The organism is Pseudomonas sp. MWU349, assembly GCF_017947325.1.
GTDB lineage: Bacteria > Pseudomonadota > Gammaproteobacteria > Pseudomonadales > Pseudomonadaceae > Aquipseudomonas > Aquipseudomonas protegens.
In genome coordinates this window covers 1-55947 of sequence record NZ_JAFEVP010000007.1, presented here as the reverse complement: position 1 = coordinate 55947, position 55947 = coordinate 1, and the positions used below count along the sequence as shown (strand labels likewise).

The 55947-nt window shown below is 62.4% G+C and carries 53 protein-coding genes and 2 pseudogenes (1 of these 55 only partly in view); 30 read left to right on the top strand and 25 right to left on the bottom strand.

Annotated features, from left to right (window positions below):
- The 5 genes from KCG88_RS25865 to KCG88_RS25845 all read right to left on the bottom strand — a co-directional run.
- Positions 1-252, bottom strand: partial view of an AraC family transcriptional regulator gene (locus KCG88_RS25865; protein ID WP_210713418.1) — the start only. 642 nt of this gene lie to the left of the window's left edge; 252 of the gene's 894 nt are visible here — the first part of the coding sequence; its start codon is at positions 250-252; its stop codon lies off the left edge, out of view.
- A 273-nt stretch (positions 253-525) separates the two neighbouring features.
- Entirely contained in the window at positions 526-951 is a 426-nt protein-coding gene (locus tag KCG88_RS25860; RefSeq protein WP_047285799.1) for a GNAT family N-acetyltransferase, read from the bottom strand.
- Between the two features lie 113 nt (positions 952-1064).
- A complete protein-coding gene (locus tag KCG88_RS25855) occupies positions 1065-1916 on the bottom strand; it encodes a hypothetical protein (RefSeq protein ID WP_210713417.1) in 852 nt (283 codons plus the stop codon).
- 190 nt (positions 1917-2106) lie between these two features.
- Positions 2107-3030, bottom strand: coding sequence for an NADP-dependent oxidoreductase (locus KCG88_RS25850; protein ID WP_210713416.1), 924 nt, complete (start codon positions 3028-3030; stop codon positions 2107-2109).
- Between the two features lie 75 nt (positions 3031-3105).
- On the bottom strand, positions 3106-3546 hold the full coding sequence (locus KCG88_RS25845) for a DoxX family protein (RefSeq protein WP_210713415.1): 441 nt from the start codon (positions 3544-3546) through the stop codon (positions 3106-3108).
- Positions 3547-3765: 219 nt separating this feature from the next.
- Here KCG88_RS25845 and KCG88_RS25840 point away from each other — a divergent pair, with 219 nt between their 5' ends.
- Positions 3766-4692 carry a LysR family transcriptional regulator gene (locus tag KCG88_RS25840; protein ID WP_210713414.1) on the top strand — a complete coding sequence of 309 codons (927 nt, stop codon included), beginning with the start codon at positions 3766-3768 and terminating at the stop codon, positions 4690-4692.
- Between the two features lie 110 nt (positions 4693-4802).
- Here the strand turns inward: KCG88_RS25840 and KCG88_RS25835 are convergent, their stop codons facing one another.
- Positions 4803-5495 carry a tRNA (adenine(22)-N(1))-methyltransferase TrmK gene (locus KCG88_RS25835; protein WP_026022876.1) on the bottom strand — a complete coding sequence of 231 codons (693 nt, stop codon included), beginning with the start codon at positions 5493-5495 and terminating at the stop codon, positions 4803-4805.
- On the opposite strand from KCG88_RS25835, the gene KCG88_RS31015 reads away from it, so the two are divergent.
- The 3 genes and pseudogenes from KCG88_RS31015 to KCG88_RS31010 form a co-directional block, all read left to right on the top strand.
- Positions 5448-6005, top strand: coding sequence for a hypothetical protein (locus KCG88_RS31015; RefSeq protein WP_246882836.1), 558 nt, complete (start codon positions 5448-5450; stop codon positions 6003-6005). The genes KCG88_RS25835 and KCG88_RS31015 overlap by 48 nt on opposite strands.
- Before the next feature lie 52 nt (positions 6006-6057).
- The gene (locus KCG88_RS25830) at positions 6058-6273 is read left to right on the top strand and encodes a hypothetical protein (protein ID WP_019095014.1); all 216 of its coding nucleotides are present in this window, start codon (positions 6058-6060) and stop codon (positions 6271-6273) included.
- 14 nt (positions 6274-6287) lie between these two features.
- Positions 6288-6440 (top strand): annotated as a pseudogene (locus KCG88_RS31010) (HIT family protein); the annotation flags it as partial.
- Between the two features lie 35 nt (positions 6441-6475).
- Here the strand turns inward: KCG88_RS31010 and KCG88_RS25825 are convergent.
- The 5 genes from KCG88_RS25825 to KCG88_RS25805 all read right to left on the bottom strand — a co-directional run bounded on the left by KCG88_RS25825 (position 6476) and on the right by KCG88_RS25805 (position 12756).
- The gene (locus KCG88_RS25825) at positions 6476-7519 is read right to left on the bottom strand and encodes a hypothetical protein (RefSeq protein ID WP_047285792.1); all 1044 of its coding nucleotides are present in this window, start codon (positions 7517-7519) and stop codon (positions 6476-6478) included.
- A 184-nt stretch (positions 7520-7703) separates the two neighbouring features.
- Complete coding sequence (locus tag KCG88_RS25820) at positions 7704-10538, bottom strand: TonB-dependent receptor (protein WP_210713413.1); 2835 nt, start codon at positions 10536-10538, stop codon at positions 7704-7706.
- Between the two features lie 97 nt (positions 10539-10635).
- A complete protein-coding gene (locus tag KCG88_RS25815; RefSeq protein ID WP_210713412.1) occupies positions 10636-11601 on the bottom strand; it encodes a FecR domain-containing protein in 966 nt (321 codons plus the stop codon).
- A complete protein-coding gene (locus tag KCG88_RS25810; RefSeq protein WP_047285786.1) occupies positions 11598-12104 on the bottom strand; it encodes a sigma-70 family RNA polymerase sigma factor in 507 nt (168 codons plus the stop codon). Before KCG88_RS25810 ends, KCG88_RS25815 begins: the two co-directional genes overlap by 4 nt.
- Before the next feature lie 211 nt (positions 12105-12315).
- Entirely contained in the window at positions 12316-12756 is a 441-nt protein-coding gene (locus tag KCG88_RS25805; protein WP_011060662.1) for an Lrp/AsnC family transcriptional regulator, read from the bottom strand.
- Between the two features lie 139 nt (positions 12757-12895).
- Between KCG88_RS25805 and KCG88_RS25800 the strand changes: the two genes are divergently transcribed.
- From KCG88_RS25800 to KCG88_RS25780, 5 genes are all read left to right on the top strand, one after another.
- Complete coding sequence (locus tag KCG88_RS25800; RefSeq protein ID WP_210713411.1) at positions 12896-15943, top strand: aminotransferase class III-fold pyridoxal phosphate-dependent enzyme; 3048 nt, start codon at positions 12896-12898, stop codon at positions 15941-15943.
- Positions 15944-16131: 188 nt separating this feature from the next.
- Positions 16132-16920 (top strand): ABC transporter substrate-binding protein, encoded by a 789-nt coding sequence (locus KCG88_RS25795; protein WP_210713410.1) that lies wholly within the window; start codon positions 16132-16134, stop codon positions 16918-16920.
- Positions 16921-16983: 63 nt separating this feature from the next.
- Positions 16984-17631 (top strand): amino acid ABC transporter permease, encoded by a 648-nt coding sequence (locus KCG88_RS25790; protein ID WP_047285778.1) that lies wholly within the window; start codon positions 16984-16986, stop codon positions 17629-17631.
- A 9-nt stretch (positions 17632-17640) separates the two neighbouring features.
- Positions 17641-18300, top strand: a complete 660-nt coding sequence (locus tag KCG88_RS25785; RefSeq protein ID WP_047285776.1) for an amino acid ABC transporter permease — start codon at positions 17641-17643, stop codon at positions 18298-18300.
- Complete coding sequence (locus KCG88_RS25780) at positions 18297-19061, top strand: amino acid ABC transporter ATP-binding protein (protein WP_011060657.1); 765 nt, start codon at positions 18297-18299, stop codon at positions 19059-19061. Before KCG88_RS25785 ends, KCG88_RS25780 begins: the two co-directional genes overlap by 4 nt.
- A 172-nt stretch (positions 19062-19233) precedes the next feature.
- On the opposite strand, the gene KCG88_RS25775 is transcribed toward KCG88_RS25780, so the two are convergent.
- Together KCG88_RS25775 and KCG88_RS25770 are read right to left on the bottom strand one after the other, a co-directional pair.
- Positions 19234-19860, bottom strand: coding sequence for an HAD hydrolase-like protein (locus KCG88_RS25775; RefSeq protein WP_210713409.1), 627 nt, complete (start codon positions 19858-19860; stop codon positions 19234-19236).
- 207 nt (positions 19861-20067) lie between these two features.
- Positions 20068-20457, bottom strand: a complete 390-nt coding sequence (locus KCG88_RS25770; RefSeq protein WP_047285771.1) for a MerR family transcriptional regulator — start codon at positions 20455-20457, stop codon at positions 20068-20070.
- A gap of 74 nt (positions 20458-20531) precedes the next feature.
- On the opposite strand from KCG88_RS25770, the gene KCG88_RS25765 reads away from it, so the two are divergent.
- Positions 20532-21602 carry an SDR family oxidoreductase gene (locus tag KCG88_RS25765; RefSeq protein ID WP_210713408.1) on the top strand — a complete coding sequence of 357 codons (1071 nt, stop codon included), beginning with the start codon at positions 20532-20534 and terminating at the stop codon, positions 21600-21602.
- Between the two features lie 121 nt (positions 21603-21723).
- Positions 21724-21990 (top strand): annotated as a pseudogene (locus KCG88_RS25760) (EamA family transporter); the annotation flags it as partial.
- Positions 21991-22257: 267 nt separating this feature from the next.
- On the opposite strand, the gene KCG88_RS25755 reads toward KCG88_RS25760, so the two are convergent.
- Both KCG88_RS25755 and KCG88_RS25750 read right to left on the bottom strand, forming a co-directional pair.
- Entirely contained in the window at positions 22258-22944 is a 687-nt protein-coding gene (locus KCG88_RS25755) for a hypothetical protein (protein ID WP_210713407.1), read from the bottom strand.
- Positions 22941-23549, bottom strand: a complete 609-nt coding sequence (locus KCG88_RS25750; RefSeq protein ID WP_047336372.1) for a TetR family transcriptional regulator — start codon at positions 23547-23549, stop codon at positions 22941-22943. Before KCG88_RS25750 ends, KCG88_RS25755 begins: the two co-directional genes overlap by 4 nt.
- A gap of 105 nt (positions 23550-23654) precedes the next feature.
- Here KCG88_RS25750 and KCG88_RS25745 point away from each other — a divergent pair, with 105 nt between their 5' ends.
- On the top strand, positions 23655-25169 hold the full coding sequence (locus tag KCG88_RS25745) for a 2OG-Fe(II) oxygenase (RefSeq protein ID WP_210713406.1): 1515 nt from the start codon (positions 23655-23657) through the stop codon (positions 25167-25169).
- A gap of 230 nt (positions 25170-25399) precedes the next feature.
- Here the strand turns inward: KCG88_RS25745 and KCG88_RS25740 are convergent, their stop codons facing one another.
- Positions 25400-25792, bottom strand: coding sequence for a hypothetical protein (locus KCG88_RS25740; protein WP_210713405.1), 393 nt, complete (start codon positions 25790-25792; stop codon positions 25400-25402).
- Positions 25789-27234 carry a PAAR domain-containing protein gene (locus KCG88_RS25735; protein ID WP_210713404.1) on the bottom strand — a complete coding sequence of 482 codons (1446 nt, stop codon included), beginning with the start codon at positions 27232-27234 and terminating at the stop codon, positions 25789-25791. Before KCG88_RS25735 ends, KCG88_RS25740 begins: the two co-directional genes overlap by 4 nt.
- A 268-nt stretch (positions 27235-27502) precedes the next feature.
- Here KCG88_RS25735 and KCG88_RS25730 point away from each other — a divergent pair, with 268 nt between their 5' ends.
- Together KCG88_RS25730 and KCG88_RS25725 are read left to right on the top strand one after the other, a co-directional pair.
- Positions 27503-27757, top strand: coding sequence for a bacteriocin immunity protein (locus KCG88_RS25730; protein WP_210713403.1), 255 nt, complete (start codon positions 27503-27505; stop codon positions 27755-27757).
- A gap of 204 nt (positions 27758-27961) precedes the next feature.
- A complete protein-coding gene (locus KCG88_RS25725; RefSeq protein ID WP_210713402.1) occupies positions 27962-28420 on the top strand; it encodes an Hsp20 family protein in 459 nt (152 codons plus the stop codon).
- 530 nt (positions 28421-28950) lie between these two features.
- Here KCG88_RS25725 and KCG88_RS25720 read toward each other — a convergent pair.
- A complete protein-coding gene (locus KCG88_RS25720; protein WP_210713401.1) occupies positions 28951-29229 on the bottom strand; it encodes a hypothetical protein in 279 nt (92 codons plus the stop codon).
- Between the two features lie 445 nt (positions 29230-29674).
- Between KCG88_RS25720 and KCG88_RS25715 the strand changes: the two genes are divergently transcribed.
- Positions 29675-30319 (top strand): hypothetical protein, encoded by a 645-nt coding sequence (locus KCG88_RS25715; RefSeq protein ID WP_210713400.1) that lies wholly within the window; start codon positions 29675-29677, stop codon positions 30317-30319.
- 129 nt (positions 30320-30448) lie between these two features.
- On the opposite strand, the gene KCG88_RS25710 is transcribed toward KCG88_RS25715, so the two are convergent.
- From KCG88_RS25710 to KCG88_RS25690, 5 genes are all read right to left on the bottom strand, one after another.
- On the bottom strand, positions 30449-31201 hold the full coding sequence (locus tag KCG88_RS25710) for a hypothetical protein (protein ID WP_210713399.1): 753 nt from the start codon (positions 31199-31201) through the stop codon (positions 30449-30451).
- Between the two features lie 135 nt (positions 31202-31336).
- Positions 31337-31885 (bottom strand): cupin domain-containing protein, encoded by a 549-nt coding sequence (locus tag KCG88_RS25705; RefSeq protein WP_016968722.1) that lies wholly within the window; start codon positions 31883-31885, stop codon positions 31337-31339.
- 268 nt (positions 31886-32153) lie between these two features.
- Positions 32154-33434, bottom strand: coding sequence for an FAD-binding oxidoreductase (locus tag KCG88_RS25700; RefSeq protein ID WP_047285754.1), 1281 nt, complete (start codon positions 33432-33434; stop codon positions 32154-32156).
- Between the two features lie 55 nt (positions 33435-33489).
- The gene (locus tag KCG88_RS25695; protein WP_210713398.1) at positions 33490-34980 is read right to left on the bottom strand and encodes an aldehyde dehydrogenase; all 1491 of its coding nucleotides are present in this window, start codon (positions 34978-34980) and stop codon (positions 33490-33492) included.
- A 33-nt stretch (positions 34981-35013) separates the two neighbouring features.
- Positions 35014-36390 (bottom strand): glutamine synthetase family protein, encoded by a 1377-nt coding sequence (locus KCG88_RS25690; protein WP_047285750.1) that lies wholly within the window; start codon positions 36388-36390, stop codon positions 35014-35016.
- 266 nt (positions 36391-36656) lie between these two features.
- Here KCG88_RS25690 and KCG88_RS25685 point away from each other — a divergent pair, with 266 nt between their 5' ends.
- From KCG88_RS25685 to KCG88_RS25645, 9 genes are all read left to right on the top strand, one after another.
- A complete protein-coding gene (locus KCG88_RS25685; protein WP_047285748.1) occupies positions 36657-37412 on the top strand; it encodes a gamma-glutamyl-gamma-aminobutyrate hydrolase family protein in 756 nt (251 codons plus the stop codon).
- Between the two features lie 250 nt (positions 37413-37662).
- Positions 37663-38805, top strand: a complete 1143-nt coding sequence (gene potA, locus KCG88_RS25680; protein WP_210713397.1) for a polyamine ABC transporter ATP-binding protein — start codon at positions 37663-37665, stop codon at positions 38803-38805.
- 44 nt (positions 38806-38849) lie between these two features.
- The gene (locus tag KCG88_RS25675) at positions 38850-39731 is read left to right on the top strand and encodes an ABC transporter permease subunit (protein ID WP_199521956.1); all 882 of its coding nucleotides are present in this window, start codon (positions 38850-38852) and stop codon (positions 39729-39731) included.
- The gene (locus KCG88_RS25670; RefSeq protein WP_011060635.1) at positions 39728-40624 is read left to right on the top strand and encodes an ABC transporter permease subunit; all 897 of its coding nucleotides are present in this window, start codon (positions 39728-39730) and stop codon (positions 40622-40624) included. The genes KCG88_RS25675 and KCG88_RS25670 overlap by 4 nt, the downstream gene beginning before the upstream one ends.
- Positions 40625-40757: 133 nt before the next feature.
- The gene (locus tag KCG88_RS25665; protein ID WP_123431030.1) at positions 40758-41855 is read left to right on the top strand and encodes a polyamine ABC transporter substrate-binding protein; all 1098 of its coding nucleotides are present in this window, start codon (positions 40758-40760) and stop codon (positions 41853-41855) included.
- A 342-nt stretch (positions 41856-42197) separates the two neighbouring features.
- The gene (locus KCG88_RS25660; RefSeq protein ID WP_246882835.1) at positions 42198-43304 is read left to right on the top strand and encodes a hypothetical protein; all 1107 of its coding nucleotides are present in this window, start codon (positions 42198-42200) and stop codon (positions 43302-43304) included.
- Between the two features lie 205 nt (positions 43305-43509).
- On the top strand, positions 43510-44034 hold the full coding sequence (locus KCG88_RS25655; protein WP_210713396.1) for a DUF2867 domain-containing protein: 525 nt from the start codon (positions 43510-43512) through the stop codon (positions 44032-44034).
- Positions 44035-44058: 24 nt separating this feature from the next.
- Positions 44059-45228, top strand: a complete 1170-nt coding sequence (solA, locus tag KCG88_RS25650) for an N-methyl-L-tryptophan oxidase (protein ID WP_210713395.1) — start codon at positions 44059-44061, stop codon at positions 45226-45228.
- A 168-nt stretch (positions 45229-45396) separates the two neighbouring features.
- Complete coding sequence (locus KCG88_RS25645) at positions 45397-45837, top strand: CBS domain-containing protein (RefSeq protein ID WP_047285737.1); 441 nt, start codon at positions 45397-45399, stop codon at positions 45835-45837.
- Between the two features lie 171 nt (positions 45838-46008).
- On the opposite strand, the gene KCG88_RS25640 is transcribed toward KCG88_RS25645, so the two are convergent.
- Entirely contained in the window at positions 46009-46920 is a 912-nt protein-coding gene (locus tag KCG88_RS25640; protein ID WP_047285735.1) for a LysR family transcriptional regulator, read from the bottom strand.
- 134 nt (positions 46921-47054) lie between these two features.
- Here KCG88_RS25640 and KCG88_RS25635 point away from each other — a divergent pair, with 134 nt between their 5' ends.
- From KCG88_RS25635 to KCG88_RS25620, 4 genes are all read left to right on the top strand, one after another.
- The gene (locus tag KCG88_RS25635; protein WP_210713394.1) at positions 47055-48125 is read left to right on the top strand and encodes an AbrB family transcriptional regulator; all 1071 of its coding nucleotides are present in this window, start codon (positions 47055-47057) and stop codon (positions 48123-48125) included.
- Between the two features lie 277 nt (positions 48126-48402).
- Positions 48403-50628, top strand: a complete 2226-nt coding sequence (locus tag KCG88_RS25630) for an LTA synthase family protein (RefSeq protein ID WP_210713393.1) — start codon at positions 48403-48405, stop codon at positions 50626-50628.
- A 212-nt stretch (positions 50629-50840) separates the two neighbouring features.
- Positions 50841-52472, top strand: coding sequence for a methyl-accepting chemotaxis protein (locus KCG88_RS25625; RefSeq protein ID WP_210713392.1), 1632 nt, complete (start codon positions 50841-50843; stop codon positions 52470-52472).
- Between the two features lie 111 nt (positions 52473-52583).
- Positions 52584-53426: an NAD-dependent protein deacetylase gene (locus KCG88_RS25620; protein WP_210713391.1), complete on the top strand. Its 843-nt coding sequence runs from the start codon at positions 52584-52586 to the stop codon at positions 53424-53426.
- A 3-nt stretch (positions 53427-53429) separates the two neighbouring features.
- Here KCG88_RS25620 and KCG88_RS25615 read toward each other — a convergent pair whose 3' ends face one another.
- A complete protein-coding gene (locus KCG88_RS25615) occupies positions 53430-54332 on the bottom strand; it encodes a LysR family transcriptional regulator (protein WP_047285726.1) in 903 nt (300 codons plus the stop codon).
- Between the two features lie 152 nt (positions 54333-54484).
- On the opposite strand from KCG88_RS25615, the gene KCG88_RS25610 reads away from it, so the two are divergent.
- A complete protein-coding gene (locus KCG88_RS25610) occupies positions 54485-55183 on the top strand; it encodes a CoA transferase subunit A (protein ID WP_047285724.1) in 699 nt (232 codons plus the stop codon).
- Positions 55184-55219: 36 nt separating this feature from the next.
- Complete coding sequence (locus KCG88_RS25605) at positions 55220-55879, top strand: CoA transferase subunit B (RefSeq protein WP_210713390.1); 660 nt, start codon at positions 55220-55222, stop codon at positions 55877-55879.
- Positions 55880-55947: the final 68 nt, after the last annotated feature.

Sequence of the window (55947 nt, the reverse complement as noted above, 5' to 3'; positions counted from 1 at the left end):
CACCGGCTGGTCGATGCTGGTCAACATGCCCTGCCCGGCCCGGTAATTGATCACCGCCTCCTGCAGCAGCACCTGCTTGCCGCCCTGGGCAATCACCCCCAGGCCCAGGCTGTAGATGCAGGGAATGGCCGAGGTCGGCGTGGAACGGCGGTGCAAGGTCAGGTTGGGCACGGCGCTGGGAAAGTCGCCGGAGTGCGGGGTGTGCCGGGCAATCAGGGCCGCAAGTGCAGTGGAGGTTCGGGGCTGGGTCATGGGCGGGCAATCGGAAGTGGCAACAGTACAGGCGGCCACTGTGCGCCGATTGGCCCTGCAGATCGAGTTTTTCTTCACGGCCACCAGGGCAGCGGACACAGGTCGATATCCGCCTCGGGGCAGCAGTGGCTGGCAAAGCAGGCGATCCAATGGCAATCCCTTGCCCACTACGGCCAACTTCTACCCGCCATCGCTGCTGCCCACGCCTGAGTAGCCGCGGCCCAGGCTGCGGGTACGCGCTGTATGCGGGTTCGCCAGCCAGGGCCCGGGACTTCAGACCAGGCGTTTGTGCAGGAAGAAACGCTGGTGCTGCGGCGGGAAATCCTCCAACCGGCCGAATTCGCTGAAGCCGTGCCGCTGATAGAACTGCGGCGCCTGAAAGTCGAAGGTATCGAGCCAGATGCCGATACAGCCCTTTTCCCGGGCCAGCTCCTCGGCCATGTTCAGCAATTGCGAGCCCGTGCCCTGGCCCCGTGTCTGCTCGGGGACTGCCAGCAACTCGATGAACATCCAGCGATAGAAAATCTCCGCCTGCAGGCCACCGAGAATCTCACCGCTGTGCTCGTCGCGGACCACCAGGGCGATGGCCTCGGGCTTGGGATCGCCCGCCTGGGCTCGGTTGTAGGCCCGCAAGGGCTCGAGGATCGCAGCGCGCACCTCCGGCCCCGGGTTCATCAGCATGTCGATACGCGTACTCATTCGCCGTTTCCTTGGATGGTGGCTGTGCCGGGCCGGGGTGAAAGCGCTCCACGATCCTCCCTGGAGGATCGTGGGTTTGGCAAGGCTGCGCTACCTGGCCGTCGCTGCCGCAACTAGCGGCTGACGTACTGCTCGGTCTTGCTGTCGTAGACATAGGTGAGGTTGTCTGCGGCCGCCAGCGAACGGACCTTTCCCGGGCCCTCGAAGGTAGTGCCGCTGACCTTGACCTGCACCTGCGGCAGCGGCTCCTGGCCGGCGACAAAGCTCAGCTCCCCGTCGCTGCCGATGCAGGGCATGACCGCGCCGTCGTCGCAGGCCGCGGAGTTGTCCTCGCCGGTGCGCACCTGGCCCACATAGGACCAGACCCAGCCATCGTCTTCGGGTTTCTTGTTCGGATTGAACACCAGCATGGTGTAGCCCCTGGTGATCACCCCATCGTCGAAAGTGGCCGTGGGCACCGCCAGCAGCAGGCGGCCGTCAGCGGTACGGTGCTCAACGGCCTTGCGCTGGGTGTCCACTTCCTCGGGCTTCTCGCGGCCGCCGAAGAAGCCGATCTTGCGTTCGATGCTGCGGATGGAATAGGCCTGCTTCTGGCCCGGGTTGGTGAGTTCGAAGGTGGCATCGGCCAGCCGTACCTGAACCTCCGGCGCGGCAAAATCCTCGCCCTCGCGAGCGGCGCGGTCCCGGGTGTGCCAGACAAAGGTGGCGTAGTAGTGCTTGCCGTCGAAGTCCAGCTCCTGGCCGTACCAGAAGGTGGCGGTAACGCCGTCTTCCAGCTCCACCTCTTCATCCTGGTCCGGCACCTCGACGTTCTGCATCACCGCCAGCACTGCGCCGGGAGGGATAGGCGCACCGGCCTGGGCCAGCATCGAAGCCGCCAGCATGCACGGCGCCAGCAGCCAGCCGGCCAGTCGCGCAGCCAGCCGGCCTTCCTTGTGCAGACCTGTCTTGCTCTTGATTTTCATCCCTGGAACATCCCTGTAGAACCGATGAGGAAACGCCGGCCACGCAAGTGGCCAATGGCATGACGCGCGATCATATAGCCGGCGTTTCACCAGCGACAAGATGCTGGCAAATGGCAAGCGCTGGCCCGTCCCCTGGACCGCCGCCCTGGCTTGCCGGTGGTGCCGGCTGTTCTGGGAGCCCGCCAAGCGATCAGCGGGCCATGTCGAGGACCAGCCTGCCATGGCCATGGCGGCCCCTGCTTTTTTCCAGCGCCTGCGGGGCGTCACTCAGGGGGAAGGCTTGGACAGCGACCTGCAAGCGGCCCTGGTCGAACAGCTCGGCAATCCTCGCCAACTGGCCACCATCGCCACGGGTGGCGAAATTCACCGGGGTCACGCCATAGTCGTTGGCCAGGGTGATGTCGGGCTGGCTCACCGGGGACACCAGCACCCCGTGCCGTTTCAACAGGGCGAACGACAGCGCCTGGGTTTGCTCCCCCACCAGGTCCAGGACCACATCGACCGCGGGCCGCCATTGAGTGAAATCCTGGCGGCGATAGTCGATGACCTGATCGGCCCCTAGCCCTTTGAGGTAGGCATGGTTGTCCGCCGAAGCGCTGGCGATGACCTCGGCCCCCAGGTACTTGGCGATCTGCACCGCCATGCTGCCCACACCTCCTGCCGCGGCATGGATCAACACCTTCTGCCCGGGCTGCACGCCGGCATGTTCGGTCAGGGCCTGCCAGGCGGTCAGCGCCGTGGCAGGCACGGCGCCGGCCTGCAACGCGGTGAGGGAACGGGGCAGCAACGCCAGGGTGGATTCCCGGGCAACTGCCTTGCCGGCATAGCCGCCCGTGATGTTGATGAAACCGAACACCCGGTCACCGACCTCGAACCGGTTGGCGCCCCGGCCGGTGGCAAGCACCCGCCCGGCCACCTCGACCCCTGGGGTGAAAGGCAGTGGCAGCGGGATGAATGCCTGCATGGCACCGGACAGGATCTTCCAGTCGATAGGGTTGACCCCTGCACCGGCAACATCGATCAGCACTTCACCTTCGCCGGCCACAGGGTCGGCAACTTCTTCCAGGCGCAGGACATCGGGACTGCCGTATTGGTAGGCACGTAGGGCTTTCATGGACACCTCGATCAGGCAAGAAAACACAGGGAAACCGCAGCCGCCGCGAGGGAACCGGCCCCCGCTGGCGGGTGATCAGCGACGGCGGGCGTCGAGGCTGAAACGACCGGCACCGAACGCCACGACCTGCAACAGGCCACCGGCCATGGCCAGGTTCTTGAAGAAGTGGATGAACTGGTTCTGGTCGCCCAGTGCGTTATGGAAGGCCAAGGCAGTGACCACGCTGAACAACGCCAGCAATGCCGCAACAGTGCGGGTCCGCCAGCCAGCGACCAGCGCCAGGCCGCCGCCGATTTCAACGATGACCGCCAGGGCCAGGGCCAGTTGCGGAAATGGCAGGCCGACAGAGCCGATGTAACCGATCATCATCGCCGGTGCCGCCAGCTTCGAGACGCCGGACAGCAGGAAGATCGCGCTGAGCAGCACTCGGCCAGCCAGAGCGGCCACGGCCTGGGGCGTATCGGAGCGGCTTTGTTGGTGAGTGTCGGGTTGAGCAATATGGGCAGAAGCGGACATGAGGAATTTCCTTCAGTTGGGTGCGATCCGAGATGAATCGCCCGGGTGAAGAAAGCTTGCGCCGCCACAACTTCTCTGAATAGCCGACTAATTTAGATCATTAGGTTCGATAAAATAGGCAAGAATACAACTTTCACTGGACACTGCCTCAACCCCTCCCCGGCTGGAATCGATCACACTGCCGGGGCGTCAACGCCGATAACGCTCAAGGAACCCGAGATGATCTCCGACCCCGGCACCCCGACGCTGGACCAATTGCGCGTATTCCTGACGGTGGTGGAAGTCGGCAGCTTCGCCGGCGCCGCAAGAAAGCTGCACCGCGCTACGTCCGTCATCAGCTACTCCATCGCCAACCTGGAAATGCAGCTCGGGGTCTCGCTGTTCGACCGCCAGAGCACGCGCAAGCCGCAACTCACCGAGGCCGGACGCACCGTGCTCGTGGAGGCCAGAACCATCGCCAACGGCGTCCATGGCCTGCGTGCCAAGGTCAGGGGCCTGTTGCAAGGCCTGGAGGCCGAGGTCCACCTGGTGCTCGATGTGATGCTGGCCCCCGAGCGCGTGGTGGACGCCCTCAAGGCCTTTCGCGAAGCCTTTCCCACGGTGGCCCTGCACCTGCATATGGAAGCCCTGGGAGCAGTCACCGAGCGGGTGATCGAGCGCGGCGCAGTCGTCGGCATCAGTGGGCCGATGCACGAAAGCATCGACGGGATCGAAAGAATCGGTGTGGGCAGTGTCGAGCTGATTCCGGTGGCCGCGCCGGATCATCCCCTGGCCGCCAGCGATGCCAACCTGACCGGCGCCGGGCGCGAATTCATCCAGCTGGTGCTGTCGGACCGCTCGACGCTGACCCGGGGCAGGGATTTCGCGGTGCTGAGCAACCGCACCTGGCGGCTGGCGGACCTGGGCGCCAAGCACATGCTGCTGCGTGCCGGCATCGGCTGGGGCAACATGCCGCGGCCCATGGTCGAGGAGGACCTGCGCAGCGGCCGGCTGGTGCACCTGAATCTTCCGGAATATCAAAGCGGGATCTACCCCTTCGACGCCATCTACCGCAGCGACACGCCGCCGGGCCCAGCGGCGCGATGGCTGATCGAACGGTTCCTGCAACAGGTCTCGACGCCGCCGGCCATCCAGCCCCCGGCATAGGGGCTGGAGCCGGCAACGCGCTGAGCGTGGGACATTGCGCGGGTCGGTAGCTTGTCGTACGGGCCGGCAGCGAATGGCACCCGCCCCTGGCAAGCGGCCGCCTGGCGCACTCAGCCCAGCAACTCGCTGATCCAGCGCACCTGCCGGGCCATGTCCTGCACCTTCTCTTCGGGCACCGCCTGTGCCCGGCTGAAGTTTTCCAGGGTGCGCTGTTTCAGGCGCAGCAGGCGCTGCCATTTGGCCAGGAACGCCGGACTACGGGCCTGCAGTTGCAGAGGGCCGAAGTACAGCTCCCGGGGGCTGTAGCTCACCGGCCCTGTGCGCTCGGCGACGATGATTTCGTAGTCGAAACGGTTTTCCCGCAGCACCTCTTCGCACAGGATGCGGTAGCCGTTGTCCATCAGCCACTGGCGCAGGGGCTGCTCGCCCCCGTTGGGCTGCAGGATCAACCGCTCCTGGCCATTGAGGCGCGCCTTGCCGGCTTGCAGCAGGTCGCGGATGGTCTCGCCGCCCATGCCGCACAGGCTGATGGCGCTGATGGCGTCGCCCGGTTCGATCGCCGCCAGGCCATCGGCCAGGCGCACGCTGACCTGCTGCTCCAGGCCGTTGTCGCGCACCGTGCGCCGGGCCGCGTGGAACGGCGTCAACGCCACCTCGCCGGCCACCGCCGCGCTGATGCTGCCGCGCAGCAGCAAGGCCACCGGCAGATAGCCGTGATCCGAGCCGATATCGGCCAGGCGTGCGCCGGTTGGCACATGCGCCGCCACGCGCGCCAGGCGCATGGACAATGTCTGCTGATTCAACTGCTGCCCCTTTTCACCACCAAGGTCCGGCACCTTGTGCCGGATCGGGGGGCGATTCTGGCGAGCAATGCCAGGCATTTCAAATTTATGCGACCGGGGCCGGGGATGCGGGTGCCGCAAAGGCCCGCTCCGGACAGGGTTGAAAGCAGCGTCCTCCATGGCGGGTTTCTGAGCGCAGGCAGACCTTCGTTGCTGGCCGCGTGCAACCTGGTCAGTGATAGACTGCGCGCCCATTGGGGAGGTGAAAAAATGCTGTGTCCGGAGTGTGAACAAGGCGAAGTAACACAGGTTCAAGTACGGGCAACGCGGGAAATCCTGCACCTTTGCCAGGAGTGCGAGTTGCTCTGGCTCAGCGCCGAGGTCATTGGCACCGAGCCTTTCAACAGCTTCACGTCCTACATGGAGGAACTGGGTTTACCGCCGCTCTGGAGCTCGCTGTATGTGCTTGAACCCGAAAAGATCACCAGCCCTCAGGCACGGAAATACCTGCGCTCGGTCGGCTCGATCTAGGTTGCTCGAGCCACAACGACGATAGCCTCCCCCACACTCAGAAGCGCAAGAGATGAACTACCAACTCTGGATGGAACCGGATGACTGCCAGACCTTCTGTCTGAGCGGCCCACAGGGAAACACCGCACGCAAACTGCTTCACCCCGACGCCCGGCTTGTGTGGGAAGTGGAAGCCCCCAGCCACTTCGAAGCAATGACCCGGTACTACGCCTACATGCAGTGGGGCGAATACAAGAGCGACCTTCCCGAACAGGAACCCATGCCTTGAACACCGCCCAGCAGGTGGGCATAGCCCCCGAGTTCATCATTCTGCAAACCGACCATTGGGTGCTCAATCATCACCTGTCGTCCGCCCTGCCCGGCTACCTGATGCTGGGCTCGCGATCCCGGGTCAATTCACTGGCCGAGCTGCCCGAGAGCGCCCTGACGGAAATGGCCCGTGGCGCTGCGCGCTGTTCTCCGCCCCCCCCTTACCTGGCGGTTTTCTTCAGGGAAACCGGGATGCCCCACACCAGGTCTTCCATGCCGGTGTCCCCTTGCAGGCGGGTTTTCATCGGTTCGATACGCGCCAGCACCCGGCGGCCTGTGTCGTTGACATTCGCCAGCTCCTTGTCGCTGAACTTCTTGACCAGCTCCACGGGGGCCGGCCTCACGTAGACCTGGATATCCCGCAGTGCGCATTTGATGTTCTGCGGGTCGATAGCCTTGCAAGTCTGCTTGTCGTAGCTCACGGCCGGGGTCTTCAGGTGGAAGCGGTCGCTGAGCAGTATCTGGCCGGGCTGGATACTGAAGGCCAGGGGCGCGTAGGCGTCGGGGATCTGTGCCTTCAACTTGACGGACTGGACATCACGGATCTTGGTGCCTTCGGTCCAACCGCCTTCCGACACCTGCCGGCGCGTGTTGTATTGCTGCTCTTGCCAGGCCACGCACTGGCCGGAGGCGACATGCACGGCGCTGCAGACATTCTGGGTGTGGGTGGTATCCGCGTAGGAAGCGTCGCGCCAGTATTGTTCCTTGACGAACTGGCGATACAGCACCGCAGACATGTCCACCGAACCACGGGCACTGCTGGCCGGCTGGCCTTTCGCGGCGCCTACCTGGGCCAGGCTGCTGTCGATCCGGTAATCAATGCCGCCGGACATCAGGTAGGTTCCCGGCGGGACGATGTGCACTTCAAGGAAATCCCAGAGAAATACGGTTTCCTTGATTTTCTCCAGGTCGTTATTGGCGAAGGACTGCATGTAGCCCTGGCCCGGCTGGTCCTTGTTGCTGAAGATCACGCGATGGGAATAGCTGGAGAGGTCGGTCACGCTCTTGTTGGGCATGAGCGCCGGCACCAGCACCACGGACATACCGTCCCGGGTCGCGCCATCGATGATTTCCAGGAGCTGGTTGGTCGGGTTCTGCGTGGCGCTGCCATTGAGGTCGGAACGGCCCAGCGGGGCACAGGCGCTCAAGAGCGTGACTGAAACCAGAACAGCCAGGGGGCGGAGGCGCTTTACCAGGGGCTTCATTGGATATCCTTATCTGTAACGCAGCGAGGGCCAGATCCCTTTGGCAATACCGGCCAGGTCAGGGGCGAGTGCCGGCCAATGGGGGCGAAAGCGGCCTACTTTACTGCGTCGATCCACCGCAGTAACAGGTCGGCGCGCCAAGGCCGCACCTTGCTGCCTGGTCCGTAAAAAGGCTGCCCGCCCCCTAGAACTTCGCCTGCATCCCCACCCGCAGCGTGCGCCCCGGTGCCGGCATGAAGCTCTGCGCCAGCGGGTCCAGGTAGTAGCGGTCGGTGAGGTTCTGCAGCGACACGTTGAGGCTGGCGTCTTCCTTCAGTTTGTAGTTGAGGAACAGATCGAACAGCGCCACTTCGCGGTAATTCAGTTGCGGCGTGGTGGCGCCGGTCTGCCAGGGCTTGTCGGCGGTAACCGTGGGGCCGGAGGTGTAGGTGATGCGCATGCCGAGGGTCAGGCTCTGGTCGAAGAAGCGCAGGCCAGTGGTCAGGTTGCCGGCAAAGCGTGGCGGGTTCTGGGTGTTGGTGTAGGAGCCCATGAAGCTGCCCGGGGTGCAGTCCGGGGTGTCGGCGGTTTTCTGGTAGGGGTTGCTGGTGGCGCGCAGGGTGGCCGCGAAAGCCGCGTCGCAGGTTTCGGTCTTCAGGTAGTAGGTGGACGACAGGTCGGCAAACACCCGCCCGGCATCGTAGCGGGTCTGCAGTTCCAGGCCGCTGGTTTTGTAGCTGTCGGTGTTGCTGAAGCGCATCAGGCCCCACAGGCCCGGGCTCGGGTCGTAGTAGCGGGTGATGTAGTGCTTGATGGTGTTGTTGAAGTAGGCCAGCTTGAACGCCGCCGAGTCGTCATCCACCAGCAGGCCCTTTTGCAGGGTGCTGGCGCCGATCTCCCAGTTGCTCGAACGCTCGGGCTTGAGGCCCTTGCCGGGCATCGTCTGCTGCACGCCCTGGCTGGTTTCGAACAGCGACGGCATGCGAAAGCCCTGGGTGTAGGAGGCATATACGAAGGTGTCCGGCAGCACTTCGATATTGATACCGAAGGCCGGGGCAAAGGCGCCACCGCTGTTGCTGTTCTTGCCGGAGTAGTTGTAGCCGGTGACCACCTCGCCGACCTGGGACGGATAGACCGTGGAGTCGGTGGCGCCAAAGTCGTTGTAGCGCACGCCCTCGAAGGGGAAGTTGGTGTTCTGGAAGACGATGCCGTTGTTCAGGCGCGGGTCGGTGGCGTCGGTGTACTGGCCGTTCTGGTCGGGGAACCACATCATGTTGCCGGAATTGTCGCCGTTGGAAACCCGCAGGTAGCGCAGGTCACGTTCCTCGCGACGCGCCGTGGCCGTGGGCACGTGATCCTTGCTGCGATAGTGGGTGTAGCGCCCGCCGCCCCACAGGGTGAGGCTGTCCACCGGCTTGTACTCCAGCTTGCCGTTGAAACTGAACTCCTGCCGCGAACCTTCGCGCAGCATGCGGTTGGCGTTGATATCGTCCTGGGTGGTGGCCACGCTTTTCTGCGGGCGCAGTTCCTCCAGCTGGAACGAGCTGCCCAGGTCCAGCTTCACGTCGCCGTAGCCGGTCTCGAAACGCGAGGTATTGGCCAGGCCACCGCCCACCCGGCGATCGGCCTGGCGGCTCCAGCTGCGGTCCGAACGGTAGGCCTGGGACGCCGGCGCCGAGACGGCGGTCAACTGGCTGGTCTGCGCATCGGTCATCCACAGGTCGGCGGTCAGGTCCACCAGCGGGTTGCCCGAGGGCAAGTAGTTGTAGCGCGCGGTGTAGGTGTCGATCTGGGTATGGCCCAGGGGGTACTGGTAGATGCCGCCAGTGCCGAAACGGAAGATGTCCGAGGGCATGATCTCGCCGATGCGTCCGTCATAGCGCCGGTAGCCCAGGTCGAAGGTGTGGCCGTCCGCCGGGCGCAGGGTGGTCTTGAGCAGCCAGGATTCAGTCTTGGACGAGGAGTTCAGCACCTCTTCCCCGGCGTTGTAGGTGGTGGCGACGCTGGTCTCTTCATCGCCGTAACGGTCATAGGTGCGGTAGCGATCCTGGCCCTTCTTGCCGGCGAAATAGTTGCCCTGGTTGCGATGGGCGTAGGCCGCCACCACATCGAAGAATTCATGGGTGTAGGCAAATGCGGCACTGCCGGACTCGGCCTGCGAGCCGAACAACCCGCCGCGGCTCTGGTGCGGCTCCGAGTACAGGTCCTGGGTCTTGGAATGGGGATCGCGGGAGGCCGGGGCCACACCGTTGTTCCAGACATCGCCCTTGAGCCGCAGGCCGATAGTCTGACCGTCCTTGAGGATGTCGCCGACCCCGAGGGTGCGCATCTTCACCGTGCCGCCTATGGCACTGGAGGTCAGGCTCGGGCCCTTGTCGATGGCGATGTCGCTGATCATGTCCGGGTCGATGTAGCTGCGCTGCTGGGTCCCGGCATAACCGCGATAGACATCCAGCGCCTGCTGCGAACCGTCCACCGTCACCGCCACCCGGCTCTGGCCCTGGATGCCGCGGATGTTCACATCCAGGCCGCCGCCATTGCGGCTGTCACCGACCTGGACTCCGGGCTGGCCCTTGAGCATGTCCCCCACCGACACCACGCCAAAGCGCTGCAGGTCGTCGGCAGAGATGTACACCGATGAACGCGGTGCCCGGTACACCTCTTGCTCGTCAGGGTTTTCGCCCTTGACCTTCTGGGTCGGCAGCGACACCGCATCAAGGCGCAGGCGCAAGGCATAGCCGCCGTCGGCCTGGCGCACGTAGCCCAGGCCGGTGCCCGCCAGCAGCTGGTTCAAGCCCGCCTCGGTATTGAAATCCCCTTGCAGGCCCTGGCTGGTCTTGCCTGCGGTGAGCAGCGCACTGCCGGCCATGCTGATGCCCGCCTCGGCGCCAAAGCGCGACAGCACCTGGTCCAGGGGACCGGCGCCGATGCTGTAGTGACGCTCGCCGGCAGCCAACGCCACTTCACTACACAGCGGCTGCAAACCGAGCAACAGCAGGCCGAAGGTATGGGTACGCAAGACACGAGCAGGGAAAATCATGCAGGGCTCCTAGGGATCGAAACCCACCTGTGCCGGTGGGTAATACCTGAAGGCCAAGCCAGATCGAAAAAACTATCGCGCCGGTGAAAAAAAAGTTTCAGGCCGGCACCACGGTCACCCAGTAACGGGTTCTTCGCTCGATGCGCACCGGCAAGGTATTGGCTACCAGGGCCAGGGCGGCATCGGTGTCGTCCAACTGGAAACTGCCGGTTACGCGCAGGCCCGCCACGGCTTCGCTGCAACGCAAGAAGCCCGGGCGATAGCGCGACAGCTCTGCCAGCAACTGATCCAGGCGCATGCGCTCGGCGGGCAGGATGCCGCGCATCCAGGCCTGGGCCAGAAACGTATCGATGGGGCTTGGCCGCCCTGCTCCCCGGCCATCGACCCGGGTTTGCCAGCCGGCCTGCAATGCCAGCGGCGCTGGGTGCTGCCGTGCGCTCACCTGCACCAGCCCGCGCAACACCGTCACCTGGGTGCCCAGGCGATCGTGACGCACCAGCAGGTTGGCACCACGGCTATGGAGCACCGCATCCGGGGTCGACAGTTGCAGGGATGCAGAGCCCGCCGGGGTGTCCAGGGCCAGTTCGCCCTCGATCAATTGCAGGCTGCGCTGCCGGGCGCTCAGGTCCAGGTTCACCGCACTGGCGGTGTTCAGCCATAGCGAGCCACCGTCGGCCAGGGCCCAATGGCGTCGCTCGCCGACGCCGGTGCGATAACTGGCCAGGGCTGAGCGCACCAGGGTGGAATCCGCCCCCTGCCAGGAAATACCCCCCAACAGCCCCAAAGCCAGCAGGCACTTGAGCACCTGTCGCCGTCGCTGCGGATCGGCGCCCGCCGCTTGCAACGCCCGGCGCGCCGTGGCATCGGCCAACAGTTCGGCCCCCGGCTGCAGCATCAGCGGCAAGCTGCTGACCCGCTGCCAGGCGTACTCATGCTCGGCACTGGCTTGCCGCCATTGCTGCAAGGCCTGATGGTCCGCGGCGCTCATCAGCCCGGACTGCATCCGCACCAGCCAATCGATGGCACTGTCCCGCACCCGGGGATCGACCGCGGCGCCACTCATTCAAAACGGCTCGCGTAACAGACACTGAAGGCCTTGCCCATGGCCCGCTGCACCTGGGCCACGCTCAGGCTCAACTGCGCGGCGATCTGCGGATAGGTCAGGCCATCGAGCTGGGACAGAAAGAAAATCTGCCGCACCCGCGACGACAACCCCACCAGCAGCGCATCCAGCTGCAACAGGGTCTCGATCATCAGGTGCCGCTCCTCCGGCGAAGGCTCCTCCCCCACTGGCCGCGCCGCCAGGGCTTCCAGATAAGCCCGTTCGATCGCCTGGCGGCGCCAGCGATTGATCAGCAGGCCGTTGGCAATGGTGGCCAGGAACGCCATGGGCTGGCGCAACTCACGCACATCCTCCTGGGAGCGCAGCACCCGGATAAAGGTGTCATGGGCCAGGTCCTCGGCATCGGCACTGTGCCCCAGGCGCCGGTGCAGCCAGCCCCGCAGCCAGCCGTGATGGTTCGCATACAACTGGGCGACGGGCGAAGAGAGGCTGTGGTTGTGCATGGCAGATTCGCATTAATGATAATGCTTCTCATTTTATGATTTTGCGATGCGCGTTGTACAGGGTAGGAAGCGGGTGATTGCCGCAAGAGAATGGGCCCGCCCTCATACATCCGGCTGTCGGGGACGGGCGCCAAGCGGGCATTTCAGAGCTTTTGCGGGTGCGCCCGGCACTTCCCGCAGGCACATCCCGCCCGCTCTTCGTGTCGCAGAATCAGGAAGTCTGCCGGTCGATGTCGCGCCGAAGCACCACGGCGGTGGTGATGTCCTCGACCGACTCATGACTGGCTACGGCATCCCGGACTCGGTTTAGGTCATCAATGGTGCGTGATTCGATCTCGATCACCAGGTCCAGCTGGCCACTGACCGAAGAGATGCGTCGCACCTGGGAGTGCTGGGCCAGCATGTCCAGCAGGCTGATGGCCGGCGTGCGCTTCAGGCACACCAGGAACATGGCGCGAATCACGTTGGCGTCGATTTCGCCAATATCCGCCCGGTAGCCCCTGATCACGCCATTGCGCTCAAGGTTGAGGACACGCTCGCTGGTGGCGCTTCTGGACAGTCCGATTCTCGCGGCCAGGGCCTTCAGGGCGATCCGCGCTTCTTTAGACAGAATGTCCAGTATTTCGCGATCTTTCACGTCCAGGTCGCGCATCAAGACTCCTCACTTTGACTACCGAATTTGTGCCGGTCGATTCCGACAATATGCAGGCCAATGCCGACCGCATACCTACTGCCGCCAAGGATTTCGCATGCCAAGCTAACTGAAAACAATAACTTGGAAAACCATTACCATGACCAACCTTTCCCATCCCGCCCCGCAGTTCTCGCCCCGCGATGCCGAACAACTGGCCGAGCAGCTTTTCAATGTCGTCGCCACGGCCTCGCCCCTGGATGGCGAGCGCGACTGCAACTACCGGTTGAACACTGCAAGCGATGCGGGATGGATTCTGAAGGTGGTCAATTCGAGTGAACCGCGAACTGAAAGCGAGCTGCAGACGGCCATCCTCAGCCACCTCGCCAGCTACAACCCCGAGCTTGCCGTGCCGCAGCTGAAGAAGAGCCTTGCCGGTGGCTTCCTCGCCTCGGCCGTGGCGCCCTCCGGTGAAACCCATGCGGTGCGCCTGGTGAGCTGGCTGCACGGCACTCCCCTGGCCGAGGTCAAGCGCACCTTCGCCCTCATGCGCAGCCTGGGCCAGTCGTTCGCCGACATGGATCGTGCGTTGCAGGGCTTCATGCATCCCGGTGCGGTGCGCGACCTGGACTGGGACCTGCGGCACGCCGCGCGCTCCAGATCGCGCCTGCATTTCGTCAAGGACCCTGGCCGACGCGCCATTCTGGAGCGCTTCATCACCGCGTTCGAAAACACGGTGCAACCCAGGCTTGCGCGGTTGCGCACGCAGGTCATTCACAATGACGGCAATGACTGGAACATCCTCGTCAACCCGCAGACTCATCAGCAGGTCTCGGGCATCATCGACTTTGGCGATGCCGTGCATACGGTGCTGATTGCCGAAGTCGCCATCACCTGCGCCTACTCCATTCTCGACATGGAGGACCCCATCGGCGCGGCCGCCGCCCTCACCGCCGGTTTCCACGAGCGCTACCCGCTGCAGCCGCAAGAGCTGGACGTGCTGTTCAACCTGATCGCCATGCGCCTGGTCATCAGCGTCACCTTGTCGGCCTCGCGCCACGAGCAGACCCAGGACAACCCTTACCTGGCCATCAGCGAAGCCCCGGCCTGGCGCCTGCTGGAAAAAATGGACCGCATGAACCCGCGCCTGGCGACGGCGATCCTGCGCAAGGCCTGCGGTTATGACGCAATAGAAGGCGCCGGGGCGGTTCGCCGCTGGGTGGATGAAAACCGCCACTCCTTCGCGGACATCGTGCACCCGGCGGCGGCGACCCTGAACAAGGCCATTGTGCCGTTCGCCGATGCCGCCCATGTGCTGACGGTCGCCTCCGCCGAGCAGCGTCCGGCAGAGGCGGCGAAATGGTGGAACGATTTCGCGGCTGAACATCAAGTGCCACTGGGCATCGGCCCCTGGGGCGAAGAACGGACCATTTACACCGACGCGGCATTTGAATCGCGCTTCATTGCAGGGCAACGTCGGATCATTCACCTGGGCGTCGACTTGATCATGCCGGCCGGAACACCGCTGTACACACCGCTTGCCGGCGTAGTGCGCAGCGTCGAGGTCGAGCGTGAACCGCTGGGCTATGGCGGCTTGATCATGCTTAAGCATTCGCCTGAGGGCTGCCCGCCGTTCCTGACCCTGTGGGGGCACATGGCCCACGAAGCGCTGACCCGCCTCAAGCCCGGGGACCGTCTTGAGGCGGGCGCCCTGGTGGGCCACATGGGCGCGGACACGGAAAACGGCGGCTGGCTGCCCCATGTGCACTTCCAGATGTCCACCGATACCCAGCTGCAAGCGAGCGAGTTCATCGGCGTTGGTGAGCGCGCCTACCTTGAGGTATGGGCCGACCTGTTCCCGGATGCCTCGACCCTGGCCGGAATCCCCCCGGAAACCTACAGCCAGGAAGGCAGAAGCAAAGCGGAAATCGTGGCCAAGCGTAAGGAAATGCTGCTGCCCAACTTGTCGATTTCCTACTCGGACCCGATCAAGTTCGTGCGCGGTGATGGGGTCTGGTTGATAGACAACTTTGGCCGGGCCTACCTGGACTGCTTCAACAACGTCTGCCACCTGGGCCACTCCCATCCCGATGTGGTGCAAGCGCTTGCACGCCAGGCGTCACGGCTGAACACCAACACCCGTTACCTGCACGACAACATCGTCGAGTACGCCGAACGCCTCACCGCGACCCTGCCCAAAGGCCTGGCGGTGGCCTCCTTCGGCTGTTCCGGCAGCGAAGCCAACAGCCTGATGCTGCGCATGGCGCGCAATCACACCGGGCGCAACGACGCCATCGTGCTGGATTGGGCCTACCACGGCACCACCCAGGAGCTGATCGACCTGAGCCCCTACAAGTACAAGCGCAAGGCCGGCAAAGGCCGTGCAGAACACGTATTCGAGGCGGCCGTGCCGGATGCCTACCGCGCTGCGGATCACTGGCCGTTCGAAGAGTTGGGCAAGCGTTTCGCGCAAAGTGTCGCCGAGCAGATCGATAGCATGCGCAAGCAGGGCCGGGCCCCGGCGTTCTTTCTGGCGGAGTCCATTCCCAGCGTCGCCGGGCAACTGTTTTTCCCGGAAAACTACTTGCAGGAGGTCTATGCCATGGTGCGTGCCGAGGGCGGCCTGTGCCTGGCCGACGAAGTCCAGGTCGGCTTTGGTCGAGTGGGCAGCCACTGGTGGGCCTTTGAAACCCAGGGCGTGGTGCCCGATGCGGTGTCCATGGGCAAGCCCATTGGCAACGGGCACCCGATGTCGGCAGTGGTGACCACCCGCGAGATCGCCGACAGCTTCAACAATGGCATGGAGTACTTCAACACCTTCGCCGGCAACCCGGTTTCCTGTGCCGTGGGGCTCAGCGTTCTCGATGTGATTGAGCGCGACAACCTGAAACTCAACGCACTGACGGTGGGCAACTACTTGCTCGATGGCTTTCGCACCCTGCAGCAGCGCTACGATGCCATTGGCGACGTACGTGGCCTGGGGCTGTTCCTCGGGATTGAACTGGTCACCGATCGCAAGAGCAAGGCGCCCGCTACGCAACTGGCCAGGAAGGTCGCCGATGGTGCCCGGGAGCGCGGCATTCTGATCGGCACCGAAGGCCCCTACGACAACGTACTGAAAATGCGCCCCTCGATGATTTTCAGCCAGAAGAACGCCGACTTCCTGCTTGAGGTCCTGGACGAAAGCTTCAAGGCGGCACTGCGCTAGAGCGACAGGATCGGGGCCGCAGCGCCCCAAACCGGGCTGGCCGACATAATGTCGGCCAACTCCGGCAATGTGTCCGGCACGCGGACACCTTGCCGGGTGCTTTGCGCATTGGCCTGTGCAAAGCTTTTCCCGAGGCCAGGGTGAAGAGCCCACAACAAAAAATAATAATTCTTCAAAGGTGCCATCCCATGCTAACCAGAACGCTCAAGGGTCTGCTTGCCGCATCCACCGTCGCCGCCGCGGCGCTCCTCTGCCCCGCCGCCGCTCAGGCTGACGACTTGCAATCGATCCAGGCATCCAAAGAGATTCGCATCGCCATGAGCGGGCAATATTCGCCCTTCAGCTTTGCCAACGAGCAGAACCAGATCGTCGGCTTCGACGCCTCCATCAGCGAAGCCCTGGCCCAGCGGCTTGGGGTGAAGGTCAGTATTGTCACCACGCCCTTCGACGGGATCATTGCCGGGCTCCTGGCCAAGAAATACGACGCCATCATCGCCTCCATGACCATTACCCCTGAGCGCCTGAGGGCCGTGGATTTCGTGGGCCCCTACTACCACGCCGGCCGCACCATCGTGGTGAAGGAAGGCTCGCCGATCAACAGCCTGGCTGACCTGAAGGATGTGACGGTGGGCGTCACCCTCGGCGATGCCCACGACAAATGGGCCAGGGCGCGGGGCAACCTGAAGGTCAAGACCTACAAAGGGCTTCCCGAGATGCTGGTCGACCTGGAAGCCGGGCGCCTCGACGCGCTGGTGATGGACAGCGTTCCGGTGCTGGTGGCCGTCAAGGAAACCGGGCAGAAAGTGCGCATCATCACCCCACCCGACAGTGACGGCGGAGTTGAAGGCATGGGCATTGCGCTGCGCAAGAACAACCCCGAGCTCAAGGCCGCGATGCAGCAGGCACTGAACGACATGCTCGCCGATGGCAGCTACGAAAAGATCTCGATGCAGTGGATCGGCAAGGACATTCGCTGACTCCTCTTCAGCCTGGCTCGACCTGGGGTCGGGCCGCTCAACCTGACCTTTTCGAGCCTGCCCATGGATCTGACACTCATACAGCGCACCCTGCCGTTTTTTCTGGAGGCGGCCTGGGTCACGGTGCACGTTTCGCTGTTGGCACTGCTGCTGGGCCTGCTGGTGGCCATCGTGCTGGTGGCGGCCCGGCTGTCCGGCTTTTTCCTGCTTCGCTGCCTGGCCAGGGTCTACGTCAGCGTTTTTCGCGGCACGCCCTGCCTGGTTCAACTCTTCCTTCTCTACTTTGGCGGCCCGCAGATCGGCCTTGAGCTGGAGCCATTTTCCGCTGGTGTCATCGGCCTGGGCCTGAACATTGCGGCCTACATGGCCGAATCCATTCGCGGCGCCATCAGCAACGTCGATCCCGGCCAGGTCGAAGCGGCCCGTTCAATCGGTTTCGGCAAGGGCCAGACCCTGTGGCTGATCACCCTTCCGCAAACCGCCAAGCTGATGATCAGGCCACTGGGGGTCAATGCGGTTGCGCTGATCAAGGGCTCGGCCCTGGTGTCGACCATCTCCGTGGTGGAACTCTCCTACACGGCGCAGCGCTTTATCAGCTCCACCTACAAGCCATTCGAGATCTTCATGGTGTCGGCCATTTTGTACATCGCCATGGTCTACACGGTCAGATTGCTGGTCGACCACCTCGACAAACGCTTCGCGGCCAAGTGAGACGCCTCCATGCCAAGCCTTGACCTGAGTATCGTGCCCCCCTATTCCGAGCTGCTGGCCACCGGGCTCTGGTGGACCATCGTCTTGTTCCTCTGCTCCAGTGTATTGAGCCTGATTGCCGGAATAGCCTTTGCCCTGATCGTGCTCTACACCCCCAAACTGGTCTCCCTGCCCATTCGTTTCCTGACCTGGCTGCTGATGGGCACACCTTTGCTGCTTCAGCTGTACCTGATCTATTACGGCCTGGTGCAAGTGGGGATCGATATCCCGGCATTGATCGCTGGCATCATCGGCCTGAGCCTGCACTTCGCCGTCTACAACGCCGACGTCATTCGTGCCGGAGTCCTGTCGGTCGACCCGGGGCAGATTGAAGGCGCGCGCTCCATTGGCCTGAGCCGCAGCCAGGCCCAGCGCTACGTGATTGTGCCGCAAGCCCTGCGCAGTACCCTGGCGCCCCTGGGCAACAACCTGATCGTGCTGCTCAAGGACACCTCCCTGGTGTCGATCATCGGCATTGCCGAACTGGTCTACAGCGCCCAGCGCGCCGTGAGCGAAACCTACAGCCCGTTCGAGTTCTATCTGGCCGTCGCGGTGATTTATTACGCGGTCAATCTTGTCCTGGAAGCCGGCCTGCACCTTCTTGAAACCAAGGTAGAGATGTCACGATGACCACCGAAAAGCTCATGGTTGAAGTCAAGGGCGCGCGCAAGGCGTATGGCGCACTTGAAGTGCTCAAAGGCATCGATCTGTCTGTCTCGCGCGGGCAGATCATCGCCATCATCGGCCCCAGTGGTTCGGGCAAAAGCACCCTGCTGCGCTCGATCAACCACCTGGAAGTGCTGAACGAGGGGGAGATCTGGCTGGAAGGCGAACACGTCAACCGGCCCTTGAAAGGTCGAGCCTTTGAACAGCACATCAATAGCGTGCGCCAGCAGATGGGCATGGTGTTCCAGCACTTCAACCTGTTTCCGCACCTGACCGTGCATGAAAACATCGCCCTCGGCCCGGTCAAGCTCAAAGGGCTGACCCGGCCAGCCGCTCGCGAGCTGGCCATGGAGTACCTGTCGAAAGTCGGCCTGGCCAACAAGTTCGACGAGTACCCTTCTCGCCTGTCCGGCGGGCAGAAACAGCGCGTGGCCATTGCCAGGGCCCTGGCGATGCGCCCCAAGGTCATGCTGTTCGATGAAGCCACCTCGGCGCTGGACCCCGAGCTGGTGGAAGAGGTCAACCAGGTCATGAAGCAACTCGCCGCCGAACACATGACCATGTTGATCGTCACCCATGAAATGCGCTTTGCGGGCGAAGTGGCCGACAGGATCATCTTCATGGACGGTGGCGTGGTGGTCGAGGAAGGCGCGCCACAAGAGATCCTGCAGAACCCCACTCACGAACGAACCCGGTCGTTCTTGAAAAAGCACCTGCACGCCTAGATGAGTTGGGCGCGCTTGTCGAAGGTGCTGTGGCGCCAGGCGGCGCGCTCAGAGAGGATTTTCCAGCGGTAGTACGGGGTTTGCTGATCACGGTTCCAACTGCTTTCATCCAGGCGCTGAGCCTTGTGCCCAACCGCGGCGCGGCGCTGACATAGACCACACGCCGCACAACCTATTTCGCGCATAGCCGCCGCAACTCGCTCACATCGGCGAACCACTCTTGGGTCTGAAGACGGTGGAATGCATCGTATGCTCCATATCCCCAGGCGACCGCGCCAAAGGCGATACCGGCAGTCGCTGCGGCTTCACCATCCATAGGCTGGTCGCCGATGTAGATAACCTGTTCTCGCTCGACATCGAACTGGCGCATGACACGGCGCAAGCGAGACGCCTTGCCGAAAATGGAAACGCCGCACTCGAGGGCCCGGATATGTCGACAACTGGCGCCCAGAATGTGCGTGATGTTCTCTCGCGAGTTGGAAGACACCACAGCCAGAATCAGCCCCTTCTCATCAAGATGACTCAGGGTCTGGGCAATGTTGTCAAACAGTGGGATCGCGCCTTGATGCTTCTTCATCAGGCTCATGAAGGTTCGCGCCACCATGGGTAACTTCCAGCGGGGCATTCCCAGATGGGCCATGATCTCGCGCGCCCCTAGCTTGCGCAGACAGTCCAACTCTTGTGGGTGAATCCGACTGAATGCGTGCCTGTCAGCAACCTGGTTAAACACTGAAACAAAGAACGGAAAGGAATCAGCGAGCGTGCCGTCAAAGTCGAAAATGGCCAGTCGGTATGACATGTGAAAGTGCCTTCCTGTAGTGATAGCAGTCGACTCCTGGCAACTGCCTGTGCTGGGCGATCAACTCACCTGATTGAATGCGCGCTGGGCGCCGACACGCCCTGCCGAGCCTGATTCTGAGTTCATGCCCGCCACTGGTTCTTTGAACTTCAGCCTCAAACAGCGAGCGGCGGACTGGGTGTTTTCCCTTCTTTAGTTGCTGAGCGTTCAGATGGAAGCGTTGTTCAGCCGCTGCAGCTCAAGTTGCTCGGCAGCACTGGCTTCGAGCTTTGCGCGCTCTTGATCCAGATACCGATAAATGCCCTGGAAGTTGGCGATTTTCTGTTTGATTTCTGCCATTTTCTTTTCGATGAGCTTGGCGCCCTCGGCACAATCGATCAGCTGGTTGCGCTGCGCATTCAGGATCTGGCCTATTTCCCCCAGGGAAAACCCCATGCTTTGCGCGCGCTGGATAAAGTCCAGGTCCTGCAGCGTTTGCGCGGTGTAAACACGGTAGTTGTTAGTTCGCCGCTGCGGTGAGATCAGGCCGATTTGCTCGTAGTAACGCAGCGTATGGCGGCTGGCGCCACTGCGGGCCTCGATTTCGCCAATTTTCATGAAAACACCGCTTGACCATAGAGTTGGGTCGACAGTTTACGCTTGATTTCTCACCGTCAACAAGGAACAGGGAAATGAGCGTGGAGTGCTTTGTCACTGGGGGTACCGGCTTCATCGGTCAACATTTGCTGGCGCACCTGAGCGCAAAAGGCCACAGCGTTGGGGTGTTGATGCGACGCCCAGAGCGACTGGCTGAATTGCGGGAGCAAGTCGTCAATTTGGGAGGAAACGCAAGCCGGGTATTTGCGATGGCTGGCGATCTGGAGCGGGATAACCTTGGGCTGAGTCCTGCTGACCGGGAAGTGTTAAGGCACGCCAGAGTGGTATTTCACCTGGGTGCCCACTTCGCCTGGGGCTTGTCATTGGAGCAGTCTCGCGCGGTGAACGTCGAAGGGGCAAAGCAGGTGGCGCTGCTGGCGGCTGAGCAAAACAGCCGGCTAGTGATGATCGGCGGCTACATGCTGAAAAACCATGAGCATCTGCAACGCATCGGCATCGATCCTCGTTATCCGCGGCGGACGAACTGGCCTGCCGTCTACCGCCATGTCGGTGGTTACGAGGCGAGCAAGCTGGAGGCGCATTTTGCGACCTTGGAGCTCATGTCCGCCAAGGGCGGGGAGATCACCGTTGTCCACCCCGCGACGGTTTGTGGCCACAGCCGCACGGGGCATATCCTCGACGGCCAGCCACTGGTGGCGCTGATACGCAACCTGGTGCAGGGAAAACTGACGGCAGTGCCCGGTAGCGCCCAGCACTGGCTGCCACTGGTTACCGTGGATTACCTGGTTGAGCTGATGGCGGCCTGTGCCTTTGACCCGGCCATGGCCGGCCAGGAACTGCTGGCGCTGGATGCACAAACGCCCAACTTGCGAGAACTGTTGGCACAGGTGGCCCACCCCTTGGGCTTGAAGTCTCCCCAGCATCACATTTCGCTCCGACTGCTGAAGTGGCTGCTGAGTATTCCTCCCGTCGCGCGATTGATGAATACCCAACCCGAAGCCTTGGACTTTATCCAGACCACTCGATTTGATACCGCGGCTCTCGAACAATTTGCCAACAGGCATGCAATCGCCAAACCGGATATACGCCAGTCTCTGCGGCACACTGCAACCTTCGTCAACGCTCATTGCATGGCCAAGCGCTAGCCGCTGACGGCTCCCATCAGGGCGACACGACGCTCAGCCCTGATGGGAGGGGCGTTGCGCAGGCAAGTGATGTAGAGCGGTATTCTATCGAACAACCATTGAGCGACAGGGATCGTCATCCATACCATCCACCTTCGGCCAAGGCGCTCTATTTGCCCTCTGCGCGGCGGCCCTGACCGCAACGATCGGTGTACTCAGCAAAATCCTCATGAGTGTTGGCTTCACTGCTAGCAGTGTCGCTGTCATCAAGACCCTGCTGGGTTGCGTGCTGCTATCGGTCTTGCTGTTTTTCCTCAAGCGCCCGACGACATCGAGCCAATGGATTCAGGCGGCTATCTGCGCTTTTCTCGGCATCTTCGTGCTGTTCCATTTCGAGACGTCCGTCTATTGACACTACGCCTCCAGAGAATGCCCAAGGGAGAGAGATGAAACCCTTCCCCTCCCATGCTGGCACGCGCCGGCCATGGCACGTAACGCTGCTCGGGATACCGCTGCTGTTTGGGCGGGTCACGCATTGGGGCTTCGCGTTGCCAAGGGTGAATGTTCATTACTCCCACGCCGGCCGGGATGAGCCCAGGTGCATCTGGAATGTCCAGGATCGGCTTGATAAAGGAGGAATGCTTCCCGCAGGCGAGGCAACCGATTTGGCCGTTCCTCAGCCGAGGCGGTCGATGGCGTTTGCAAGATTGACGCGGGCTTGTTGTTCGAATGCATCAAAGTAGGGTGCGGTCGTATAGATGCGCCCGCGTGCCAGGAAGCCCTCCAGGACCTGGCGCCGCTTTCGGCGGTACACAAACAGCGGCACATATCGGTACTCGCGACGGACTTGGCGGTCGTACTCCGCAAACCGCGCGGTCGATGCCCCAAGGATCGCCAGATCCGTGTCCACCAGCACGGCCTCGTCTGCCGACACTGGAGCGCCGTCGTGTCGCGTCACCATGATCAGGCCGTAAAGCCTGCGTCGTATTTCATCGCCCAGGCCGCTATCGCGTGCCACGTCGTCCAGCCATTGCGCACTGCGCAGCTCGTTGTCGCTGCGAAGGGGGTCGTAGATGGCGTCATGAAACCAGAGTGCGAGGTCGACTTCAGCGGGGGCCTGGCAGGCTGCGTTGATCAGTCGGCGCACCTGGAGGCATTCCTGCAAATGCTGGCCGTTGTGGTACGCACGATGGGGCTCGCGGTAGCGTCGAAGGAGCTCTTCATAGGTTGCTCGCGGCGGGCAGCCGACTCCAAGCGCCGCCCAGAGGCGAGCCCAGGCGGCGAAATCCACACCATCAGGCACCTCGGAGGCGCCGTGCGCGCCGGCCGGAAAGAGGCTGTGTCCTTCTGGCGTTCCCTTCATCGCTCCTCTTCCCCATCCATGTAACGCTCGACCCAGGCGATCAACGTCGGTGCGGCAAAAGCCGTCGGCAGCAGCGGCCGCGCCGTGGTGGACAGCGTGAACGCCCCCTGGATGAAGCAGGTAATGCCCGCCACCAGCGCGTCGAGCCCTCGGGCGCGGCGTCCGCGTTCGGCGAACCGCTGCCGGAGCAGGCCCTTGAGAAGCTTCATCTGCGCCGCTAGCACGGCCTGATAGACCTCGCGCACCTCTGGGTCGTGGGCCGACTGCTCGCCGATCATCACCCACGCCGCCACCGCATCGGGCTGCGCGTCCGAACCGTAGGCCAGGTGTGCTGCAATGTAGGCCTGAAGCCTTTGCTCGGCGGTCTGGGCCTCAGCGGCGCGGGCCTCGTAGCGCTGACGGGCGTAGCCAGCCAGTGAGTCGACCAGTGCCACCAAGATCTCGCGCTTGTCCTTGAAGTGGTAGTGCACAAGCCCAGGCGCCAGCTCCGCATGCCGAGCGATGGCCGCTATGGTTGCGCCTGCGTAGCCGGCCTTGGCCATGACGGCCTGAAGTGCCGCCACGATCTGGCCGCGTCTTTCATCAGTGTTCGAGCGCCGTGCCATGTCACCTTTCCAATGTTGGTTGCGCAACCAGCTTAGCATTGACATCGACCCTGCCACACCCTAGCTTTCCAAATATTGGTTATCAGACCAACTTTGGAGATCACGATGAATTCCTTCGCTGAAAAACTGATGGCGGGGGCCACTGCTGCGTCGGCCTCGGTCGAGCTACCGCTGGGTGACAAGGTGCGCTGTGTCCTGGTGCACGAGTTTCTTTCGGCCAGCGAGTGCGAAGCGTTGATAGAAGCCACAGAAACGCGCGGGTTCGCCAGCGCAGGGTCTGACTACCCGTCCTCTTACCGCGATAATGACCGGATCGTGGCAGACGACCCAGCTCTGGCCGGGCGACTCTTCGAACGCTTGAAGCACTGCGCCTCGCGGATGCCGAGGCTCGCGACCGTGATCGATGAGGACAGCTGGCATCTGGTCGGCATCAATGAGCGGCTGCGCTTCTGCCGCTACCGGCCCGGCACCCAGTTCCGCGCCCACCAGGATGGTGTACACCATCGCCAGCGCCAGCAGTCACGCCTGACCTTCATGATTTATCTCAACGACGATGCATTCAGCGGTGGAGAGACGCTGTTCTTCGAGGGACGGTCCGCCGCCATGTCGAACCGGAATGCCACGCTCAGGCTGCGCCCGCGCAAGGGCAGCCTGATCGTATTCGATCACACCCTCTGGCACGCCGGCGCCTTAGTGGACGCTGGCCAGAAATACGTCATGCGCAGTGACCTGATGTACGAGCCACAGCAATCCTTGCACGTCGACGGCCCCTTCCAGCCGGGCCACCGCGGCTACGTATGGGCGCTTGCCGACCTTGGCGACCGGGGCTTTGCAAGCGCCGGGCGTGACGCATCCATCCGGCTGTGGGATCGCGAGGGCCGGTGCCTGGGCCAGCTTGACGGACATACACAGTCCATTCTGGGTCTGGTGGACGTGGCGCCTGGCGAGCTTGTTTCTCACTCGCGGGATCGAACAGTGCGGCATTGGTCCTTGGCGACCGGCAGGTCAAGGTTGGTTGGCACATCGGATTCGGCCGTCCTGTCCTCGGCAAGGTTAGGCGCTGACTGCTTCGTGACCGGGGCTGCTGACGGTCGCGTGACGGTCTGGAACCTGGCGACAGGTGCCACTGACAGCCGTCAGGCCCACGCCTGCTGGGTCTGGGCTATCGCGCCTATGAGCGACGGTGGCTTCGCCAGCGCATCGGAGGACGGAACCGTCAGGCTGTGGCACCCCGAGGAGCGGGACTGCGTACAAGTGCTCGATCTGGGCCGCCCCCTGAGAACGCTGGCGAGCTGGATCGACGCCGATGGCAGCGTCACCTTGGCCGCTGGTGATCTCGACGGCGCGGTGCACCTGCTAGCGACCGAACCGAGGCTGGCGCTCCTGGATTGCCTGGCCGCTCATGACGGGCCTGTGCGGCGCGTGCGCTTCGAGGCGCGACACATGCTGCTGACCTGCGGCGAGGACGGATTCGTCAAGCGCTGGACCCTGCCCTCACGGCAGGGGGCGATCATCGGCGCACACGACAACTTTGCAACCGATGTGCTCCCCACCCGCTCCGGTCGCTGGATCAGCTGTGGGTATGACGGCCGGATATTGGTGCATGGCGACAAGGACTAGGACGCCCACCCCCTGCCCCTCAATACCCGATCTGCGCCTTTGGCCAACAGGTCGCGGGTATGATCCGCGTCCGGAACTGCCTGCTGGAGGCGGTGTGTTTGAGCACAGGAAGTCCCATGAAAAGAATGCTGTTCGGTGTGTGCCTGCTGTCACTGGCCGGTTGTGTCAGCTCGCCCGCCCCCCCCGCTCCCCCTGTGCCACCCAAAACCAGATGAAATGCCATCAACCACTCACTTAACCCAGCCCATGTATTGACCGACAGACCACAGCAAAAGAAGAACCCCCAATAGAACTGCACCTGCTCGGTACCAGACCACCAGCTTCCTTCTGAGGCGTCGGGGAAAGTTATTGATATCTTCGATGCTTACGCCCCCATCACGTATGTACATCGCGGGCCAGGCAATCACTCCAACAACACTCCCCATTAGAAACAACTTCCCCGCTGGCCCGGCGCGCTTGAACGACGCTCTATTCATGATTGCGGGGCAGTTTTTAAGTCGCTCAAGCATCTCATCCATATCGGTATATGCGATATACAAACCAACTCCGAGCCAGACAATTAGCGCCCCAAACTCCGTCAACCCCAGATAGAGGAATATCGTGCGCAATACCTCATTACTCATCGACTGCTCTCATAAACTATCTCTCCCACACCTTCACCCAACGCGCCCCCCAAGCTACCCGCAACCCAAGACCCGACTCCCACCACGCCAAGCCCGCATATCAAAGTCCCTGTTCCAGCACTTGGTACACCCAATGCCAAGCAAATGGGTCCAGCCACCGGTGTCAATAATGTGCCAGCTGTCGCGCCTCCCAACACCGTCCCAATAAAGCTTCCTCCCTCTGTCAATCTCACATGTTCACAAGCCCCAACATTACCGGCCTTACATACCTCCTGAGCCTTCATGTATGAAGCACCTCCCCCAAGTTCAATCCCCATCCATCCTCCGTACTTCACATACTTCGCAGCCCTCGCCCCCCCCTGCATGTGGGTCGCATACCCTGGTATCTGCCCCGGCGCACCAGCCAGCTTCCAGTGATACACCAGGCTGCGACTGGAAATCCCCAGCGCCGTTTTCAACTTGGGATGCTCGGGAAAACCGATCCCCTTGCGGGTAAAGGCAGTCAGCCGAGTATCCAACTGCGCCAGCAACCTTTTGCGTTCGGCAAAAAACTCGACAGAACGCAAATGCCCATGCTCCTGAAAAGTACGCTGATGCAAGCTCTCGATATCCCGCAGCAAGGCTTTCACATCCTCCAGGTTCTTGGCGAAGATCGCGGCGCCGACGCCCAGTGCGGTCGATCCCTGGGAGGCAAAGGAATCCAACAGATCACGATGGCGCGCCAGGAAACCGGCCTCTTCATCGCTCATCGGTTCCAGTACCGCGTTGACCTTCTCCGCCGCCTCCATCAGCCAGGCCTCCTCACGGGTGCACTGGACGTTGGCCGGATCACTGAGAACGATCAATTGTTCCGGCTTGGCGTAGTCGCTGAGTTGCGGGTTGAGGCGGCGAAACTTCTCCAGCACCGCGCTATCGGGCGTGGAGAAGAGTATGGACTCCAGTGCCGAGCGGGACATGGGCTGCTCGACGATATGAAACCCCGGCTCGACGCCCTCCTGCAGGGCCGCCGTGGAGGCAGCCAACGGGCTGACCAGCGCATTGGCCGCCTGGGCTTTTTCCGTCAGCGCCGGATCGGCCAGCAGCGTGGCCATGTGCGACTCATCCACCGAGCCATCGGCGCGGATGGAGCCCAGCGTGGCGAAGTTGACGATGGCGGCGCCGTCGGCGGGCGCGAAAAGCGAGCCGCCGAAGGTATCGCCAGAGCCGCTGACGATGCTGCCACCGTGACTGGTGAGGCTGCCCACATGGGCCAGGGGCCGGCCATTGACCAGCACAGAAGGAAATCCTGTGGTAATCACCGCGCCGCAGCCACAGACATCACCGACCCGGGCCGCGCCCATGCCGTTGATGATGACGTTGCTGGAAGCGGTAACGATGGGCGTAGTGCCGTGCCCCGGCAGCGGGCAGACATGGCTGGCGCCCAGGCGAGAAGACGCGATCATTTGGCATCCTGCGCTTTGGGTGAAAGGGCCTCCCGTCCGGGAGACAGGGGCCCCTAGCGCAGGAGTTCGGGCAGGGCCTTAAGGAGATTCTCAAAACGCGGTGAGTGGCGCTGAGGGTCGGTGGCTGAGGCAGGATAACGAACCCAGAGCCGAGCCCTTGAAAGTGCCCCCGCAAACCAAGACGCTTGGGTGGCGTATGACCCAGAAAGCTTGAAGATTAAAGACCCACGAAACCCCATTGACCCTCACGAAAGAGAACAGGCACTACATGGAAGACATTTCTGATTTTACCGAAGCCGAATTCATTTCCTTCGTGAAAAACATACGAACCGTCAACAAGAGCGGGACGGACGATGAGCTAGGCGAGTTGCTTGAAAGGTTCAGCAAGCTCGCAGGCCATCCAGATGGCTACGACCTGATTTTCCACCCTGAGCCCGGCGCGGATAACTCCGCCGAGGGGGTGACCAGTACCGTGAAGGAATGGCGCAAAGCTCAGGGACTGCCGGGACTCAAGAACGGCTGATTGAATTCACTGCCAGAACCTGTAGCGACTCAACGAGCATTTTCGCCACATTGAAAAACGGCGATTAACTCTTTGAAATTGATAGATAAAAACAATTTTTTGGGGCTCTTGAAGTTTTGCTTCTGGCACATACCTAGGTTCTTGCGCGGTGCCGAATGCGGGCCGCGCCTCAAATCACTTGGAGAAACCTCAGGAGATTTTGCAATGGCTACTACCCTTTCGTTGGCCCCACTTTTCCGCCACTCGGTCGGCTTTGACCGTTTCAACGACCTTTTTGAATCGGCGCTTCGCAGTGAGGCTGGTACTTCCTATCCTCCGCACAACGTCGAAAAGCACGGTGATGACCACTACCGGATCGTTATCGCGGTAGCAGGCCTGGCCGAAGAGGATTTGGACATTCAGGTTGAGAAAGGTGTGTTGACCGTCACCGGTGACAAGCGAGAAAGCGACGTAGCTGTCACTTACCTGCATCAAGGTATCGCACAGCGGGCATTCCGGCTGTCGTTCCGCCTGATGGATCACATCGAGGTGGAGGGTGCGAAGCTCACCAACGGTCTGCTGAGCATCGACCTGCTCAGGGTTGTACCGGAGGAAGCGAAGCCTAAACGCATCATGATCGGGGGAGCTGAGGCTGCTGATTCGAAGCCGGTCAGCGAGCAGTAACCGGCATGGGGAGGCGCTCTGCGGAGCGCCTCTTTTTTGTCGAGTACCGAGTCCCGCCATTATTGCGAGCGCTCCTCGATGAGAGGGCGAATCCCCCCGGCAAGTATGCCGATGCCCTGATCAATGTCTTCAGCCGAAAGGCCCGTTATAGCCCAGGATCAAGGCTGCGCCTCTTGCGGATATCCTCGATGTGGCATGCCATTCATTAAGACGTTGCTGGAAGCAGAAACGATAGGAGTGGTGCCGTACCCCGGCAGCGGGCAGACATGGCTGTCGCCCAGGCGAGAGGAAGAGATCATCTGGCATCTCCTGCTTTGGGTGAAAGGGCCTCCCGTCCGGGAGACAGGGGACGCTAACGCAGGAGTTCGGAGCAGGCCCTAAAGTGATTCTTAAGAGTCAGCGAGCGCATCTGAGGCCAACGGCAGAGGTAGGACAACGGACGCAGAGCTGATCGCTGGAACGCGACCGGTCCAAGCAAAAAGGCGACGCATTGCGTCGCCTTTTTTGTTGCTTCATTACTCAACCAGGGGTCAGGCAGGATCAGCCTGCCCCAAGGTTCTATCACCCAAGGTCCGCAGCAGATCGAAGCCGTCACTGAGCAACAGGCCGATGGCATAGCGGATCTGTGAGAGGTCCTGCGCACCAGAAGCGCAGTCAAGGATTTCCAGCAGATTGCGGGCTGCGCCGATGCGTTGCTGAGCGCAGGTATACAGATCGGACAACGAGGCGTTGGCATCCAGGTAGAGGACGGGATGGTCGGTGTCGTTGCAGGTGAGCGGGATGGGGTTGCAGACGTGCGAGCTAGTCATTGCGTCGTACCTTCCTTAGTTTGGTTGACTGCCACTTTTCGCCGCGAAACGAATAAGGGTGGCAGCTGTGCGCGGGTTCGCGGACCGGAAACTAAGAAACCGGCACACCCGAAGGTGTCCCACACACAGCCGCCATAGCACGATGCCAGGCAGCAAAAAGCGCCTACATGGTGATGGGCGCTTTGTGCGCTTAGTTTTTCCAGACCGCGACGTCCGGTCGCCGATGTGCGGCGACGATGTGAACTATAGAGAGAATAACTTGCAAGGGCAAGTAGACAGCAAGAGCACTTTCCCTCAAAGTATTACCAACATCACATATCATGGACACCTAAATAGAAGCTAGAATTCACAATCATTCAAATATCCCCCATTTAACAAGGAGTCAGATCAACTGAAAAATATCCAAACCAAATAACCAGAAGCCAGAAGCCAGAAGCCAGAAGCCATGTATCGATTAGTAAATGAAAATATCAAACCACTACTTAACTCAATAACTCCAGAGAAGGATATAACCCCTTACCTATGGCTATTGCGCGAATTACAAAACGGAGACATTACAAAAAACAAGAAATTTCAATCAACTTATAAACACTACTGGAAAATGAGCTCAGCTCGCCTGAGCGAAGCTTTTCTAAACAGATATTTTGAATTATTGGAACACTCAAAGCACGAAATTAAAAAAGCATCCGTAAAATCAATAGCGCTTCAGTTATACAGCACACCAACACACAACAACCGCAACTCACTACAGTTTTCATTCTCTAGCAAACTCGTACACATGATAGCCCCCCCAAATCCAATCTATGACAGCATGATCGAAAGCTTTTATTTCTTGCCCCCGCCAAAGAACAAAGAAACAGAGGAGAGAAAAATAGAGCGACTCGTTAGCTCCTATAATTTTCTACGCATGGAATACAAGCGAATCTCAGAACAAAATTTGCTTGGCGAGGCCATCACTCATTTCCAACAACACTTCAAAATAGACAACAGCTACACAGAGAACAAAATAATAGACACCTTGATTTGGAAGTTTGTAACTTTACTTAAAAGAGGATCAGTTAGAAATAGCACGATAATTTACACCAAGTAGCCCTCAAAAAACACTCAATAAAATCAAGCAGCCCACTGCTAAAATCTCTGAAAAAAACATGTAAATCAGCAACTTAACTTATTCAGAAACGCAACTCAAACAACATAAAAACACCACCGCAATTTTCAATCAACGACATATCATAGGCACACCAAGCCAATCCCTAAACTCCGGAAACGCTATAACAGCAAGATAAACAGTGCCTAGAATCATATAAAAAACGAGAAAATTAACCAAGCCCCGACTTCCAACAAAAATAGCACTACGCGCCAAACAAATCGAAACCCAAAGATAAGTTATCGCGACAAGAGCCGGCCCAAATATTACAAATAGCGAGAACATATTCGCTATCAAAACCCCAACAACCAAGGAAAAAATGCCGACAGCCAAAACGGCTAAAATCAACCCAGCACCTTTCAAAACCTCCCCATCAAACACAACATTAACAACACTGACCACCAACAACAAAAACAACGAAATAACCAAAAAACATTTACAATAAAAAATACTCTTATCTTTCGTTTCAACAAGAGTACTCTTTAAAATCTCAAACCGCCTTTGATTCCATGCACGGATCGATAGCGCAGTATAAGTAAAAACAAAAAGTAAAAACGCAGTTATTTGCTGAGCGACATGACCAAAATATTTACTCGCCACAACAAATAAACAAAAACACAAACCAGCAGCAACCCAGAAGTATTGTGAAAATACAACCAACGCTTTATCAGTCGAAATTTTAGCAAGCTCTCTCAACCCTAGATGAGTTTTCAACATGGACTGCTCTATCCACTGCTCCATTGAAGTGGAAAGCTTAAAAGCAGAAAAACTAGCCACAAACAAACTTATTGCATATAGAAAAATAAAAACCACACACAAATTCATTTACACTCAACCCCGCCCAATCTTAATACTTTGCAGCTGTAGACTTTAATTACAGCGTACAGATTCCCTTCAAAAACCTTGCAACATTACAAGACTTTATAAAAGCTAGAAAAATTAATAAAAAATTTTTCTCAATCAAAAGTTCGCCGGGGTATTGGCGCTGATGATCTCGGCCTCATCCTGCCCAATATTCCTGAAGCTATGGGGCAAGGTGGTGGGGAAGTAATAGCCATCCCCCGGGTTGAGCACGCTGACTTGCCCGTCCACGGTCAACTCCACAGTGCCGCGAACAACCAGCCCGCACTCTTCGCCTTCGGCATGCACGATGGCTTCTTCGCCGGAGCTGGCGCCGGGGGCGTATTGCTCGCGCAGAAAGCGCATCTGCCGGTTGGCCACCGGGGCGCCGATCATCAGCAGGCGCAGGCCGTCGCGGCCCAGGTCGGGCTGTTCGTTGGCGCGGAACACGTATTGGTGCTCGCGGGGCGGCTGGTCGAAGGTGAAGAAGTCGGCCAGGGACATGGGGATGCCTTCCAGCAGCTTTTTCAGGGAGCTGACGGAAGGGCTGACGCGGTTCTGTTCGATCAGGGAGATAGTGGCATTGGTTACGCCGCTACGACGGGCCAGCTCGCGCTGGGAGAGTTTGTAGCTTTCGCGAACGAGTTTGAGTCGGGTGCCCGTGTCCATAACAGCCTTATGTGAGAAGTACTTAAGGGTATTTTTGCGGCGGTTGGGTCGCGAAGATCGCGATTTGGCTGCCCTGGAGCCTGAAAAGGCGGCTATTTAAACATGTTTGACAGGCAAGCTGTAAAGGCTGGCGATGGGCGTGAAGGCCGGGTGATGGAGTGCCGGTTTTCCGGGGCTTTGCGGGGCTTTTTCTGGGGTGGGTCAAGGGCCGGAGCTTCGCGAGCAAGCTCGCTCCTACAGGAGTGGGGGCTGTAGGAGCGAGGTGGAGTCAGATGCCGAAGCGGTCGCGCAGGGCGTAGTACGCGGCGCCCATGGCGGTCAACGGGGCCTGGAAGGTGCGCCCGCCGATCATCGGCATGTGTGGCAGGGAGGCGAAGGCGTTGAAGCGTTCGGCGTCGCCGCGGATCATTTCGGCAATCAGCTTGCCCGCCAGGTGCGAACAGGTGACGCCGTGGCCGCTGTAGCCCTGCATGTAGTAGGCGTTCTTTTCGATACGGCCGAACTGCGGCATGCGCGACATGGTCAGCAGGAAATTGCCGGTCCAGCGGTAGTCGATCTTCACGTCCTTGAGCTGGGGGAAGGTCTTGAGGATCTTCGGCCGGATCAGCTGGTCGATGTCGTCCGGTTCCCGAGCGCCGTAGACCACGCCACCGCCATACAGCAGGCGGTTGTCGCCGGTGAGGCGGAAGTAGTCCAAGAGGTAGTTGCAGTCTTCCACGCAGTAATTGTTGGCGATCAGGCTGCGGGCCAGTTGCTCAGGCAACTGCTCGGTGACCACGATCTGCGAGCCGCAGGGCATGCTCTTGCGGGTCACGCGCGGGTCGAGGTCCTGCTGCAGGTAGGCATTGCCGGCGATCAGCAGGTACTTGGCCCGCACCACGCCCTTGGCGGTACGCACCACGTTGGGTTCGCCGTAGGTGATTTCCACCGCCGCCGACTGTTCGAAGATCTTGCCCCCCAGGCCGATGATGGCGCTGGCTTCGCCCAGGGCCAGGTTCAGCGGGTGGATGTGGCCGCCCTGCATGTCCAGCAGGCCGCCGATGTAGTTCTTGGTGCCGACTTCGCGGTCGATCTGCGCCTTGTCGAGCATCTTCAGGTTGTGATTGCCCAGGCGTTCCCAGTTGCGTTTCTGTTCCGCCAGGCCCTTGAGCTGCTTGTTGTTCAGGGCGGCGAAGATGCCACCGGGGCGGTAGTCGCACTGGATGTCGTAGTGCTGAATGCGCTGGCGGATGATGTCGGCGCCTTCGAAGATCATGCTGCCGAGCACTTCGGCGCTTTTTTCGCCGTAGCGTTCTTCGATCACGTCCACGTCGCGGCTGTAGGAGTTGACCAGTTGCCCGCCGTTGCGCCCGCTGGCGCCGAAGCCGACCTTGGCCGCTTCCAGCACGGTGACGCTGTAGCCGGCTTCCGCCAGGAACAAGGCCGAGGACAGGCCGGTGTAGCCGGCGCCGATCACGCAGACGTCGCACTCCACCAACTCGTCGAGTTGCGGGTAGTCGGTGGTCTGGTTGCGGGTCGCCGCGTAGTAGCTGTTCACGTAGGTTTGCATGAGAAATTCCCCAGCGGGTACGGGCCCAGGCCCGCCGCCGCTGTTGTTATAAGAGTTAGAGCTTGATCCAGGTCGCTTTGAGCTCGGTGTATTTGTCGAAGGCGTGCAACGACTTGTCGCGACCATTGCCGGACTGCTTGAAGCCGCCGAACGGCGCGGTCATGTCGCCACCGTCGTACTGGTTGACCCACACACTGCCGGCCCGCAGGCCACGGGCAAAACGGTGGGCGCGACTGAGGTTGGCAGTCCAGACCCCGGCCGCCAGGCCGAAGATGCTGTCATTGGCAATGTGCAGCGCTTCTTCTTCGGTATCGAAGCTGATGAGCGACAGCACCGGGCCGAAGATCTCTTCCCGGGCGATGGTCATGGCGTTGGTCACACCGTCGAAGATCGTCGGCTCGACATACAGGCCGCCAGTGCTCTCCAGGGTGCGGACGCCACCGGCCAGCAGTCGACCGCCCTGCTCCTTGCCGATCTCGATGTAGCGCAGCACGTTGTCCAGCTGACGCTGGTCCACTACGGCGCCAACCCGGGTTTCGGGATCGAGGGCATGGCCCGGCTTCCAGCCCTTGAGGGCCTCCACCAGCAACGGGATGAACTGCTCGCGGATCGAGCGCTGCACCAGCAGGCGCGAGCCGGCGGTGCAGACTTCGCCCTGGTTGAAGGCGATGGCCGCGGCCGCCGCTTCTGCAGCTGCGCGCAAGTCCGGGGCATCGGCAAACACCACGTTGGGGCTCTTGCCACCGGCTTCCAGCCACACCCGCTTCATGTTGCTTTCGCCGGCATACACCAACAGTTGCTTGCCCACGGCGGTGGAGCCGGTGAAGGCCAGCACGTCCACATCCATGTGCAGGGCCAGGGCCTTGCCGACGGTGTGGCCGTAGCCCGGCAGGACGTTGAACACGCCCTGGGGGATGCCGGCGTCCAGGGCCAGCTGGGCAATGCGGATCGCGGTCAGCGGCGACTTTTCCGACGGCTTGAGAATGAACGAGTTGCCCATCGCCAGGGCCGGGGCGAACTTCCAGCTGGCCATGATCAAAGGGAAGTTCCACGGCACGATGGCCGCCACCACGCCCGCCGGCTCCCGGGTCACCAGGCCCAGCTGGTCGTGGGGGGTGGCCGCCACTTCGTCGTAGAGCTTGTCGATGGCTTCGGCGTTCCAACGGATGGCGTTGGCCGTGGCCGGAATGTCGATGCTCATGGAATCGCTGATCGGCTTGCCCATGTCCAGGGTTTCCAGGAGCGCCAGTTCTTCCTGGTGCGCCAGGATCAGCTCGGCAAAGCGAATCAGGATGCGCTTGCGCTCGGCCGGGGCCTTGCCCGACCAGACGCCGCTGTTGAACGCCTGGCGCGCCACGGCCACGGCACGATCGGCATCGGCCTGATCGGTGCTGGCGACGTTGGCCAGGAAGCGCCCGTCCACCGGGCTCAGGCATTCAAAGGTGGCACCGCTGGCGGCGGCGCAGTACTGGCCGTCGATAAAGGCACGGCCTTCGAGGCTGAGGGACTGGAAGCGCTGCTCCCAGTCGCTGCGGGATTTAGTCATGGCAAATACTCAACGCAGGAAGTGACACGGTCATCAGACCGTGTGCAGGTACCAGTTGTATTCCAGGTCGGAGATGGAGTTTTCGAACTCCGCCAACTCGCTTTCCTTACAGGCGACAAACACGTCGATGTACATCGGGTCGATGTACTTGGCCATCACTTCGCTGTCATCCAGCACGCGCAGGGCATCGCGCAGGTTGGTCGGCAGGCTCGGCTCGCTCTGTTCGTAGGCGTTGCCTTCCATCGCCGGGCCGGGCTCGATCTTGTTGGTCAGGCCGTGATGGATGCCCGACAACACCGAGGCCATCAGCAGGTAGGGGTTGGCGTCGGCACCGGCGACCCGGTGTTCGATGCGCACCGAGTCCGCCGAACCGGTGGGCACGCGCACGGCCACGGTGCGGTTGTCGATGCCCCAGGTCGGCGAGTTGGGCACGTAGAACTGCGCGCCGAAGCGGCGGTAGGAGTTGACGTTGGGGCACAGGAAGGCCATCTGCTCGGGCAGGGTTTGCAGCACACCGCCGATGGCGTGGCGCAGGGCGTCGTTGGTCTCTGGGTCTTCGCTGGCGAAGATGTTGTTGCCCTGTTTGTCGAGGATCGAGATGTGCACGTGCAGGCCGTTGCCCGCCTGGCCCGGGTAGGGCTTGGCCATGAAAGTGGTGTCCATTTCATGGTCGTAGGCGATGTTCTTCACCAGGCGCTTGAGCAGCACCGCGTAGTCGCAAGCCTTGATCGGGTCGCTGACGTGGTGCAGGTTGACTTCGAACTGCGCCGGGGCGCTTTCCTTGACGATGGCGTCGGCCGGGATGCCCTGCTCTTTCGCGCCTTCGAGGATGTCTTGCAGGCAGTCGACGTACTCGTCCAGATCATCGATCAGGTAGACCTGGGTCGACTGCGGACGCTTGCCGGAGATCGGCGAACGGGGTGATTGCGGGCGGCCGTTCACGTTGTCCTGGTCGATCAGGTAGAACTCCAGCTCGAAAGCCGCGCAGATGGTCAGGCCCATCTCGTCGAACTTGCTCACCACCTGGCGCAGCACTTCGCGGGGGTCGGCGAAGAATGGCTGGCCCTCGATCTCGTGCATGGTCATCAGCAGTTGCGCGGTGGGGCGCTTCTGCCAAGGCTCGACGCTCAGGGTGCCGGGGATCGGGTAGCAGATGCGGTCGGCGTCGCCGATGTCCAGGCCCAGGCCGGTGCTTTCCACCGTGGAACCGTTGATATCCAGGGCAAACAGCGAGGCGGGCAGATTGATGCCCTTCTCATAGACCTTGTGCAGCGCGGTGCGCTCGATGCGCTTGCCGCGCACCACACCGTTCATGTCTGCAATCAGCAGATCGACGTAGAGAACCTCGGGGTGTTTTTTCAGGAAGGCATTGGCTTCATTGAGTTGAATGGCACGCGGGGGGACCGACATGATGCACCTATTGTGTTAATTATTATGTTCACTGCTGTGACACGCCAGCAGTCAACCCGAAAGAAAAACCGGAGTCAATAGCCAACAGTGGCGCCTTTTCGTCAATTATTTTGCCCCAACGAAGACAAATAACCCGCGCAATCCGTGCTGTCCGCGGGTTTCGGACGAATAACGTTTAGAATTTTTTACATGGAAGTTGTTAATTAAAATCAACGAGGATAAGCTCTGGAAAAACTCGTTCCAGCGTGAATTTCGAGGTGATAAAAATGGCATTCAAGCCATTGATCGGCGTTACTGCGTGCGTCAAAGAGATCGGCCTGCACCCCTACCACGTCAGCGGCGACAAGTACCTGCGTGCTGTCAGCGTCGCGGCCAAGGGCCTGCCCCTGATCATTCCTTCCCTGGCGGATCTGATCGATATCGACGATCTGCTGCACAACATGGACGGGCTGCTGTTTACCGGCTCGCCGTCCAATGTCGAACCCTTCCATTACCAAGGCACTCCCAGCGAGCCGGGCACCGCCCACGACCCGCAGCGCGATGCCACCACCCTGCCCCTGCTGCGCGCGGCAATTGCCGCCGGCGTGCCGGTGCTCGGCATCTGCCGCGGCTTCCAGGAAATGAACGTGGCCTTCGGCGGCAGCCTGCACCAGAAGGTGCATGAACTGCCGGGCTACATGGACCACCGCGAAGCCGACGATCCGCGCATCGAAGTGCAGTACGCCCCGGCGCACCCGGTGGCGATCCAGCCCGGCGGCGTGTTCGAGGCCATGGGCCTGGCCGGCGAGATCCAGGTCAACTCGATCCACAGCCAGGGCGTCGACCGCCTGGCTCCCGGCCTGCGGGTCGAGGCCGTGGCGCCGGATGGCCTGATCGAGGCGCTGTCGGTGGAACACAGCAAGGCCTTCGCCTTCGGCGTGCAGTGGCACCCGGAATGGCAGGTGCTGTCGAACCCGGCCTACCTGCGGATCTTCCAGGCCTTTGGCGACGCCTGCCGGCAGCGGGCTGCGCAACGCCACTAAGCGGTAAACCCCGGCCGCTACGGCGGCCTTCCAGGCATTCAACGAGATTCACCACGCCCTGCCCCGCGGCGAGCGCGCCTGTGCGCGCCCGACGTCCGGCGTGAACAACACACGGCAAGACCACAACAACAAATAGCGTCAGGCCGCCAGGGAGGCAGCGCCGAATCAGCCCGCACTCTCTGCAGGCTGGCAATCAACCTTTAGGCCCGGCCGAATTGGCCAGGCTGCTGACACCTGTTGGGAGTTTCACATGGCAAACGCCTCCAGCACTTACCGCAAGGCCCTCGAAGGCACCCCGAGCCCGCAGAAGGTCCTGGTCAAGATCGACCGCGTGACCAAGAAGTTCGATGAAACCGTGGCCGTGGACGATGTGTCCCTGGAGATCCACCAAGGCGAGATCTTTGCCCTGCTGGGCGGTTCCGGCTCCGGCAAATCCACCCTGCTGCGCATGCTCGCCGGCTTCGAACGCCCCACCGAAGGCCGCATCCTGCTGGATGGCGTGGACATCACCGACATGCCGCCCTACGAGCGGCCGATCAACATGATGTTCCAGTCCTACGCCCTGTTCCCTCATATGACCGTGGCCCAGAACATTGCCTTCGGCCTCAAGCAGGACCGCCTGCCGGCCAGCGAGATCGATGCCCGGGTCGAGGAAATGCTCAAGCTGGTGCACATGACACAGTACGCCAAGCGTAAGCCGCACCAGCTCTCCGGTGGCCAGCGCCAGCGCGTGGCCCTGGCTCGCTCCCTGGCCAAGCGCCCCAAGCTGCTCTTGCTGGACGAACCCATGGGCGCCCTGGACAAGAAGCTGCGCTCGCAGATGCAGCTGGAACTGGTGGAGATCATCGAGCGCGTGGGCGTGACCTGCGTGATGGTGACCCACGACCAGGAAGAGGCCATGACCATGGCCCAGCGCATCGCCATCATGCACCTGGGCTGGATCGCCCAGACCGGCAGCCCGGTGGACATCTACGAAGCGCCGGTGAGCCGCCTGGTGTGCGAATTCATCGGCAACGTCAACGCCTTCGACGGCATCGTTACCGAAGACCTGGAAGGCTACGCCATCATCAACTGCCCGGACCTTGAGCAGCAGATCTACGTCGGCCACGGGGTCAGCACCTCGGTGCAGGACAAGTCGGTGACCTACGCCATCCGCCCGGAAAAGATGCTGGTCACCACCCTCAAGCCCGATGCTCGCTACAACTGGTCCAAGGGCAAGGTGCACGACATCGCCTACCTGGGCGGCCACTCGGTGTTCTACGTCGAGTTGCCCGGCGGCAAGATCGTCCAGTCGTTCATGGCCAACGCCGAGCGCCGTGGCGCGCGGCCGACCTGGGATGACCAGGTCTACGTCTGGTGGGAAGACGACAGCGGCGTGGTACTGCGGGCATGAGTACATCGACCATGAGCACTTTCAATCAGAAGCTGTTCCGTATGCTGCCCAGCGGTCGCAAGCTGGTGATCGGCATTCCTTTCCTCTGGCTGTTCCTGTTCTTCATGCTGCCGTTCTTCCTGGTGATGAAGATCAGCTTCTCGGAAGCGGCCCTGGCGATTCCGCCCTACTCGGAGATCTACAGCTACGCCGAACAGAAATTCCAGCTGCTGCTGAACCTCGGCAACTACGCCATGCTGGCCGGCGACGAGCTGTATTTCTCGGCCTACCTGGGTTCGCTGAAGGTGGCCCTGCTGAGCACCCTGATGTGCCTGGTGGTGGGTTTCCCCATGGCCTATGCCATCTCCAAGGCCAGCAAGGAAGCGCAGAACGTCTTGCTGCTGCTGATCATGATGCCGACCTGGACCGCGATCCTGATCCGCGTCTACGCCTGGATGGGCATCCTCAGCAACAACGGCCTGCTCAACAGCTTCCTGCTGTGGACCGGGCTGATCAGCCAGCCCCTGGAAATCCTCAACACCAACACCGCGGTGTATATCGGCGTGGTCTACGCCTACCTGCCGTTCATGGTGCTGCCGCTGTACGCCAACCTGGTCAAGCATGACCAGAGCCTGCTGGAAGCCGCGTCGGACCTGGGTTCGAGCAACTTCAACAACTTCTGGAAAATCACCGTGCCCCTGGCCAAGAACGGCATCATTGCCGGCTGCATGCTGGTGTTCATCCCGGTGGTCGGCGAGTTCGTGATTCCGGAACTCCTGGGCGGCCCGGAAACCCTGATGATCGGCCGCGTGCTGTGGCAGGAATTCTTCAACAACCGTGACTGGCCGGTGGCCTCCGCCCTGGCGGTGGTGATGCTGGCGATCCTGATTATCCCGATCTTGCTGTTCAACCGCAGCCAGGCCAAAGAGATGGAGGCACGGGCATGAAACGCTTCGAATTTTCCAAACTGATGCTGGTGCTGGGCCTGCTGTTCATCTACCTGCCGATGCTGATCCTGGTGATCTACTCGTTCAACGCCTCCAAGCTGGTGACGGTGTGGGGCGGCTGGTCGATCAAGTGGTACGTCGGCCTGCTGGACAACCAGCAACTGATGGGCTCGGTAATGCGCTCCCTGGAGATCGCCTGCTACACCGCCATTGCCGCGGTGGCCCTGGGCACCCTGGCGGCCTTCGTGCTGACCCGGGTCACCCGCTTCAAGGGCCGCACGCTGTTCGGCGGCCTGGTCACCGCGCCGCTGGTGATGCCCGAGGTGATCACCGGCCTGTCCTTGCTGCTGCTGTTCGTGGCCATGGCGCAATTGATCGGCTGGCCCATGGAGCGCGGCATCGTCACCATCTGGATCGCCCACACCACATTCTGCGCAGCCTACGTAGCCGTGGTAGTCTCCGCGCGCCTGCGGGAGCTGGACCTGTCCATCGAAGAAGCGGCCATGGACCTGGGAGCGCGACCGTTCAAGGTGTTCTTCCTGATCACCATCCCGATGATCGCGCCGTCACTGGCGGCCGGCGGCATGATGTCCTTCGCCCTGTCCCTGGATGACCTGGTACTGGCCAGCTTCGTTTCCGGCCCGGGTTCCACCACCTTGCCGATGGAAGTGTTCTCGGCGGTGCGCCTGGGGGTCAAGCCGGAGATCAACGCCGTGGCCAGCCTGATCCTGCTGGCGGTGTCCCTGGTGACGTTCCTGGTCTGGTACTTTGGCCGCCGCGCCGAGGCCGCCCGCAAGCGGGCGATCCAGGAGGCCATGGACTTCACCGCCAACGAATCCTGGCAGCCACCGGCAGCGAAAAAACCTGCGGTACGAACACCGGCGACGGCCTGACGGCCTCTTCGCCAGCAAGCGGGCTCCTACAGACAACACAAACCTGTAGGAGCCAGCTTGCTGGCGAAAACGTCCCCCCGATATCCACCTTGCACACGCAGCAATCTGCACAATAAGAAATGGAGTTGTAGTGATGAAAATGCTTGGCAGGACTCTGCTCTCACTGTCCTTGATGGGCGCAATGGTTACCGGCGCTCAAGCCAACGACAAAGTGCTGCGCGTCTACAACTGGTCGGACTACATCGCCCCGGACACCCTGAAGAAGTTCGAGGCCGAGACCGGCATCCACGTCACCTACGACGTCTTCGACAGCAACGAAACCCTGGAAGCGCGCCTGCTTACCGGCAAGTCCGGCTACGACATCGTGGTGCCGTCCAACAGCTTCCTGGCCAAGCAGATCAAGGCCGGGGTCTACCAGGAGCTGGACAAGTCCCGCTTGCCCAACTGGAAGAACCTCAACCCGGTGCTGCTGAAAAACGCCTCCGCCAGCGACCCGGACAACGCCCATGCCTTTCCCTACATGTGGGGTTCGATCGGCATCGGCTACAACCCGGACAAGGTCAAGGCAGCCCTGGGCACTGACGCCCCGACCAACTCCTGGGACCTGCTGTTCAAGCCGGAGAACGCCGAGAAGCTCAAGGCCTGCGGCATCAGCTTCCTCGACTCGCCCACCGAGATGCTCCCCGCCGCCCTGCACTACCTGGGCTACCCGGTGACCAGCAAGGACAAAGCGCAGATCCTCGAAGCCGAAGCCCTGTTCATGAAGATCCGTCCTTCGGTGACCTACTTCCACTCCTCCAAGTACATCTCGGACCTGGCCAACGGCAACATCTGCGTGGCCGTGGGTTATTCCGGCGATGTGCTGCAGGCCCGTTCCCGCGCCGAAGAGGCCGGCAACAAGGAGAAGGTCGCGTTCAGCATTCCCAAGGAAGGCGCCGGCAGCTTCTACGACATGATGGCCATCCCCAAGGACGCCACCAACGTCGACAACGCCTACCTGTTCATGAATTTCCTGATGCGCGCGGACATCATCGCCGAGGTCACCAACAGCCTGGGCTACAGCAACGCCAACGCGGCGGCCACGCCGCTGGTGGACGAAGCGATCCGCAACGACCCGGCGTCCTACCCGCCCCAGGCCGTACTGGCCACCCTCTACGCAGTGCCGGACCAGCCGATCGCCATCCAGCGCGTGATGAACCGCGGCTGGACAAGGATCAAGCTGGGCAAATGACTCAAGCCGCCCGCCGCTGGCGGGCAGCGCTCCCCCTTTTTCCGTTCACGTCGCGCCTTACCACCGCGACACTCCTGCGAACGGCTTCACCCGGCTCCCTCGGTTGGGGTGAATCCTTGGCGCCTTCGGGCGCCTTTTTTGCGTTCCCTGCGGCCGCTGGCGCAGGCGCGAATGGCTGGAGCGACATAGGCGATCCCGGCAACAGCGGGTCCTGCGGCCCCTTTCGCAGCCTCGCTAACGCTCGGTAGCGGCTACAGCTGGCAGACAGCCATTACTTTGGCTAGATTCAGCCGACACGGCTCCCCTCCCACTTCGTTCAATGACCGGCACAGGTCCTTCGACATGCATGCAACCTTACGTGCGCTCTTGCTGGCTTCTGCCTTGTTCCCGCTGTACGCCAGCGCCGCACCACCGGTGCTGGCGCTGGTGGCCCTGCCCTCAACGGCCAAGCCGGCGCCGGGCAGCGAACACTCCATCGGCAACATGCCGCTGGCGACCTCGCAGCAGGGCCTGGGCCTGTGCTTCAGCCACAGCGCGGCGGCGGTATTCAACTATTACCAGTGCCAGGCGGCCAAGGAAGACTGCACCCGCATCGACAAGAACCAGCTGGCGGCGCCCCTGGACATGGCACGCTTTGGCCGCAAACCCACGGGCGAGGTAGACAGCGTCGCCTCCTACGAGGACATCGACGAGGGCGGTGACCCGCTCTACACCCTGGAAAAGGCGGCACTGATGGTGGGCTCCGTGGTGTCCCAGGCGTGCTTTTCCGAAGAGAAACTGTTCAAGGACAAGTTCGTGCCCAGCGGCGCCATCAGCGCCGAGGACTTCAAGGCCCAGCGCGCAGTACTCAAAGCGCTGGAGGACTTCTATCAACAGAACCGGCTCAAGGCCCCCTGTGCCGAGTGTGTCGCCAGCGCGACGCAGGTGACCGAACTCCAGGCCATCTACGCCACCACCCGCGATCCCCGGGGCATCGCCCAGGCCCTGGGCAAGCCGCACTTCGGCGGTTTTTTCTCGGCCATCATCATCCCCCCCGAATGCCGGCGCCTGAGCCGCCGGGCACTCTTCGAACTTCAGGACAAGCTGCAGATCCGCGCCCTGCCGGAAACGGCCGCGCAGAACAGCTTCGCCGGCCTGTACCCGGCGCTGAAACAGGCGATCGATGCCGACAACCCGGTGATCATTGCCAACGTCTGCCTGTATCGCGGCACCAAGCAGAAAAAATGCCCCGAGCAGTACCGGCACAGCCTGGTGGCCTACGCACATGCCCGTCTGTGTACGCCCCAGGGCCAGTGCCAGGAAGGGCTCAAGGTGCTCAACAGCTGGGGCGAGCAATGGCAGAACCACGAGGGCCAGCAATGGTTCGATGCCCGGCGCCTGCTGGACAGCACCGGCTATGGCAAGCAGAGCATTGGCTGGCTGGAACACAAGAGCGCGGACCAGGACTGAGCAGCCCGGCGGGTCCCGAGGGTTCCTGCTCGCACCGGCCTCCTTCGGGCTGGTAACAGCCGAATCCCGGCGCGGCCATTGCCCAGCGGCAACTGGTCGCGACACAACAGCAGGTTCCCCGCTCCGGGAAGTGGTATTTTTTGCGGCTTCTGGCGTGGCTGATCGGCACGAAGCCAAGGCCGCCATCTTTCAGGGAGCTGCACCGATGAAGTCCGCCGTACACCCTTGCCCGTTGCCCCATGACTCCAGCATCGCGGCCCTGGCCCCCGGTGCCACCTTCATCGATTGCCGCCGGACCCTGGCGACCGACGCCGAGCGCAGCGCCATGCGTCACCTGCTGTGCCTGATGAGCCAGACCCCGGCCTGGATCGACCGCTTGATGGGCCTGCGCAACCGCGTGGTGCAGCTGTTCGGCCTCAAGGACCTGGGGCGCCTGACCCGCATCGACCTGTCGCGCCCCGACGAGGATTACCAGCCCGGCGACCGGGTGGGTATCTTCACCCTGGTTTCCCAGAGCCCCGACGAGGTGCTGGTGGTGGACCGCGACAAGCACCTGGACGTGCACCTGTCGCTCAACCTCCAGCCGCTGGACGCCGAGGGCCGGCGCCCGGTGGTGCTGTCCACCGTGGTCCACCCGCACAACCGCCTGGGGCGCCTGTACATGCTGCCGGTGGCGCCGTTCCACCGGATCATCGCGCCCATGACCCTGGCCACTATCAATAACTACTGAGCCTTCCATCCCAAGGATCTTGCCGTGCACACACCGGATTTCGATGTTGTAGTCGTAGGCCTGGGCGCCATGGGCGCCGCCACCCTCTATCAACTGGCCAAGCGCGGGGTCAAGGTGGCGGGCATCGACCGCTTCGCCCCGCCCCACGACCTGGGTTCCAGCCACGGCGACACCCGCATCACCCGCCAGGCGGTGGGCGAAGGCGCGGCCTACGTGCCCCTGGCGATCCGCTCGCAGCAGATCTGGCGCGAACTGGAAGCGGAGCTGGATGTGCAGTTGTTCGAGCAATGCGGGGTGCTGGTGATGACCGCCAGCACCGACCCGCAGCGCCCGGCAGAGGCCCGGGACTTCACCGACAACAGCATCGAGCTGGCCCGGCGCTACGGCATCGAGCACCAAGTGCTGGACGCCGCCGAGATCCGCCGGCGCTTCCCGCAGTTCGCCCCGCTGGATGACAGCGCCCGGGGCTACTTCGAACCCGGCGGCGGCTTTGTCCGCCCGGAACGCTGTATCGATGCGCAACTGACCCGGGCCCGGCAACTGGGGGCAACCCTGATCACCGGCCAGACAGTGCTGGAGCTGGACGCCCAGGATGACGGGGTGCACATCATCAGCGACGGCTCGCGGCTGTTTGCCCGACAGGTCATCGTCAGCGCCGGCATGTGGTCGGCGCAGTTGGTGGGGGCGCCCTTCGATTCGCTGTTGCAGGTGTGCCGCCAACAGCTGTACTGGTTCCGCCTGGATGAGCCCGAGCGCTACCCGGCCCGCTCCCCGAGCTTCATTCTCCACAGCGCCGATGACGTGGACGCCTGCTACGGCTTCCCGCCGATTCCCGGCGAAGGCAGCGTGAAGATCGCCACCGAGCAGTACAGCACCAGCAGCCAGCCGGACAGCCTCGACCGCCAGCCCAGCAGCGCCGACGCCCAGCGCCTGTTCCACAAGTTGATCGCACCCCATATCGCCGGGCTGGCCCCCGAGTTGGTGAAGGCCAGCGTCTGTGCCTACACCGTGACCCCGGATTCGGGGTTCATCATCGACCGCCACCCGCGCCTGGCCAATGTCACCGTGGTCAGCGCCTGTTCCGGCCACGGCTTCAAGCATTCGGCGGCGATTGGCGAAGCCCTGGCCCAGCAGCACGTGGACGGCTGCAGCGAAATCGACCTGGAAAGTTTCTCCCTGCACCGCTTCAACTGACGGCAACGGCCCCTTTATCGGGGCCGTGGTGAAAAAAATCCTCGGGGTGACGTTTTTCGCCGTTTATCTGCCGTTTTCAGCCTTGCTGGTTGGCCGAGTCTCTACGATTCTTTAGAAACCCCTCAGGACGGCGCATCGCCGCCCCACGTAGAACAACCGGAGCGCCCCATGAAGAGCGTCGCAGAACTGCTGAAACTCAAGGCCAAGCACAACCAGCAAGTGCACACCATCGCCCCGCACCAGATGGTCCTGGAGGCGCTGATGGTGATGGCCGAGAAAAACGTCGGCGCCTTGCCGGTGCTGGAGAATGGCGTGGTGGTCGGGGTCATCAGCGAGCGCGACTACGCGCGCAAGCTGGTACTCCACGGGCGCTCCTCGGTGGGCACCCCGGTCAGCGCGATCATGAGCTCGCCGGTGATCACCGTGGACTCGCACCAGAGCGTGGACACCTGCATGAACATCATGACCGACCACCACCTGCGCCACCTGCCGGTGGTGGAAAACGGCCAGTTGCTGGGGCTGCTGTCCATCGGCGACCTGGTCAAGGAAGCGATCGCCGAACAGGCCGACCTGATCCGCCAGCTGGAGCAGTACATCCGCGGCGAATGACCCCGCCTCCCGTAGGAGCCGGCTTGCCGGCGAACAGGCCCAGGCCCTGCACCGCCCCGGCCGACGCCTTCGCTGGCAAGCCAGCTCCTACAGCACGCAGGCGCATTCCACGGCCCACCATAGGAGCCGGCTTGCCGACGAAGGGGCCCTAAAGCCCTGCACCGCGCCGGCTCACAGGGCATCACCCGCCGTGAAGAATTGCCGCCCATCACTCTTGAGCAGATCCAGCAGGGCCTGGGCCGCGGGCGACAGGTAGCCTTCGGCGCGCACCAGCACCACGATGCTGCGGCGCATGCAGGTTTGCGCCAGGGGCACTTCCCGCAGGTGGGCGATGCCCTTGAAGTCGTCCAGGGTTTCCCGGGCCAGAAAACTCAGCAACCCGGTCTTGGCGATCAGCCGCGGCAACAGGGAGATGGTGTTGGTCTCTATCTGCACCGAGGGCAGCGGCAGTTCATGGCTCTGGAACACGTTGTCGATCCAGCGTCGCGCCGACACCCGTGTGCCCGGCAGCACCCAGCGGTAGGCGCACAAGTCACGCAGGCGCATGGGCGTGTCGAATATCGGGTGATCGCGGCTGGCCACCACCACCGCCCGGTCTTCGAACAGGGTGTGGTGGCTCAGGTGCGGGTCGCCTTCGAACATCGGGCAGATGACCATGTCCAGGCGCCCGGAGCGCAGGGACTCGCGCAACAGGTCGTCCTGGCCGATCACCAGGTTCAAGGTGATGTCCGGGGCCCGCTCCAGCAAGGTGGCGGTCATCTGCGGCAGCAGGTGCTCGGCCATGCTGGCGGCGCAGCCCAGGCGGATGTTGCCGAGCACGCCGCTGGCAAAGTCCCGCACCTCGCGGTGGGTCTCGGCGATGTTCTGCTGCAGTTGCCGGCTGCGCCGCTGCAGCAACTCACCCACGGCGGTGAGCTTGATGCCGCGGCCTTCACGCTCGAACAGCTTGGTGCCGAAGGACTCCTCCAGGCGCTGGATGCTCTTGGTCAGCGCCGGCTGGCTGCGGTTGAGCTTCTGCGCCGCCCGGCCCAGGTGGCCGAGCTCGGCGATGGTGTCGAAATAGGTCAGGTCGCGCAGGTCCATAATCGATCAACAATAGTTATGAGTTGATCACAATTAGAAACTGGACTTGATCAATCGCGCTATCAATAATTTGCTCCGACGCAGGTTTTACCGCTCCCGCAACAGGAGTGGCCAGCGTCTTGGAGAGTCGTCCCTTGTCGCCATCGCTTCGTCTATCCCTGAATACCTGGCCCCAGGCGCTGCAATGGCCGGCCTGGCTGTTGCTGGCCGGCACCAGCGGCCAGTTGCTCAAGTACCTGGAGATTCCCGCCGGGCAGTTTCTCGGGCCGATGCTCACGGCGATCCTGTTTGGCGTGTGCGGTGCCAGCATCCGCGTGCCGCGCCTGGCGTTTCGCCTGGGCCAGGGCTCGGTGGGCATGCTCGCCGCCCACTCCATGACCCTCGCCGTGCTCACGGCCATGCTCCAGTCCTGGCACGTGATGCTGGTGGCCACCCTGCTCACCGTCAGCCTCAGCGCCCTGGTGGGCCTGGTGCTGGTGCGCTTCGGCGCGATTGCCGCCAGCACCGCGGCCTGGGGCACGGCGCCCGGTGCGGCCTCGGCCATGGTGTCGATGGCCGACGAGTTCGGCGCCGACTCACGGGTGGTGGCCACCATGCAGTACGTGCGGGTGGTGTGCGTGGTGATGGTCGGGGCCCTGGTCAGCCACTGGATCGGCGCTCCGGCCAGCGGCAGCGAGGCCCACGCCAGCCAGATGGCCCTGCACGGCATGAGCCTGCCGAATGTGGGCCTGAGCATCGTGGCGATCGTCTGCGGTGTGCTCCTGGGTACGCGGGTGCCTGCCGGGGCCCTGCTGGTGCCGCTGCTGTTGGGCGGCGCGCTGCAGATCAGCGGCCTGTTGCAGATCAGCCTGCCGTCCTGGCTGCTGGCCTGCGCCTACGGCGCCATCGGCGGCTATATCGGCCTGCGCTTCGACCGCCCGACCCTGAGCTATGTGTTCGGCCACCTGCCGGCGATGATCGGCGGCGCCCTGCTGCTGATCGCCCTCTGTGCCCTCTCTGCCTGGGGGCTGGCCCTGTGGATGGGCAAGGACTTTCTCTCGGTCTACCTGGCCACCAGCCCCGGCGGCCTGGACGCCATGGCGATCATCGCGGTGGACACCCATTCGGATGTCGGCCTGGTGCTGGCGATGCAGACCCTGCGCCTGTTCGCGGTGATTGTCAGCGGCGCGTTCTTCGCCCGGCTGATCATCAAGTGGTCGCGATAGGTGCCGGAGCAAGCGCCCCTGCCCCCCTACAGTGCTTGCCCTTGATTGATCGGCATCAGCACCCAAGGCACATTTTTTTAACAACCTGAAATAGTAAATCCAAGCGGTGTGAAACCTGCCCCTGCTCGCCGCCAGCCTTCCAGGCTGGGGCTTTGCACGGATTCCACAGCCTCTAGGAGGCGATTCGCAAAGCCTGCCCCCAGGTCTTTCCTTGACGATTAAGAAACGTCTTGCCGTCAGCTCTTGTTAAGATCGCGCACATTTGCGTGAAGCTTTGATGACAGGCAGGTTATTTGTGAAGTTGATCCGTCGTTGCCTACAACACCCCCTTGCTCCCCTGTGCGCCCTGTTCGGCCTGCTGTTGCTGCTGCCCATGGGCGCGCGCCTGGCCCTGGGCTGGTCCAACCCGCTGGGCTATCTGTCGGACCTGGCCAGCGCCAGCCTGCTGACCGTGCTCCTGTACCGCCGGCCCTGGTGGCTGGCGCTGCCGGTGCTGCTGGTCTGGGCCCTGCTGACCCTGGTCAGCGCCGAACTGGTAAGCGCCGTGGGGCGCATGCCCAACCTCGCCGACCTGCACTACCTGGTGGACCCGCAGTTTGTCGGCAACTCCACCGGCGGCGGCCTGACCCACCCGGACCTGGGCCTGGCGCTGTTGCTGGGGCTGGTGCTGTGGCTGGTGGTCCAGCGCGCCCACCGCGGGGTGCGCCCCCCGGCACTGCCGCGCCATAGCTGGAGCCTGCCGGTGCTGTTGCTGGTGGCCCACGGCGGCATCCAGTACCTCAAGCCCAGCGAAGCCGACCAGTGGCAACTGTTCAACCTGCCCCACCAGGCCCTGGCCACCGCCACCGGCCAGGCGCAGATGCAGGTGGAAGACTGGCTGCAAGGCGACGTCGCCGATGTCCCACCGCCCATGGCCGGGCTCACCCGCCTGGACCTGGAAGGCCAGCCGCTGCTGCCCAGCGCAGGCCGCGCGCGCAACGTGCTGCTGATTACCCTCGAAGGCATTCCCGGTGCCTATATCCGCACCAACCGCGAAGCCCTGAACAGCCGCTACCAGGAAGACCTGATGCCCAAGCTCAGCGCCTGGGCCGAGCGCGGCATGAACACCCCGGACTACGTGCTGCACAGCCACCAGACCATCCGCGGCCTGTACGCCATGCTCTGCGGCGACTACGACAAGCTCGACAACGGCACCCCCAAGGGCGTCGAGATGCTCACCCAGAACCAACGCAACCAGGCCTGCCTTCCGGCGCAGATGCACAAGTTCGGCTTCAACACCCACTACCTGCAGGGCGCCGGCCTGCGCTTCATGGCCAAGGACAAGATCATGCCGCACATCGGCTTCGATTCGACCCACGGCCTGGAGTGGTTCAAGAACGATAACTACCTGGAATTCCCCTGGGGCAAGGACGACAAGGCCTTCTTCGAAGGCGCCCTGACCTACGTCGACCAGCTGAAGAAGAACAAGAAGCCGTGGATGCTCACCCTGCTGACCGTCGGCACCCACCAGCCCTACTCGGCGCCCGAGGACTACCTGGAGCGCTATGAGACGCCGAAGCAGGCCGCCGTGGGCTACCTGGACGACGCCATCGACCAGTTCCTCACGGGCCTGGAGCGCAAGGGCGTGCTCAAGGACACCCTGGTGATCATTACCTCCGATGAGTCCCACGGCATCGACGGCGTGCGCCTGGCTTCGTCCTGGGGCTTCAACCTGATGCTCGCCCCGGACCAGGACCTGCTGCCCCATCTCAAGTCCGGCACCTACGGCCACGTCGACCTCAGCGCCTCGGTGCTGGACTACTTCGGCCTGCCGGTGCCCGCCAGCCTCAGCGGCCGCTCGCTGTTGCGCGACTATGCCCAGGGCCGGGAAATCATGTCCTACACCAATGGCAAGCTGCGCTACCACGATGGCCAGGGCACCTTCACCGAGTGCGACTTCCAACAGCGCTGCCGCTACTACTCAAGCACCGGTTTCATCGCCGACAGCGCCAGCCTGCAAGGCCAGTACGGCGGCCTGCGGGCCCGGCAGATCAGCGCGCGCGCGGCGAACCTGGACCGCAGCCTGCTGCAGTCGCCGCTGAACCAGCACTACCAGTTCGGCAGCCCGGCGATCATCCCGCTCAAGGCACAGATCAAGGACGACTGGGCCGACAACCTGATCGGCGCCCAGTACCTGGAAATGCCCAAGGGCTCCCAGACCCGGGTGCGCTTCACCGTGCGCTCCGCCGACCCGCAGCAAAATGCCTACATCCTGCTCAAGGGCAAGGAACTGGAACAGGACGTGCCCCTGGGCCTGCCGGAAGAAATGCTGGTCACACCCGACCAGCCATTGCAGATGGACTTCAGCTTCGACAATCCGCAAACCCGCAAGGCCTTCTCCTTCCACCTGCTGGGCTATGGCCTGGGGGCAGTGGAAGTCAGCGACTTCAGCGTGATCACCGAGTTGCCGGGGCAGACCGAAAGCGTCGACCCCGAGGAAGACAGCAACGCCCACTCCAGCTGACCCCTGCCGCACGCCGAGCCGCCCCCTTAGGGTCGATGCTCGGCGCGCCCTTCTGCATGCCCCGCAAAAATATTTTCCTGTACATGAAACTTTTTTTGTACAGGAAAAGTCGGACCGTTGATGTCATTTAAGCATCATTGAGCTATCACGCTGCCTCATCGAGGCACGCCCCTGTGAAGCATTCAGTCAACGGTTTAGGAGCGGTCCTTCCTATGTTTTCCAATCTGAGCATTTCGCAAAAGCTCTATGCCGGTTTCGGCGTCGTCCTGCTGATCCTCCTGCTGCTGGTGCTGGCGGCCCTGCGCGGCTTCGATCAAGTCAGCAGCAGCGTCAAAAGCACCATCCACAGCCATGAAGTGCTGAACCAGTCCGATGCCCTCTTGCGCAGCCTGATCAATATCGAGACCGGCATGCGCGGTTATGCCCTGACCGGCCGCGACAGCTTCCTCGAACCTCTGGAGCAAGGCGAAAAAGCCTTTACCGACTACTACGCCCGGATCAAGAGCAGCACCGCCGACAACCCCGAGCAGCAGGCGCGCCTGGAGCGACTCAAGGCCCTGCACGATCAGTGGCTGCGCGAGGACATCCAGGGCAACCTGGCCCTGCGCCGGGCGATCAATGCCGGGACTCAGCCGGCCACCGCCATGGCCGAACAGATCAGCGCCGGCCGCGACAAGGCCAAGATGGACGCCATGCGCCAGCTCACCAGTGAGTTGCGCGAAGCGGAAAAAAGCCTGCAGGACGCCCGCAGCCAGGCCATGGACAACGCCAAGGCTTCGGCCCTGGCGATCCTGCTCGGCGGCGGCATGCTGGCGGCACTGCTGGCCATGCTCGTTGCCTGGTCGCTGTCGAGCAACCTGGTCGGACGCATCCGCCAGTCCGTGAAAGTGGCCGAGGCCATCGCCGCCGGCCACCTGGACAACCGCATCAGCACCCAGGGGCGCGATGAAGTCAGCGAGCTGCAGCAGGCTTTCGCCGCCATGCAGGAGCGCCTGCGGTCGATGATCAGCCAGATCAAGTTGGGAGCCGAACAACTTGTGAGCGCCTCCCAGAGCATTTCCAGCGCCTCGCTGCAGCTCTCGGCCTCGGCCCAGGAACAGTCCCACTCGGCCTCATCCATGGCCGCCACGGTGGAAGAACTGACGGTGAGCATCAACCATGTGGCGGACAACGCCGGGGACGCTCACGCCCTGTCCAGCGAGTCCGGGCGCCAGTCCGAGGAAGGCGGCAGCGTGATCCAGGACACCCTGGGCAGCATGCGCCTGATCGCCGAGACCGTGCAGGCTTCGGCCAGCCAGATCGGTGAACTGGGCCAGCATGCCGAGCAGATCTCCAGCATTGTCAGTGTGATCAAGGGCATTGCCGAGCAGACCAACCTGCTGGCCCTGAATGCGGCCATCGAGGCTGCCCGGGCCGGCGAGCAAGGCCGTGGCTTTGCCGTGGTCGCCGATGAAGTGCGCCTGCTGGCCCAGCGCACGGCCAATTCGACTCAGGAGATCACCGAGATGGTCGACAAGATCCAGCTGGGCACCCGGGAAGCGGTGAGCAGCATGGACGTCGGGGTCAATCAGGTGAAAAGCGGCGTCGAACTGGCCCAGCAGGCCGGCGAGGCCATCGTCAATATCCGCACCTCCTCCGGCAATGTGGTGCGGGTGGTGGACCAGATCTCCCTGGCCCTGCGGGAACAGACCGCCGCCAGCCAGGATGTGGCGCGCAACGTCGAGCGCATTGCCCAGATGTCCCAGCAGAACAGCCAGGCCGTGGAGGAAACCACCGAGACCGCCCGTTCCCTGCAGCAACTGGCGCAGAACCTGGAGCAGCAGGTGAACGTGTTCAGGCTGTAGGTCTGGCGCCCTTGCCGGGTCGGCCACCCAGCCATCGACGCAAAACCCTGGCATCCCCAAGGTTTTGCGTTTATTCCTGATAACCGTCCCCTCTACAGACGAGCGCAGCCCATGATCGATCGCCCCACTACCCCGCTGCTCGAACAACTCGCCGCCGCCATGCACGGCAAGCCGTTCATGGTCCTCACCGGCGCCGGTATCAGCACCCCGTCGGGAATCCCCGACTACCGCGACAGCGAGGGCGTGCGCCGTGGCCGCCAGCCGATGATGTACCAGGAATTCCTCGCCCAGCCCGAAGCCCGTCGCCGCTACTGGGCCCGGGCCATGCTCGGCTGGCCGCGCATTCGCCAGGCACGGCCGAATGCCGCGCACCAGGCGTTGGCACAATTGCAGGCCGCAGGCCGGATCGCCGGGGTCATCACTCAGAACGTCGATGCCCTGCACGACGAGGCCGGCAGCCTGGAGGTCATCGAGCTCCACGGCAGCCTGCAGCGGGTCTTGTGCCTGGACTGCGGCCAGCGCAGCCAGCGGGAGGCCATCCAGCAGCAACTGGAGGCGCACAACCCTTACCTGGCCAGCGTTGACGCGGTGCAGGCGCCGGACGGCGATACCCTGCTGGACCCGGCCTTCGAGGAACGCTTCCAGGTGCCCCATTGCCCCTACTGCAACGGCTCGCGATTGAAACCCGATGTGGTGTTCTTCGGCGAGAACGTGGCCGCGGCCACCGCAGCCCGGGCCTTGAGCGCCGTGCACGAAGCCGCAGGCCTGCTGGTGGTGGGTTCGTCGCTGATGGCCTATTCAGCGTTCCGCCTGTGCCGCGCCGTGGCCGAGCAAGGCAAGCCGCTGCTGGCCATCAACTTCGGCAAGACCCGCGCCGACGAGCTACTGGACCTCAAGCTCGGCGAGCCCTGTGACCTGTTGCTGCCCCAGTTGGCCGAACGCCTGCTGCGTTGAGCCTCAGAGTAGCGCCAGGCGCTGGCCGAGGTTTTCCTCGCGCAGGATGTCGAACAGCGCCTGGGCCGCGGTGGACAGCTCGTCCCCCGGCTTGGTCAGTACACCAATGGCCCGCTCCACCACCGGATCGTGCAGGGTCAGGCAGTGCCCGCCCAGCTCGCGCATCTGCTGGGCGCACAGCGCCGGCACCGCACTCACCCCCAGGCCGCTGGCGACCATGCGCCCCACGGTCGCCAACTGGTGGCTTTCAAACTCCACCGGCAGTTGCACGCCCCGTGCCCGCAGGTGATCTTCGAGCATCACCCGCACCGTGGACGGCCGCTGCAAGGTGATGAAGGGCTCCTGCAACAGCGCCTGCCAGTCGATCTCGCTGCGCCGGGCCAGGGGCGAATCCCGGGGCACCACGGCGACAAAGCGGTCGATGTACAGCGGGGTGAACACCAGCGAGGTGCTGTCCTGCGGCTCGAACGCCACCCCCAGCTCCACCTCGCGATCACGGACCATCTCCAGCACCTGCTCGTTGACCACGTCGTTGACCGTGACGTTGACCTGGGGATAGCGGGCCCGAAAGTGCTTGAGGATCGGCGGCAGCAGGTTGCCGGCAAAGGACGGCATCGCCGCCACCGTCACCCGGCCTCGTTGCAGAGTGAAACGCTGGCGCAGTTCGTCCTCGGCGTTGTCCCAGTCGGCGATCAGCCGTCGCGCCAGGGGCAGCAGGGCCTCGCCTTCCGGGGTCAGCGCCACATTGCGCGTATTGCGCGTGAACAGGCGCCCACCCAGGCCTTCCTCCAGCGCCTTGATCGTCAGGCTCAGGGCCGACTGCGACAGGTGCAGCCGTTCGCAGGCCAGGGCAAAGCTCAAACTGTGGGCCACGGCCAGAAATGCCCGTATCTGTTTAACCGTCATCTGCCATTCTCTTGGGTGTGTGCCGCCCGGGATTATGCTGCTTTTTCAATCAATCAACCTTAAAAATAAACTTAACAAATCAATCCCGCAGCGCAACACTGGCCCACAAACGGCTGGCCAGCCGCCAACGAACAAGAAAGAGGAAGGTGCAAATGGCAGGTTTCGACAAGCGCGTGGCGTCCTACGAGGAAGCCCTGGAAGGTTTGCAAGACGGCATGACCGTGATTGCCGGCGGCTTCGGCCTGTGCGGTATCCCCGAAAACCTGATCGCCGAGATCAAGCGCCGCGGTACCCGCGACCTGACCGTGGTGTCCAACAATTGCGGAGTCGACGGTTTCGGCCTGGGCGTGCTCCTGGAAGACCGCCAGATCAGCAAGGTGATCGCTTCCTACGTCGGTGAAAACGCCCTGTTCGAGAAGCAGTTGCTCAGCGGCGAAATCGAAGTGGTACTGACCCCACAGGGCACCCTGGCGGAAAAAATGCGCGCCGGCGGCGCCGGGATCCCGGCCTTCTTCACCGCCACCGGCGTCGGCACCCCGGTGGCCGAGGGCAAGGAAACCCGTGAATTCAAGGGCCGCACCTACCTAATGGAAGAGTCCATCACTGGTGACTTCGCCATCGTCAAGGGCTGGAAGGCCGACCACTTCGGCAACGTGGTCTACCGCCACACCGCGCAGAACTTCAACCCCCTGGCGGCCACCGCCGGCAAGATCACCGTGGTCGAAGTAGAAGAAATCGTCGAACCGGGCGAGCTGGACCCGACGCAGATCCACACCCCCGGCATCTACGTCGACCGGGTCATCTGCGGCACCTTCGAGAAGCGCATCGAACAGCGCACCGTGCGCAAGTGATCGCCCTTCCCCAGCCCGACTAAAAGGACAACAAACATGGCTCTTACCCGCGAACAAATGGCTCAGCGCGTCGCCCGCGAACTGCAGGACGGCTTCTACGTCAACCTCGGCATCGGCATCCCGACCCTGGTGGCCAACTACATCCCCGACGGCATGGAAGTCATGCTGCAATCGGAAAACGGCCTCCTGGGCATGGGCGCCTTCCCCACCGAGGACGAAGTCGACGCCGACATGATCAACGCCGGCAAACAGACGGTGACCGCGCGCATCGGTGCCTCGATCTTCTCGTCCGCCGAATCCTTCGCGATGATCCGCGGCGGCCATATCGACCTGACCGTGCTCGGTGCCTTCGAAGTGGACGTGCAGGGCAACATCGCCTCCTGGATGATCCCCGGCAAGCTGGTCAAGGGCATGGGCGGCGCCATGGACCTGGTGGCCGGTGCCGAGAACATCATCGTCACCATGACCCACGCCTCGAAAGACGGCGAATCCAAATTGCTCAGCCGTTGCAGCCTGCCGCTGACTGGCGCCCAGTGCATCAAGCGCGTGCTCACCGACCTCGCGTACCTGGAGATCGAGAACGGCGCCTTCATCCTCAAGGAGCGCGCCCCCGGAGTCAGCGTCGAGGAAATCGTCAGCAAGACCGCCGGCAAGCTGATCGTGCCGGACAACGTGCCTGAAATGCAGTTCGCCTGAGGAGCCCCATCATGCAAGACGTCGTAATCGTTGCCGCCACCCGCACCGCCGTGGGCAGTTTCCAGGGC

What these genes read in the sequence shown, in the direction of transcription:
- KCG88_RS25860 (WP_047285799.1), bottom strand. Translation starts at nt 951, where the DNA reads ATGAGTACGCGTATCGACATGCTGATGAACCCGGGGCCGGAGGTGCGC.
- KCG88_RS25855 (WP_210713417.1), bottom strand. Translation starts at nt 1,916, where the DNA reads ATGAAAATCAAGAGCAAGACAGGTCTGCACAAGGAAGGCCGGCTGGCT.
- KCG88_RS25850 (WP_210713416.1), bottom strand. Translation starts at nt 3,030, where the DNA reads ATGAAAGCCCTACGTGCCTACCAATACGGCAGTCCCGATGTCCTGCGC.
- KCG88_RS25845 (WP_210713415.1), bottom strand. Translation starts at nt 3,546, where the DNA reads ATGTCCGCTTCTGCCCATATTGCTCAACCCGACACTCACCAACAAAGC.
- KCG88_RS25840 (WP_210713414.1), top strand. Translation starts at nt 3,766, where the DNA reads ATGATCTCCGACCCCGGCACCCCGACGCTGGACCAATTGCGCGTATTC.
- KCG88_RS31015 (WP_246882836.1), top strand. Translation starts at nt 5,448, where the DNA reads ATGCGCCGCCACGCGCGCCAGGCGCATGGACAATGTCTGCTGATTCAA.
- KCG88_RS25830 (WP_019095014.1), top strand. Translation starts at nt 6,058, where the DNA reads ATGAACTACCAACTCTGGATGGAACCGGATGACTGCCAGACCTTCTGT.
- KCG88_RS25825 (WP_047285792.1), bottom strand. Translation starts at nt 7,519, where the DNA reads ATGAAGCCCCTGGTAAAGCGCCTCCGCCCCCTGGCTGTTCTGGTTTCA.
- KCG88_RS25820 (WP_210713413.1), bottom strand. Translation starts at nt 10,538, where the DNA reads ATGATTTTCCCTGCTCGTGTCTTGCGTACCCATACCTTCGGCCTGCTG.
- KCG88_RS25815 (WP_210713412.1), bottom strand. Translation starts at nt 11,601, where the DNA reads ATGAGTGGCGCCGCGGTCGATCCCCGGGTGCGGGACAGTGCCATCGAT.
- KCG88_RS25810 (WP_047285786.1), bottom strand. Translation starts at nt 12,104, where the DNA reads ATGCACAACCACAGCCTCTCTTCGCCCGTCGCCCAGTTGTATGCGAAC.
- KCG88_RS25805 (WP_011060662.1), bottom strand. Translation starts at nt 12,756, where the DNA reads ATGCGCGACCTGGACGTGAAAGATCGCGAAATACTGGACATTCTGTCT.
- KCG88_RS25800 (WP_210713411.1), top strand. Translation starts at nt 12,896, where the DNA reads ATGACCAACCTTTCCCATCCCGCCCCGCAGTTCTCGCCCCGCGATGCC.
- KCG88_RS25795 (WP_210713410.1), top strand. Translation starts at nt 16,132, where the DNA reads ATGCTAACCAGAACGCTCAAGGGTCTGCTTGCCGCATCCACCGTCGCC.
- KCG88_RS25790 (WP_047285778.1), top strand. Translation starts at nt 16,984, where the DNA reads ATGGATCTGACACTCATACAGCGCACCCTGCCGTTTTTTCTGGAGGCG.
- KCG88_RS25785 (WP_047285776.1), top strand. Translation starts at nt 17,641, where the DNA reads ATGCCAAGCCTTGACCTGAGTATCGTGCCCCCCTATTCCGAGCTGCTG.
- KCG88_RS25780 (WP_011060657.1), top strand. Translation starts at nt 18,297, where the DNA reads ATGACCACCGAAAAGCTCATGGTTGAAGTCAAGGGCGCGCGCAAGGCG.
- KCG88_RS25775 (WP_210713409.1), bottom strand. Translation starts at nt 19,860, where the DNA reads ATGTCATACCGACTGGCCATTTTCGACTTTGACGGCACGCTCGCTGAT.
- KCG88_RS25770 (WP_047285771.1), bottom strand. Translation starts at nt 20,457, where the DNA reads ATGAAAATTGGCGAAATCGAGGCCCGCAGTGGCGCCAGCCGCCATACG.
- KCG88_RS25765 (WP_210713408.1), top strand. Translation starts at nt 20,532, where the DNA reads ATGAGCGTGGAGTGCTTTGTCACTGGGGGTACCGGCTTCATCGGTCAA.
- KCG88_RS25755 (WP_210713407.1), bottom strand. Translation starts at nt 22,944, where the DNA reads ATGAAGGGAACGCCAGAAGGACACAGCCTCTTTCCGGCCGGCGCGCAC.
- KCG88_RS25750 (WP_047336372.1), bottom strand. Translation starts at nt 23,549, where the DNA reads ATGGCACGGCGCTCGAACACTGATGAAAGACGCGGCCAGATCGTGGCG.
- KCG88_RS25745 (WP_210713406.1), top strand. Translation starts at nt 23,655, where the DNA reads ATGAATTCCTTCGCTGAAAAACTGATGGCGGGGGCCACTGCTGCGTCG.
- KCG88_RS25740 (WP_210713405.1), bottom strand. Translation starts at nt 25,792, where the DNA reads ATGAGTAATGAGGTATTGCGCACGATATTCCTCTATCTGGGGTTGACG.
- KCG88_RS25735 (WP_210713404.1), bottom strand. Translation starts at nt 27,234, where the DNA reads ATGATCGCGTCTTCTCGCCTGGGCGCCAGCCATGTCTGCCCGCTGCCG.
- KCG88_RS25730 (WP_210713403.1), top strand. Translation starts at nt 27,503, where the DNA reads ATGGAAGACATTTCTGATTTTACCGAAGCCGAATTCATTTCCTTCGTG.
- KCG88_RS25725 (WP_210713402.1), top strand. Translation starts at nt 27,962, where the DNA reads ATGGCTACTACCCTTTCGTTGGCCCCACTTTTCCGCCACTCGGTCGGC.
- KCG88_RS25720 (WP_210713401.1), bottom strand. Translation starts at nt 29,229, where the DNA reads ATGACTAGCTCGCACGTCTGCAACCCCATCCCGCTCACCTGCAACGAC.
- KCG88_RS25715 (WP_210713400.1), top strand. Translation starts at nt 29,675, where the DNA reads ATGTATCGATTAGTAAATGAAAATATCAAACCACTACTTAACTCAATA.
- KCG88_RS25710 (WP_210713399.1), bottom strand. Translation starts at nt 31,201, where the DNA reads ATGAATTTGTGTGTGGTTTTTATTTTTCTATATGCAATAAGTTTGTTT.
- KCG88_RS25705 (WP_016968722.1), bottom strand. Translation starts at nt 31,885, where the DNA reads ATGGACACGGGCACCCGACTCAAACTCGTTCGCGAAAGCTACAAACTC.
- KCG88_RS25700 (WP_047285754.1), bottom strand. Translation starts at nt 33,434, where the DNA reads ATGCAAACCTACGTGAACAGCTACTACGCGGCGACCCGCAACCAGACC.
- KCG88_RS25695 (WP_210713398.1), bottom strand. Translation starts at nt 34,980, where the DNA reads ATGACTAAATCCCGCAGCGACTGGGAGCAGCGCTTCCAGTCCCTCAGC.
- KCG88_RS25690 (WP_047285750.1), bottom strand. Translation starts at nt 36,390, where the DNA reads ATGTCGGTCCCCCCGCGTGCCATTCAACTCAATGAAGCCAATGCCTTC.
- KCG88_RS25685 (WP_047285748.1), top strand. Translation starts at nt 36,657, where the DNA reads ATGGCATTCAAGCCATTGATCGGCGTTACTGCGTGCGTCAAAGAGATC.
- potA (WP_210713397.1), top strand. Translation starts at nt 37,663, where the DNA reads ATGGCAAACGCCTCCAGCACTTACCGCAAGGCCCTCGAAGGCACCCCG.
- KCG88_RS25670 (WP_011060635.1), top strand. Translation starts at nt 39,728, where the DNA reads ATGAAACGCTTCGAATTTTCCAAACTGATGCTGGTGCTGGGCCTGCTG.
- KCG88_RS25665 (WP_123431030.1), top strand. Translation starts at nt 40,758, where the DNA reads ATGAAAATGCTTGGCAGGACTCTGCTCTCACTGTCCTTGATGGGCGCA.
- KCG88_RS25660 (WP_246882835.1), top strand. Translation starts at nt 42,198, where the DNA reads ATGCATGCAACCTTACGTGCGCTCTTGCTGGCTTCTGCCTTGTTCCCG.
- KCG88_RS25655 (WP_210713396.1), top strand. Translation starts at nt 43,510, where the DNA reads ATGAAGTCCGCCGTACACCCTTGCCCGTTGCCCCATGACTCCAGCATC.
- KCG88_RS25645 (WP_047285737.1), top strand. Translation starts at nt 45,397, where the DNA reads ATGAAGAGCGTCGCAGAACTGCTGAAACTCAAGGCCAAGCACAACCAG.
- KCG88_RS25640 (WP_047285735.1), bottom strand. Translation starts at nt 46,920, where the DNA reads ATGGACCTGCGCGACCTGACCTATTTCGACACCATCGCCGAGCTCGGC.
- KCG88_RS25630 (WP_210713393.1), top strand. Translation starts at nt 48,403, where the DNA reads ATGACAGGCAGGTTATTTGTGAAGTTGATCCGTCGTTGCCTACAACAC.
- KCG88_RS25625 (WP_210713392.1), top strand. Translation starts at nt 50,841, where the DNA reads ATGTTTTCCAATCTGAGCATTTCGCAAAAGCTCTATGCCGGTTTCGGC.
- KCG88_RS25620 (WP_210713391.1), top strand. Translation starts at nt 52,584, where the DNA reads ATGATCGATCGCCCCACTACCCCGCTGCTCGAACAACTCGCCGCCGCC.
- KCG88_RS25615 (WP_047285726.1), bottom strand. Translation starts at nt 54,332, where the DNA reads ATGACGGTTAAACAGATACGGGCATTTCTGGCCGTGGCCCACAGTTTG.
- KCG88_RS25610 (WP_047285724.1), top strand. Translation starts at nt 54,485, where the DNA reads ATGGCAGGTTTCGACAAGCGCGTGGCGTCCTACGAGGAAGCCCTGGAA.
- KCG88_RS25605 (WP_210713390.1), top strand. Translation starts at nt 55,220, where the DNA reads ATGGCTCTTACCCGCGAACAAATGGCTCAGCGCGTCGCCCGCGAACTG.